At 32.2% G+C, this 57671-nt stretch carries 54 protein-coding genes, 1 tRNA gene, 6 pseudogenes and 1 other annotated feature (2 of these 62 running past the window's edge); of the genes and pseudogenes, 54 read left to right on the forward strand and 7 right to left on the reverse strand.

Features of this window, described 5'->3' with window-relative positions:
- The 36 genes and pseudogenes from STRUR_RS04635 to fni form a co-directional block, all read left to right on the forward strand.
- Nucleotides 1–60: pseudogene (locus STRUR_RS04635) on the forward strand (carbamoyl-phosphate synthase large subunit) (its annotated part extends 471 nt beyond the left edge of the window); the annotation flags it as partial.
- 174 nt (nucleotides 61–234) lie between these two features.
- Nucleotides 235–1494 carry an efflux RND transporter periplasmic adaptor subunit gene (locus STRUR_RS04640; protein WP_006739322.1) on the forward strand — a complete coding sequence of 420 codons (1260 nt, stop codon included), beginning with the start codon at nucleotides 235–237 and terminating at the stop codon, nucleotides 1492–1494.
- Complete coding sequence (locus STRUR_RS04645) at nucleotides 1494–2204, forward strand: ABC transporter ATP-binding protein (protein ID WP_006739889.1); 711 nt, start codon at nucleotides 1494–1496, stop codon at nucleotides 2202–2204. The genes STRUR_RS04640 and STRUR_RS04645 overlap by 1 nt, the downstream gene beginning before the upstream one ends.
- Nucleotides 2205–2215: 11 nt before the next feature.
- The gene (locus STRUR_RS04650) at nucleotides 2216–3457 is read left to right on the forward strand and encodes an ABC transporter permease (RefSeq protein ID WP_006740454.1); all 1242 of its coding nucleotides are present in this window, start codon (nucleotides 2216–2218) and stop codon (nucleotides 3455–3457) included.
- Nucleotides 3450–4058, forward strand: a complete 609-nt coding sequence (locus STRUR_RS04655; protein ID WP_006739168.1) for a TVP38/TMEM64 family protein — start codon at nucleotides 3450–3452, stop codon at nucleotides 4056–4058. Before STRUR_RS04650 ends, STRUR_RS04655 begins: the two co-directional genes overlap by 8 nt.
- Nucleotides 4059–4216: 158 nt before the next feature.
- Nucleotides 4217–4489: a 30S ribosomal protein S16 gene (gene rpsP, locus STRUR_RS04660; protein WP_006739690.1), complete on the forward strand. Its 273-nt coding sequence runs from the start codon at nucleotides 4217–4219 to the stop codon at nucleotides 4487–4489.
- A 9-nt stretch (nucleotides 4490–4498) separates the two neighbouring features.
- Nucleotides 4499–4738 (forward strand): KH domain-containing protein, encoded by a 240-nt coding sequence (locus STRUR_RS04665; RefSeq protein ID WP_006738713.1) that lies wholly within the window; start codon nucleotides 4499–4501, stop codon nucleotides 4736–4738.
- Nucleotides 4739–5067: 329 nt separating this feature from the next.
- Nucleotides 5068–5139, forward strand: a tRNA-Glu gene (locus tag STRUR_RS04670).
- Nucleotides 5140–5270: 131 nt separating this feature from the next.
- A complete protein-coding gene (gene rimM, locus STRUR_RS04675; protein ID WP_006739606.1) occupies nucleotides 5271–5789 on the forward strand; it encodes a ribosome maturation factor RimM in 519 nt (172 codons plus the stop codon).
- Nucleotides 5779–6495 (forward strand): tRNA (guanosine(37)-N1)-methyltransferase TrmD, encoded by a 717-nt coding sequence (gene trmD, locus STRUR_RS04680; RefSeq protein ID WP_006739129.1) that lies wholly within the window; start codon nucleotides 5779–5781, stop codon nucleotides 6493–6495. The genes rimM and trmD overlap by 11 nt, the downstream gene beginning before the upstream one ends.
- A 2-nt stretch (nucleotides 6496–6497) precedes the next feature.
- Nucleotides 6498–7511, forward strand: a complete 1014-nt coding sequence (locus tag STRUR_RS04685; RefSeq protein ID WP_006738985.1) for an NAD(P)/FAD-dependent oxidoreductase — start codon at nucleotides 6498–6500, stop codon at nucleotides 7509–7511.
- Nucleotides 7512–7659: 148 nt separating this feature from the next.
- Nucleotides 7660–8721, forward strand: a complete 1062-nt coding sequence (locus STRUR_RS04690; protein WP_006740523.1) for a PTS sugar transporter subunit IIC — start codon at nucleotides 7660–7662, stop codon at nucleotides 8719–8721.
- Nucleotides 8722–8733: 12 nt separating this feature from the next.
- Nucleotides 8734–9657, forward strand: a complete 924-nt coding sequence (locus STRUR_RS04695; protein ID WP_006740407.1) for a 2-dehydropantoate 2-reductase — start codon at nucleotides 8734–8736, stop codon at nucleotides 9655–9657.
- A 123-nt stretch (nucleotides 9658–9780) separates the two neighbouring features.
- Nucleotides 9781–10530, forward strand: a complete 750-nt coding sequence (locus tag STRUR_RS04700; protein ID WP_006739961.1) for a DeoR/GlpR family DNA-binding transcription regulator — start codon at nucleotides 9781–9783, stop codon at nucleotides 10528–10530.
- A complete protein-coding gene (pfkB, locus tag STRUR_RS04705; protein ID WP_006740165.1) occupies nucleotides 10527–11438 on the forward strand; it encodes a 1-phosphofructokinase in 912 nt (303 codons plus the stop codon). Before STRUR_RS04700 ends, pfkB begins: the two co-directional genes overlap by 4 nt.
- Nucleotides 11435–13402, forward strand: a complete 1968-nt coding sequence (locus tag STRUR_RS04710) for a PTS fructose transporter subunit IIABC (protein WP_006739710.1) — start codon at nucleotides 11435–11437, stop codon at nucleotides 13400–13402. Before pfkB ends, STRUR_RS04710 begins: the two co-directional genes overlap by 4 nt.
- Before the next feature lie 105 nt (nucleotides 13403–13507).
- Nucleotides 13508–14086, forward strand: a complete 579-nt coding sequence (locus STRUR_RS04715) for a glucosaminidase domain-containing protein (RefSeq protein ID WP_233417805.1) — start codon at nucleotides 13508–13510, stop codon at nucleotides 14084–14086.
- A gap of 108 nt (nucleotides 14087–14194) precedes the next feature.
- Nucleotides 14195–14905 carry a glycoside hydrolase family 73 protein gene (locus STRUR_RS04720; RefSeq protein ID WP_006738596.1) on the forward strand — a complete coding sequence of 237 codons (711 nt, stop codon included), beginning with the start codon at nucleotides 14195–14197 and terminating at the stop codon, nucleotides 14903–14905.
- A 53-nt stretch (nucleotides 14906–14958) separates the two neighbouring features.
- Complete coding sequence (locus tag STRUR_RS12040; protein ID WP_006739079.1) at nucleotides 14959–15228, forward strand: hypothetical protein; 270 nt, start codon at nucleotides 14959–14961, stop codon at nucleotides 15226–15228.
- Between the two features lie 90 nt (nucleotides 15229–15318).
- Entirely contained in the window at nucleotides 15319–15480 is a 162-nt protein-coding gene (locus STRUR_RS12045; protein WP_006740524.1) for a hypothetical protein, read from the forward strand.
- Nucleotides 15481–15550: 70 nt separating this feature from the next.
- Nucleotides 15551–15931, forward strand: a complete 381-nt coding sequence (locus STRUR_RS04735; RefSeq protein WP_006739354.1) for a DUF1149 family protein — start codon at nucleotides 15551–15553, stop codon at nucleotides 15929–15931.
- Nucleotides 15931–16782: a DegV family protein gene (locus tag STRUR_RS04740; RefSeq protein WP_006739552.1), complete on the forward strand. Its 852-nt coding sequence runs from the start codon at nucleotides 15931–15933 to the stop codon at nucleotides 16780–16782. Before STRUR_RS04735 ends, STRUR_RS04740 begins: the two co-directional genes overlap by 1 nt.
- A gap of 14 nt (nucleotides 16783–16796) precedes the next feature.
- Nucleotides 16797–17564 (forward strand): 4-hydroxy-tetrahydrodipicolinate reductase, encoded by a 768-nt coding sequence (gene dapB, locus STRUR_RS04745; RefSeq protein WP_006740139.1) that lies wholly within the window; start codon nucleotides 16797–16799, stop codon nucleotides 17562–17564.
- On the forward strand, nucleotides 17561–18772 hold the full coding sequence (locus STRUR_RS04750) for a CCA tRNA nucleotidyltransferase (protein ID WP_006738615.1): 1212 nt from the start codon (nucleotides 17561–17563) through the stop codon (nucleotides 18770–18772). The genes dapB and STRUR_RS04750 overlap by 4 nt, the downstream gene beginning before the upstream one ends.
- On the forward strand, nucleotides 18765–20633 hold the full coding sequence (locus STRUR_RS04755) for an ABC-F family ATP-binding cassette domain-containing protein (protein WP_006739790.1): 1869 nt from the start codon (nucleotides 18765–18767) through the stop codon (nucleotides 20631–20633). The genes STRUR_RS04750 and STRUR_RS04755 overlap by 8 nt, the downstream gene beginning before the upstream one ends.
- 208 nt (nucleotides 20634–20841) lie before the next feature.
- Nucleotides 20842–22581: an ABC transporter ATP-binding protein gene (locus STRUR_RS04760; RefSeq protein ID WP_006740380.1), complete on the forward strand. Its 1740-nt coding sequence runs from the start codon at nucleotides 20842–20844 to the stop codon at nucleotides 22579–22581.
- Nucleotides 22582–22590: 9 nt separating this feature from the next.
- Nucleotides 22591–24363: an ABC transporter ATP-binding protein gene (locus STRUR_RS04765; RefSeq protein WP_006738789.1), complete on the forward strand. Its 1773-nt coding sequence runs from the start codon at nucleotides 22591–22593 to the stop codon at nucleotides 24361–24363.
- Nucleotides 24364–24451: 88 nt separating this feature from the next.
- The gene (gene gdhA / locus STRUR_RS04770) at nucleotides 24452–25801 is read left to right on the forward strand and encodes an NADP-specific glutamate dehydrogenase (RefSeq protein WP_006738517.1); all 1350 of its coding nucleotides are present in this window, start codon (nucleotides 24452–24454) and stop codon (nucleotides 25799–25801) included.
- 63 nt (nucleotides 25802–25864) lie between these two features.
- The gene (locus STRUR_RS04775) at nucleotides 25865–26275 is read left to right on the forward strand and encodes a peptide deformylase (RefSeq protein ID WP_006739815.1); all 411 of its coding nucleotides are present in this window, start codon (nucleotides 25865–25867) and stop codon (nucleotides 26273–26275) included.
- A 103-nt stretch (nucleotides 26276–26378) separates the two neighbouring features.
- Complete coding sequence (locus tag STRUR_RS04780) at nucleotides 26379–27011, forward strand: GTP pyrophosphokinase (protein ID WP_006739458.1); 633 nt, start codon at nucleotides 26379–26381, stop codon at nucleotides 27009–27011.
- A 3-nt stretch (nucleotides 27012–27014) separates the two neighbouring features.
- A pseudogene (locus STRUR_RS04785) lies at nucleotides 27015–27683 on the forward strand (response regulator transcription factor).
- A 12-nt stretch (nucleotides 27684–27695) separates the two neighbouring features.
- Nucleotides 27696–28927 (forward strand): annotated as a pseudogene (locus tag STRUR_RS11270) (sensor histidine kinase).
- A 193-nt stretch (nucleotides 28928–29120) separates the two neighbouring features.
- Complete coding sequence (mvk, locus tag STRUR_RS04800) at nucleotides 29121–29996, forward strand: mevalonate kinase (RefSeq protein WP_006740079.1); 876 nt, start codon at nucleotides 29121–29123, stop codon at nucleotides 29994–29996.
- Nucleotides 29978–30910, forward strand: a complete 933-nt coding sequence (gene mvaD, locus STRUR_RS04805; protein ID WP_006739627.1) for a diphosphomevalonate decarboxylase — start codon at nucleotides 29978–29980, stop codon at nucleotides 30908–30910. The genes mvk and mvaD overlap by 19 nt, the downstream gene beginning before the upstream one ends.
- A 1-nt stretch (nucleotide 30911) precedes the next feature.
- Nucleotides 30912–31913 (forward strand): phosphomevalonate kinase, encoded by a 1002-nt coding sequence (locus STRUR_RS04810; protein WP_006739126.1) that lies wholly within the window; start codon nucleotides 30912–30914, stop codon nucleotides 31911–31913.
- A 1-nt stretch (nucleotide 31914) separates the two neighbouring features.
- On the forward strand, nucleotides 31915–32916 hold the full coding sequence (fni, locus tag STRUR_RS04815) for a type 2 isopentenyl-diphosphate Delta-isomerase (RefSeq protein ID WP_006740279.1): 1002 nt from the start codon (nucleotides 31915–31917) through the stop codon (nucleotides 32914–32916).
- Between the two features lie 10 nt (nucleotides 32917–32926).
- Here the strand turns inward: fni and STRUR_RS04820 are convergent, their stop codons facing one another.
- Together STRUR_RS04820 and STRUR_RS11725 are read right to left on the reverse strand one after the other, a co-directional pair.
- Nucleotides 32927–34255 (reverse strand): helix-turn-helix domain-containing protein, encoded by a 1329-nt coding sequence (locus STRUR_RS04820; protein WP_006740262.1) that lies wholly within the window; start codon nucleotides 34253–34255, stop codon nucleotides 32927–32929.
- Nucleotides 34256–34303: 48 nt separating this feature from the next.
- Nucleotides 34304–34450 carry a hypothetical protein gene (locus STRUR_RS11725; RefSeq protein WP_006738490.1) on the reverse strand — a complete coding sequence of 49 codons (147 nt, stop codon included), beginning with the start codon at nucleotides 34448–34450 and terminating at the stop codon, nucleotides 34304–34306.
- 290 nt (nucleotides 34451–34740) lie between these two features.
- Between STRUR_RS11725 and STRUR_RS04825 the strand changes: the two genes are divergently transcribed.
- The gene (locus STRUR_RS04825; RefSeq protein ID WP_006739031.1) at nucleotides 34741–36441 is read left to right on the forward strand and encodes a thioester-forming surface-anchored protein; all 1701 of its coding nucleotides are present in this window, start codon (nucleotides 34741–34743) and stop codon (nucleotides 36439–36441) included.
- A 26-nt stretch (nucleotides 36442–36467) separates the two neighbouring features.
- Here STRUR_RS04825 and trhA read toward each other — a convergent pair whose 3' ends face one another.
- The 4 genes from trhA to STRUR_RS04845 form a co-directional block, all read right to left on the reverse strand.
- Nucleotides 36468–37127 carry a PAQR family membrane homeostasis protein TrhA gene (gene trhA, locus STRUR_RS04830; protein ID WP_006739939.1) on the reverse strand — a complete coding sequence of 220 codons (660 nt, stop codon included), beginning with the start codon at nucleotides 37125–37127 and terminating at the stop codon, nucleotides 36468–36470.
- Nucleotides 37124–37561, reverse strand: a complete 438-nt coding sequence (locus STRUR_RS04835; RefSeq protein WP_006738401.1) for a DUF1836 domain-containing protein — start codon at nucleotides 37559–37561, stop codon at nucleotides 37124–37126. The genes trhA and STRUR_RS04835 overlap by 4 nt, the downstream gene beginning before the upstream one ends.
- 100 nt (nucleotides 37562–37661) lie before the next feature.
- Nucleotides 37662–38939: a hydroxymethylglutaryl-CoA reductase, degradative gene (locus STRUR_RS04840; protein ID WP_006738777.1), complete on the reverse strand. Its 1278-nt coding sequence runs from the start codon at nucleotides 38937–38939 to the stop codon at nucleotides 37662–37664.
- Complete coding sequence (locus tag STRUR_RS04845) at nucleotides 38923–40104, reverse strand: hydroxymethylglutaryl-CoA synthase (RefSeq protein WP_006739294.1); 1182 nt, start codon at nucleotides 40102–40104, stop codon at nucleotides 38923–38925. The genes STRUR_RS04840 and STRUR_RS04845 overlap by 17 nt, the downstream gene beginning before the upstream one ends.
- Nucleotides 40105–40292: 188 nt before the next feature.
- Between STRUR_RS04845 and STRUR_RS04850 the strand changes: the two genes are divergently transcribed.
- The 5 genes from STRUR_RS04850 (at nucleotide 40293) to yihA (ending at nucleotide 43769) form a co-directional block, all read left to right on the forward strand.
- A complete protein-coding gene (locus tag STRUR_RS04850; RefSeq protein ID WP_006740238.1) occupies nucleotides 40293–41132 on the forward strand; it encodes a thymidylate synthase in 840 nt (279 codons plus the stop codon).
- 83 nt (nucleotides 41133–41215) lie between these two features.
- A complete protein-coding gene (locus STRUR_RS04855; protein WP_006738710.1) occupies nucleotides 41216–41725 on the forward strand; it encodes a dihydrofolate reductase in 510 nt (169 codons plus the stop codon).
- A 1-nt stretch (nucleotide 41726) separates the two neighbouring features.
- Nucleotides 41727–41897 carry a hypothetical protein gene (locus tag STRUR_RS11730; RefSeq protein WP_006739029.1) on the forward strand — a complete coding sequence of 57 codons (171 nt, stop codon included), beginning with the start codon at nucleotides 41727–41729 and terminating at the stop codon, nucleotides 41895–41897.
- 34 nt (nucleotides 41898–41931) lie between these two features.
- A complete protein-coding gene (clpX, locus tag STRUR_RS04865) occupies nucleotides 41932–43158 on the forward strand; it encodes an ATP-dependent Clp protease ATP-binding subunit ClpX (protein WP_006740460.1) in 1227 nt (408 codons plus the stop codon).
- Nucleotides 43159–43169: 11 nt separating this feature from the next.
- On the forward strand, nucleotides 43170–43769 hold the full coding sequence (gene yihA, locus STRUR_RS04870; protein WP_006740136.1) for a ribosome biogenesis GTP-binding protein YihA/YsxC: 600 nt from the start codon (nucleotides 43170–43172) through the stop codon (nucleotides 43767–43769).
- A 30-nt stretch (nucleotides 43770–43799) separates the two neighbouring features.
- On the opposite strand, the gene STRUR_RS04875 is transcribed toward yihA, so the two are convergent.
- Nucleotides 43800–45899 carry an AAA family ATPase gene (locus tag STRUR_RS04875; RefSeq protein ID WP_006738451.1) on the reverse strand — a complete coding sequence of 700 codons (2100 nt, stop codon included), beginning with the start codon at nucleotides 45897–45899 and terminating at the stop codon, nucleotides 43800–43802.
- Nucleotides 45900–46121: 222 nt separating this feature from the next.
- Nucleotides 46122–46258: a sequence feature (ribosomal protein L10 leader region), on the forward strand.
- Nucleotides 46259–46287: 29 nt separating this feature from the next.
- On the opposite strand from STRUR_RS04875, the gene rplJ reads away from it, so the two are divergent.
- The 12 genes and pseudogenes from rplJ to STRUR_RS04940 all read left to right on the forward strand — a co-directional run.
- Nucleotides 46288–46788: a 50S ribosomal protein L10 gene (gene rplJ, locus STRUR_RS04880; RefSeq protein WP_006739227.1), complete on the forward strand. Its 501-nt coding sequence runs from the start codon at nucleotides 46288–46290 to the stop codon at nucleotides 46786–46788.
- Nucleotides 46789–46852: 64 nt separating this feature from the next.
- Nucleotides 46853–47221, forward strand: coding sequence for a 50S ribosomal protein L7/L12 (gene rplL, locus STRUR_RS04885; protein WP_006739684.1), 369 nt, complete (start codon nucleotides 46853–46855; stop codon nucleotides 47219–47221).
- A 420-nt stretch (nucleotides 47222–47641) separates the two neighbouring features.
- The gene (locus STRUR_RS04890) at nucleotides 47642–48199 is read left to right on the forward strand and encodes a dTDP-4-dehydrorhamnose 3,5-epimerase family protein (RefSeq protein WP_006740397.1); all 558 of its coding nucleotides are present in this window, start codon (nucleotides 47642–47644) and stop codon (nucleotides 48197–48199) included.
- Nucleotides 48200–48825: 626 nt separating this feature from the next.
- Nucleotides 48826–49146, forward strand: coding sequence for a hypothetical protein (locus tag STRUR_RS04895; protein ID WP_006738449.1), 321 nt, complete (start codon nucleotides 48826–48828; stop codon nucleotides 49144–49146).
- Between the two features lie 307 nt (nucleotides 49147–49453).
- Nucleotides 49454–50239: pseudogene (locus STRUR_RS04900) on the forward strand (glucose-1-dehydrogenase).
- Nucleotides 50240–50251: 12 nt separating this feature from the next.
- Complete coding sequence (locus STRUR_RS04905; protein WP_006739613.1) at nucleotides 50252–51112, forward strand: GRP family sugar transporter; 861 nt, start codon at nucleotides 50252–50254, stop codon at nucleotides 51110–51112.
- Between the two features lie 138 nt (nucleotides 51113–51250).
- The gene (locus STRUR_RS04910; RefSeq protein ID WP_006739544.1) at nucleotides 51251–52522 is read left to right on the forward strand and encodes a threonine/serine exporter family protein; all 1272 of its coding nucleotides are present in this window, start codon (nucleotides 51251–51253) and stop codon (nucleotides 52520–52522) included.
- Between the two features lie 387 nt (nucleotides 52523–52909).
- A complete protein-coding gene (locus tag STRUR_RS04915) occupies nucleotides 52910–53584 on the forward strand; it encodes a heme-binding Shp domain-containing protein (RefSeq protein WP_265092860.1) in 675 nt (224 codons plus the stop codon).
- Nucleotides 53581–54454 (forward strand): annotated as a pseudogene (gene isdE, locus STRUR_RS11280) (heme ABC transporter substrate-binding protein IsdE). Before STRUR_RS04915 ends, isdE begins: the two are co-directional and overlap by 4 nt.
- A 9-nt stretch (nucleotides 54455–54463) precedes the next feature.
- Nucleotides 54464–55456 carry a FecCD family ABC transporter permease gene (locus STRUR_RS04930; RefSeq protein WP_006739999.1) on the forward strand — a complete coding sequence of 331 codons (993 nt, stop codon included), beginning with the start codon at nucleotides 54464–54466 and terminating at the stop codon, nucleotides 55454–55456.
- On the forward strand, nucleotides 55456–56217 hold the full coding sequence (locus STRUR_RS04935) for an ABC transporter ATP-binding protein (protein WP_006739767.1): 762 nt from the start codon (nucleotides 55456–55458) through the stop codon (nucleotides 56215–56217). The genes STRUR_RS04930 and STRUR_RS04935 overlap by 1 nt, the downstream gene beginning before the upstream one ends.
- A 93-nt stretch (nucleotides 56218–56310) precedes the next feature.
- Nucleotides 56311–57671: pseudogene (locus tag STRUR_RS04940) on the forward strand (ABC transporter ATP-binding protein/permease); it runs 365 nt beyond the window's last position.

Consider the following 57671-nt stretch of genomic DNA (forward strand, 5'->3'; position numbering starts at 1 on the left):
ACTGTCAATGCGATGTTATCAGTTCTTGAAAGTCAAAATTTTCAAATAAAAAGCATATAAAGATTGATTTTATCAATCTTTTTTTATTACAAAACTGTAAGCTAATTTTTTTATTATTCCACTATAATAAGAATTATAACTTAAATAAAGTTAAAAGCATTAAAACTAATTGACAATAAAATGATAAAATACTATACTTGTCGTAAATGTTTAATACAAAATAGGAGAAATTGTATGGCCAAAAAAGCGAAAAAAAGAATGACAGTAAAAACAAAAGTAATTATATCGTCTCTAAGTACCATATGTGTCATTGGAATTGGAGCTTATCTTTTCCATATGCAACAAAATTCAAACCATTCCTCAACAGCTGATAAATACTACAAGGTTCAAAATGTCAAAGAAGGTTCAACGTCATCTACTACATTATTATCAGGGACTGTAAAAGCTTTGAATGAAATGTATGTTTATTATGATAGTTCAAAAGGTACTCAAGCGACTCCTACAGTCAAGGTAGGTGATCAAGTTACAGCAGGACAACAGTTGGTTCAGTATAATACAACAACAGCTCAAGCAGCCTATGATTCTGCAAATCGAAAATTAAATAAAATCGGTCGTCAAATTAATTATTTAAAAACTTATGGTGTACCACTACCAGCATCAGAAACAGAATCAGGTAGTAGTGATAGTAGCCAACAAGATTCTTCTGTACAACCAACCACACAACAAACTACCCAACAAGGATCTAACTATAACCAACAATTGCAGGATTTAAATGACTTATATGCAGATGCGCAATCTGAAGTGACAAAAGCAAAGTCTGCTTTAGATGATACGGTTATTTCTAGTACTGTTAATGGGACTGTTGTTGAGGTTAATAAAGATATTGATCCATCTTCAAAAAATAGTCAAACGATTGTTCATGTGGTCTCAGAGGGACAATTACAAGTTAAAGGTAATATGACTGAATATGATTTGGCAAATATCAAAGTTGGTCAAGATGTGAAGATAAAATCCAAAGTTTATCCTGACAAAGAATGGACTGGAAAGATGGCTTATATTTCTAATTATCCAAAAGATAATGCTAATTCACCATCATCAGATTCAAACGATAATACAAATAATGGTGCTGCTTACGAATATAAATCTGATATTACGAGTCCTTTAAATGAATTAAAGCAAGGTTTCAGTGTTTCAGTTGAAGTTGTTAATCCTAATAAATATCCACTAATTCCTCTAAAGGCACTTGTAAGTGAAGGTAAAAAACATTATGTTTGGACTTACAATGATTCAACAGCAAAAGTGAGTAAAAAAGAAGTTGGTTTAGCAAATTCAGATGCATCTAATCAAGAAATTTCAAAGGGGTTGAAAGTCGGTGAGATTGTGATTACCAATCCAACAAAGTCATTAAAAAATGGTCAAAAAATTGAAAACATCAAATCGACAGACACTTCAAAGACGAGTCAAGGTAAAATGAAATCTGAGGTGAAAAAATAGTGCCTGAAGATAGAATAGAATTAATGAAATTGACCAACATTGGTAAACATTATCAAAATGGAGACCAACAATTGCAGGTTTTAAAAGACATCAATTTAACTGTTTATAAGGGTGATTTTTTAGCTATTATGGGTCCATCTGGTTCAGGTAAATCAACTCTAATGAATATCATTGGACTTTTAGATAGAGAAAGTAGTGGACAATATGAATTGAATGGTCAAAATGTTTCATTATTAAATGATAAAAAACTAGCAAAAGTTAGAAATAAGGAAATTGGTTTTGTTTTTCAACAATTTTTTCTCTTATCTAAATTAAATGCTATTCAAAATGTTGAGTTACCATTGGTTTATGCTGGTGTCAATATTAACAAACGTAAAAAACTAGCAATTCAATTTTTAGAAAAGGTTGAATTGGTCAACAGAATGAAACACTTGCCCTCAGAGTTATCTGGTGGACAAAAACAGCGTGTTGCCATCGCTAGAGCATTAGTTAATAATCCATCGATTATTTTAGCTGATGAACCTACGGGAGCTTTGGACACTAAGACTGGTGAGCAAATAATGACTTTGCTAACAGAATTAAATAATGAAGGAAAAACCATTATTATGGTTACCCATGAACCTGAAATTGCTGACTTTGCAAAGAGGAAGATCATTATTAGAGATGGTGAGATTTCTAAAGATACAACAGAAAGTGTTCGAATTGATTAAGGGAGGAATACATGGAAAATTGGAGATTTGCCCTTAGTTCAATATTGGGGCATAAAATGCGCTCATTTTTAACGATGTTAGGTATCATTATTGGTGTTGCTTCAGTGGTTATCATTATGGCACTTGGACAAGGCTTAAAAAATAGTGTTGGAGATCAAGTTAATAAAGAACAGAAAAACTTAAATGTTTATTTTAAAACTTGGGCTCAAAAAGAAGCAGAAAAAGATCCAAATTATGTCTCAGACGAGACTACCACAGAAGAAAAAGCACCAAAATTAACTGAAGATATGGTTTCAAAAGCAGCTAAAGAAACAGATGGTGTGAGTGGCTATTACATCACTAATAGTGCCTCTAGTAAGATAGGCTATGGTAAAAAAGAAATAAAAAATGTCACCATAACTGGTATTAATAAAACCTATCTATCATTAAAAAATGTAAAAATTTTAGCAGGACGAGCTTTTCAAGGACAGGATTATTATAAATTTGGTAGAATAGTTTTATTAGAGTCAGGTTTATCAAAAAAACTTTTTAAGACTCATCAAGATGCTTTAAATAAAACAGTATTGATAGCTAATAAATCTTATCTTGTTGTAGGAGTTTATAAAGATTCAAATACTTCTGGTCAAGCTGGATTATCAAGTGGTGGCAATGCCATTATGAGTAATACACAAGTGGCAAGTGAGTTTGGTGCTAAAGAAGTTGATCAAATTTTCTTTCATATTAATGATGTTAAAGAAGCTAATAAAATAGGAAAAAATGTTGGTCGAAGGTTAACGGCTTTAACAAGAACTAAAAATGGTTTCTATGAAAATTACAATCTCGATAGTATTGTTAAACAAGCCAATAAAATAGCAACAATGACTACGCTTGTTTTTGGTGTTATAGCTGGTATCTCTTTATTAGTTGGAGGTATTGGAGTTATGAATATCATGTTGGTTTCTGTTACTGAAAGAACTCGAGAAATTGGTTTACGAAAAGCCTTGGGTGCAACTAGACAAAAAATATTAGCTCAGTTTTTAATAGAATCAATGGTATTAACGATATTAGGTGGTTTGTTAGGCTTAACTTTAGCTTACTTGGCAGTCTTGGGAATTCGACCAGCATTAGCTGCACAAAACATACGCCCAGAGATATCATTTATTGTTGTTGTCATAAGTGTTTTATTCTCAGCATTCGTCGGAATTGTTTTTGGTTTACTACCAGCAAACAAAGCAAGTAAATTAGACCCGATAGAGGCCCTAAGGTATGAATAGCTTAACAAAACATCATAAAAAATTGCGAAAACTTGTCCGTGTAATTGGAACCTTGTCAATTATTTTTACTATCATAGCCATATACTATCTTTTCAAAAATCTAGATATTTTAAATAATCCTAAAGCCTTATCACACCTTTTAAAAGGGCACCGATTTTTAGGTTCAATTGGATTTTTATTCCTACAGATAATACAGGTCGTTATTCCTATTATCCCTGGTGGACTAACAACTGTAGTTGGTTTTATGACATTTGGTCCCTATTTAGGTTTACTTTTGAATGTTTTAGGAATTTCACTTGGAAGCCTTATATTATTTTATTTAGTTAGACGATTTGGTAGACCATTCATTCTTTTATTTATAAAGGAAAAACAATTAAGACAATATGATAAAAAGTTGGCAACAAAAACCTATGAAAGAATTTTTATTCTCAATATGATTTCACCAATGGCTCCTGCAGATATCATGGTCATGATTACTGGATTAAGTCAAATGTCATTAAAACGTTTTGTTTCTATTATCTTAATTTGTCGCCCAATCTCAATGATAACTTATAGTTATTTTTGGATTTACGGTGGTCAAATGCTACGTCATTTACTATAAGCATATTAAATTAAATAACTTTTTAGTTAGTTTATTAAAAGCTGTCAAGAAAAAAACTTGACATGTGTTTAGAACTATCGTATAATAGCAAAGGTAAAGTAAGATACAGTCTTGCTGAACTATTATTAATAATATTTAAAAGAAAAGAGAATAAAAAAATGGCAGTAAAAATCCGTTTAACTCGTATGGGTTCTAAGAAAAAACCTTTCTACCGTATTAACGTTGCAGATTCACGTGCACCACGTGATGGACGTTTCATCGAAACTGTTGGAACATACAATCCACTAGTTGCTGAAAACCAAGTGACTTTAAAAGAAGATCGTATTATGGATTGGTTATCAAAAGGAGCTCAACCCTCAGATACAGTTCGTAATATTCTTTCAAAAGCTGGAGTTATGACTAAATTCCACGAATCAAAATACTCTAAATAATAAAAGCCTATGGATACCATTGAAAATCTTATTATCGCTATTGTGAAACCACTGATTTCACATCCTGATAATCTAACAATCAAAATTGAAGATACTCCAGAATTTTTAGAGTATCATTTGGACTTGGATGCAGAAGACATCGGTCGTGTTATCGGTAAAAAAGGTCGCACTATTACAGCAATAAGATCGATTGTCTATTCGGTACCAACACAAGAAAAAAAAGTAAGGCTCATTATTGATGAGAAGTAAGAGAAGCTAACAAGCTTCTTTTTTTTGTTGACTAGATTTTTAAATCATGATAAGCTATAAAAGTTAACTGGCTAACTAAAATAAAAATTAATTATCAATTAGTTTACATCTTTTGATGATAGAATAATAGGATGTTTGCATCATATTTAGGAGAAAAAATGATATCAATTTTGATTTTGTGTTTAGTCATTTTATTTGGAATTTTGTCTTTACTTCGTTTATATCGAGAAACAAACCAAAAGATCAAAAAAAATACAGAAAATCTATTGACACGAGATAGATCATAAGGTAAAATATATTTTGTTGTCTGTCACAAGACAGTGTGTCTAGGTCCGTTGGTCAAGGGGTTAAGACACCGCCTTTTCACGGCGGTAACACGGGTTCGAATCCCGTACGGACTATTTAGAAAAGAGTCAGAGTTTTCTCTGGCTTTTTTTGCACGATGCTTGGTTTTAAAAGTCATTTCATGTTAAAATAAGGACTGAAGCTATTTAAGCAGCTCAATGAGAAAAAGTGGAGAAAAAATTAGTAAATGAATTACTTTAATGTTGGAAAGATTGTAAATACACAAGGCTTACAAGGAGAAATGCGGGTTTTAGCAGTAACTGACTTTATTGATGAACGCTTTAAAAAAGGAAGTCATTTAGCCTTATTTGATTCTAAGGATCAATTTGTAAAAGAGGTTACTATTGCTAGTCACCGGACACAAAAGAATATGGAAATCATTAAATTTAAAGATCATTACCATATTAACGACATTGAAAAATACAAAGGCTTCATGTTAAAAGTAGCAGAAGAAAATCTCTCCAATTTAGATGAGGGTGAATATTATTATCATGAAATCATTGGATTAGAAGTCTTTGAGAACAATAACTATATTGGTTTTATTTCAGAAATTCTTCAACCTGGAGCTAATGATGTCTGGATTGTTAAAAGAAAAGGTAAGAAAGACTTGCTATTACCTTATATTCCATCGGTAGTTCTAACTATTGACATTGATAACAATAGGGTAGATGTGGAGTTATTAGAAGGATTAGACGATGAAAATTGATATTTTAACCCTCTTTCCAGAAATGTTTGCACCTTTAGAGCATTCAATAATTGGAAAAGCTCGTGAAAAAAATCTTTTAGATATCAATTATCATAACTTTAGAGACTTTGCGGAAAAATCAAGACATGTGGATGACGAACCTTATGGTGGCGGTCAAGGAATGTTACTCAGAGCGCAACCAATATTTGATACGATTGAGTCATTAAACTCAACAAGACCAAGAGTGATCTTACTCGATCCAGCTGGTAAAAAATTTACCCAAAAAATAGCAGAAGATTTAGCTAAAGAAAATGAATTAATTTTCATATGTGGTCATTATGAAGGCTACGATGAACGGATTAAAACATTAGTTACTGATGAAATTTCTCTAGGTGATTTTGTTTTAACTGGTGGTGAACTTGCAGCAATGACAATTATTGATGCTACAGTTCGATTGATTCCAGAGGTTCTAGGAAAGGAATCAAGCCATCAAGAAGATTCATTTTCATCTGGTTTACTTGAATATCCACAATACACTAGACCTTATGATTACAGAGGAATGAAAGTGCCAGAAGTTCTAATGAGTGGACATCATGAAAATATTAGGAAATGGCGATTAAAAGAAAGTCTTAGAAAAACCTATTTGAGAAGACCAGATTTATTAAACTTCTATGAATTATCTGCTGAAGAAGAAGAGATTTTGAATAACATCAAGAAGGAGCTTTAAAATTGGTATTGGAAAATAATAAACTAGTTGACTTAACAATAATTGGGGGTGGACCGGTAGGTTTGTTCACAGCTTTCTATGCTGGTTTACGAGGTTTAACTGTAAATATCATCGAGAGTTTATCAGAATTAGGTGGTCAACCTGCCATTTTATACCCTGAAAAAGTAATCTATGATATCCCGGCTTATCCCGCTATTACAGGGCAAGAATTAACTGAGAACTTAATCGAACAATTGAAGCGATTTGATGACCGAATCACATATAGTTTAAAAGAAGAAGTATTAACTTTTGAAAAAGAAAATGATATTTTTACGATTGTGACTTCAAAACAAACCCATTACTCAAAAGCAATTATAATTGCTTGTGGAAATGGAGCATTTACACCAAGACCTTTAGGGCTAGAGAATGAAGAAAAGTATGCTGATCACAATATCTATTATAATGTTCACAAATTAGATCAATTTGAAAATAAAGATGTTGTGATCTGCGGTGGAGGTGACTCAGCTGTTGATTGGGCTCTAGCTTTATATGGGCTAGCAAAAAGTGTAACGATAGTTCATCGAAGAGATGTATTTAGAGCACATGAACATAGTGTTGAATTATTGAAAGCCTCAGGAGTTGAAATCTTAACACCTTATCAACCTTTAGCTTTAAATGGCGATGAAAATGGCGCTAAAGAACTTGTCATTCAAAAAGTAAAATCAGAAGAGACAAAGACTTTAACATTTGATGATCTTATCGTCAGTTTTGGATTTTCAACATCAAATAAGAATATCAAAAATTGGAATGTTAACTATAAGAGAACAAGTGTTAATGTTAATTCTGTATTTGAAACGTCTCGAGAAGGTGTATATGCTGTTGGAGATGCTGCTAACTATAGTGGAAAAGTCGATCTAATAGCAACAGGATTCGGAGAAGCCCCAATGGCTGTCAACCAAGTTATGCAATATGTATATCCTGAAAGAGATAATCGTCTAGTACATTCTTCTACATTACTTGAAGAAAAAAGGGATTAATATAATCCTTTTTTTATTATCATAATTTATAGAACTATAATATTAATGAATAGGAAATATTAAAAACAGTCATGACACTCCCTTTTTTATATGATATAATTAACTAACAAATGTGATATATATTGCAAAAAAATAAGAGAGGTCTATGATGCAAGAAACATCAAAGAAAGAAACTTTTGGAACTTTTATCAATAAAGTGTTATCGGGAACAGCAACTGCTATCGTTGTTGCACTTATTCCGAATGCTATTTTAGCAACACTATTAAAGCCACTTTTACCAAATTCAACAGCAGCAGAATTTTTACATATTGTACAAATTTTTCAATTTTTTACACCAGTTATGGCAGGCTTTCTTATCGGACAACAATTTAAATTTTCTCCGATGCAACAACTAGTTGTTGGTGGAGCTGCTTATATTGGTTCTGGTGCTTGGTTATATACTGAAGTAATTCAAAAAGGAGTAGCAACAGGAACTTTCCAATTAAAAGGAATTGGTGATCTGATTAATATGATGATTACAGCTAGTTTGGCTGTTATAGCAATTAGGTGGTTTGGAGACAAATTTGGCTCTTTAACAATTATCTTATTACCAATTATTATAGGTACAGGGGTTGGTTATATTGGATGGAAAATATTACCTTATGTTTCCTATGTAACAACACTTATTGGTCAAATTATTAACTCATTCACAACACTTCAACCATTTTTAATGTCAATTCTGATCGCAATGGCTTTTTCTTTGATCATAGTAAGTCCAATCTCAACAGTTGCAATTGGATTAGCTATAGGTTTAGATGGTTTAGCTGCTGGTGCAGCATCTATGGGGATCGCAGCAACTACGGCTGTTCTTGTATGGGCAACTTATAAAGTCAATAAGTCTGGTGTACCAATTGCCATTGCATTAGGTGCAATGAAAATGATGATGCCAAATTTTTTGAAACATCCTGTAATGGCAATACCTATGTTGGTAACGGCTGCACTTTCATCTTTAACAGTACCAATCTTTCATTTGATTGGAACACCAGCATCATCAGGTTTTGGTTTAGTTGGACTAGTTGGCCCAATAGCTTCTTTAGCTGGTGGAAGTCACATAGTTATCATTATTTTTGCTTGGATAATCATACCATTTGCCATTGCTTATAGTGCACACAAAATTTGTAAAGATGTTTTGAAAATTTACAAAGATCATATTTTTATTTTTGAAGGTTAAAAGGAGAACAACATGTTAGTATATATAGCTGGATCTGGGGCTATGGGTTGCCGTTTTGGATATCAAATTTCAAAAACAAATCATCAAGTTATTTTACTTGATAATTGGGAAGACCATATTAAGGCTATTCAGGAAAATGGGTTAAAAATTACAGGTGATGTTGAAGAAACTGTAAAGCTACCTATTATGAAACCAACTGAAGCTACAACAGAAGCAGATTTAATTATTTTGTTTACAAAAGCAATGCAACTGCCTCAAATGTTGCAAGATATTAAAGGCATTATTGGAAAAGAAACCAAAGTTTTGTGTTTGTTAAATGGACTAGGTCATGCAGATGTCATTCGTCAATATATTCCTGAACAGAAAATATTAATGGGTGTCACCATCTGGACTGCAGGATTAAAAGGACCAGGTCATGCGCACTTAGAAGGTGAGGGTGGTTTACATCTTCAAAGTATGGATCCTTCGAATAAGGATGCTGGCTATCAAGTCGCTGAAATGCTGACTGAAGCGAAATTAGCTGCAACATATGATGAGAATGTTTTGCCGAATATTTGGCGTAAGGCTTGTGTTAACGGAACAATGAATTCTACTTGTGCATTACTTGACTGCACTATAGGTCAAGTATTTGCAAGTGAATATGGTCTTGCTTTGGTTAAAGAAATTATTCATGAATTTGTTAGGGTAGGTATAGCTGAAGGTGTTGACTTGAATGAAGAAGAAATCGTCAAATATGTAATGGAAATTTCAAAAAAAGCTTCGCATCATTATCCATCTATGCACCAAGATTTAGTGCAAAATCATCGTTTAACTGAAATAGATTATTTAAATGGTGCAGTTGCTAAAAAAGCTGAAAAATTTGGTTTTGAGACACCATACTGTCAAATGATTACGCAAATGATACATGCTAAAGAATCTATTTTAGGAATCAAATAAAAAAAAGAATTCTAGTTAACTAGAATTCTTTTTTGATGTCTTTTGAAAGAAAATGATAGAAAATGCTTGACAAAGAAAAAGATGAGAGTATAATGAGGATTGTAAACGATTCCAGAAAGGAGCATGCCTATTTTAAAATCTAAACGGAAACAGTTGATTTTGGATAAAATTAAAGAAGAAAATTACGTTTCTTTGGAAGAACTTATTAAACTCCTAGAGACTTCAGAGTCAACTATTAGAAGAGATTTAGATGAACTTGAAGAAGAACACAAACTTTATAGAGTTCATGGTGGAGCAGAGCTTCATCATTCGCTACAAGAAGAATTGAGTATTGAACAAAAATCTGTCAAAAACTCTCAAGAGAAAAATAAAATTGCTTTAACAGCTTCTACATTGATAGATAGTGGTGATGTGATTTTTATTGATGCAGGAACAACAACTGCTTTTTTACTTGACTATTTGAAAGGTAAAAATATTAAAGTAGTAACTAACTCAATTCATCATGCAGCACAATTAGTTGATTCAGGTGTTGAGACGATTATTATTGGTGGTCTTGTGAAACAGATTACTGATGCAAGTATTGGTCATACTGCTCTTCAACAAATAAATGATTTCAACTTTGACAAAGCATTTATTGGAATGAATGGTATTGATGAACACTATTTAACAACTCCAGATGTTGAAGAAGCTTACCTAAAAAGAGCTGTGATCACCAATGCAAAAGAAACATTTGTTTTGTCTGATGCTTCAAAATTAGGACAGATATCTTTTGTTAATGTTGCAAAAGTTGACAAGGTATCATTGATAATAGAAGCTTCTGATCATTTACTCTTAAAAAAATTGAAAAAGAAAATGAAGGTGATTGAAATATGATTTACACAGTTACACTAAACCCATCTATAGACTTTATTGTTCGTCTCGATAAAGTTGAAGTTGGTGGTGTTAACCGTATGACAAGTGATGACAAATATCCCGGTGGAAAAGGCATAAATGTTAGTCGAATCTTACAAAGATTGTCAAAAGACAGTATTGCTACCGGATTTTTAGGTGGTTTTACTGGGAAATTTATTGAAGACAGTCTGAAAAAAGAGGGAATTACTACCCAATTTGTTCAAGTTTCTGAAGATACAAGGATTAATGTCAAGATTAAAGCAGATGATGAAACAGAGATAAATGGTTCCGGACCAAAAATATCAGATGAGGAATTAGAAACATTAAAAGTGATTTTAAATCAATTATCAGATAAGGACACAGTTGTGTTTGCAGGCTCTGCACCAAGTCACTTAGGAAACCAAGTCTATCAAGTTTTAATTCCATTAGTTAGAAATACTGGTGCTCAAGTGGTTTGTGATTTTGAAGGTCAAAATCTATTGGATGCTTTACAATACCAACCATTATTAGTTAAACCTAACAATCATGAATTAGAAGCAATATTTGATGTGAAACTAGAGGGCTTAGATAATGTCGAGACTTATGCTAGAAAATTATTAGATAAAGGTGCTCAAAATGTTATTATTTCAATGGCCGGAAATGGTGCATTGTTAGTCACTAAAGAAGCTGCTTATTTTGCTAAACCTATTAAAGGAAATGTAAAAAATTCAGTAGGTGCAGGTGATTCAATGGTAGCTGGATTCACAGGACATTTTGTTGAAAGTCAAGATCCAATCGAAGCATTAAAATGGGGTGTTGCCTGTGGAACAGCAACAGCATTCTCAGATGATTTAGCTAGTTTAGCATTTATTAAAGAAACTTATGAAAAAGTAGAGGTAGAAAAAAGATGAAAATCCAAGATCTTTTAAGAAAAGATACTATGTTGTTAGATTTACAAGCAACAACAAAAGAAGCAGCTATTGATGAAATGGTTACAAAATTGGTGTCAGAACATGTTGTTTCTGATTTTGAAATTTTTAAAAAAGGAATTGTAGCACGTGAAGAACAAACATCAACTGGTTTAGGTGATGGGATTGCTATGCCGCATAGCAAAAATACTGCAGTAAATGAGGCAGCTGTACTTTTTGCTAAATCATCAAAAGGAGTTGATTATAAAGCATTAGACGGTCAACCAACTGATTTATTCTTCATGATTGCTGCACCCGAAGGTGCAAATGACACACATTTAGCAGCGTTAGCTGAATTATCAAAATATTTGATGAAAGATGGCTTTGCAGATCAATTACGTCAAGCAAAAACACCAGACGAAGTGATTTCAATTTTTGATAAAAATAGTATCACTGAAGAGAGTGTAGCACCAACACAAACTGTCCAATCTGCTCAAGACCATTCCGATTTCATTGTTGCAGTTACTGCATGTACAACTGGAATTGCGCATACTTATATGGCGGAAGAAGCTTTAAAGAAAAAAGCTGCTGAAATGGGTGTTGATATCAAAGTGGAAACAAATGGTGCTTCTGGTGTTGGTAATCGTTTAACTGCTTCGGATATTGAAAGAGCAAAAGGTGTTATTGTTGCAGCTGATAAAGCAGTTGAAATGGATCGCTTTGATGGTAAACCTTTAGTATCTAGGCCAGTAGCTGATGGTATCAAAAAAAGTGAAGAATTAATTAATATTATTCTTGATGCTAAAGCAATAACTTACCATGCTCAAAATCAAAATGCTAAAAAGTCAGATGATACTGAAGCAAAATCAAGTCTTGGATCAGCATTTTACAAACACCTAATGGGTGGCGTCTCACAAATGTTACCATTCGTTATTGGCGGTGGTATCATGATAGCTATTGCCTTTCTATTAGATAATATTCTTGGTGTTCCAAAAGATCAATTAAGTAATTTAGGGTCATATCATGAAATTGCTGCTTTATTTAAGAATGTTGGTAGTGCAGCATTTGCATTTATGTTACCCGTCTTAGCTGGATATATTGCTTATTCAATGGCTGAAAAACCTGGTTTAGTAGCTGGGTTTGTAGCAGGATCTATAGCTTCTAGTGGTCTAGCATTTGGAAGGGTTCCTTTTGCAGAAGGTGGAAAAGCAAGTCTATCACTTGCGGGAGTGCCATCAGGATTCCTAGGTGCTTTAGTAGGTGGTTTCTTAGCTGGTGGTGTTATTCTCTTACTTAGAAAATTACTTTCTAGCTTACCAAAATCTCTTGAAGGAATCAAATCAATCTTATTGTATCCATTGTTAGGTGTTCTTATTACTGGCTTCCTCATGTTATTTGTCAATATCCCAATGGCAGCTATTAATACTGCACTTAATAATTTCCTTGAAGGCCTATCAGGAAGTTCTGCAATTCTTATGGGATTACTAGTAGGTGGCATGATGGCTGTTGATATGGGTGGTCCAGTAAATAAAGCAGCCTATGTTTTTGGTACAGGTACACTTGCAGCAACTGTGGCTAATGGTGGTTCTGTAGTTATGGCAGCTGTAATGGCTGGTGGTATGGTACCTCCACTTGCAGTATTTGTAGCAACACTTGTTTTTAAAGATAAATTTAGTGAAGAAGAACGTCAATCTGGATTAACAAATATTGTTATGGGATTATCTTTCATCACTGAAGGTGCTATTCCATTTGGTGCTGCTGACCCTGCGCGTGCAATTCCAAGTTTTGTCGTAGGTTCTGCCTTGACAGGTGCCTTAGTTGGTTTAGCTGGAATCAAATTAATGGCTCCTCATGGTGGTATCTTTGTTATTGCTTTGACAAGTAATCCATTACTTTATCTAGTGTTCATTGCTATTGGGGCAGTTGTTTCAGGTCTTCTATTTGGAGCTTTACGTAAAAAATCTTAATAAAAAAAGAAAGTGTTTCACTTTCTTTTTTTATTTCAAAGTCACATTTGTTATACTAAGTTTAAGTCTTTTAAGAAAGGATTTATTGTGAGAAAAAAGAAAAAGATGACACTGAAAACAACTGTCGCTGAACAACTCTCTTTTTTTATTGTCGTGTTGACCTTAGGGCTCAGTCTTTTTTATACTAATAAAGAGCATAGAGCTTTGCTTTCAATGAAAGGAAAAGATACCTATCAATTTGTAAGGACTATAGCGCATCCTACTCATTACATTTCTCAAAGATATGATCTTTATAATTCGGTAATGATGGCCCAGGCTATTTTAGAGTCTAATAATGGGAAATCTGCACTTAGTAAGTCACCTGATTACAATTATTTCGGGATTAAAGGAAAGTATAAGCATCAGTCTGTTACTTATCAAACTTGGGAAGATGATGGTTCTGGAAATCCATATCAAATTAATGCAGCTTTTAAATCTTACAGAAGTCAAATCAATGCCTTTAAAGATTATGCAACCTTGCTTCAGTTAGATAGATATCAACATGTTAGGAGACATAATTCCAATAATTATCAAGAAGCAACTGCAACTTTAACTGGAAATTATGCAACTGACACGGCTTATAATACAAAGTTAAACCATATTATCAAATCTTATCATTTGTATTTATTTGATTATTATAATTAATAGATTTTCTTAGTAAAGTAAATTACACATTTTGTAAACTCTTCTTAATATTTCTATTCGCCTTTCTATGATATAATTTTTCTACTAGATTAGGGTTAAGGAGAGAAAATGAAAAAGAAAAAAATTTTTGGGATAACATTAATAACTTTAATTGCAATAGGAGCTTCTTTTATGGTCTTCTCTAAGCAACAAGTTTCAACAAAACATGTATCTGCTGATACAACGAATGCACAAACATTTGTTAATCAAATTGGAGAAACAGCAAGAAATGTTGCTAATGAACATGATTTATATGCTTCGGTTATGATTGCTCAAGCCATTTTGGAGTCTAACTATGGTCAATCTGGACTTAGCCAAGCACCACATTATAATTATTTTGGCATAAAAGGTTCTTATAATGGTTCATCAGTTAATCTGTGGACTTGGGAAGATGATGGAAAAGGAAATCCTTATGAAGTCATTCAAGCATTCAGAAGTTATCCAAGTGCTTATGAATCTTTAGAAGACTATGCAAGTGTTTTAAGTTCTGATACTTACCTTGGAGCACACAAGTCAAATACATTATCTTATCAAGATGCAACAGCAGCACTTACAGGTGTTTATGCAACTGATACAAGCTACAATAGTAAATTAAATTATATTATTGAAGCATATGGATTGACAGCATATGATACACCTGCTGCAAATGCTAATCAAACAAGTGATACAGCACAAGCAACAACTTCAAATCAAGTTTGGAACCCTCATCGTCAAGCCTATACAGATCAAGAAACTTTAGACCTTGATGATGCATGGGCAGTAAGTCATCCAAATACTTAAGTGATCTAGACATAAGTCTAGGTCTTTTTTACTGTTTTTGCTATAATTTTGATATGAAATCATTAAGTGAAACTTATCAATTCCATGATGAAATGCCATATGTTGATAGTAGGTATGAATTGGAATTATTAGAAAAACCTATTGCAAAAAAACAAATGGTAAGAACAAAAGAAGGATTGTTACCAGGACAAATCATCTTACTTTGGCGTATACAGTTTGGGACCTATCTTACTTCAAGTCCACCTCATAAATATTTCTATACCATTTATGGAATTGATCCTATAAGTGGTTTGGAAGAATTAATTGATCGTGATTTGGTATAGATTGATTCAGCAAAAGATTCTTTAAAGCAATGCACTTCGATGCAAATAAAAAAGTGTTTAAAAGATAAAAAGATAAAAGGTCTTTCGAAAATGAAGCGTCAAGAACTTGATCATGTTCTCATTAACACATTAACAGATAAAGAATTAGAGCGATTTGTCACAGTAAGATCCTATTCATTAACGTCAAAAGGTAAAGAAGTTTTAGAACACAATCAATCCATTGTAGAGGGACATCCTAAGAAGAAATATTGATTTAACCAAATTTTAACAATAGAATGAAATATGTTATAATAAATATTATTGTCATTCAAGGGAGAAAAAAATGGAACTCATCAGAGAAAAAGAATTTGTTAATCAGTATCATTATGATGCTCGTAATTTAGAGTGGGAAGAAGAAAATGGTACACCTGAAACAAATTTTGAGGTGACCTTTCAATTAGTTAAAAAGGATGAAGAAAATCAAGAAACAGTTATTGTTTCTGTCTTGCAATTTGTTATTGTTCGAGATGAATTTGTCATCAGTGGTGTCATTTCACAGATGGTACATATTAAAGATAGATTAGTAAGTAATCCTAGTGAATTTTCTCAGGCTGAAGTTGAATCTTTGGCAGCACCATTATTAGATATGGTGAAGCGACTCACATTTGAAGTCACTGAGATTGCTTTAGACGAACCTGGTATTAATTTGGAGTTTAAGAGTTAATGAAGTTAGCAATCATTACAGATAATTCAGCAGCAAATGCTGAAAAATTAGCAGTCGTAGAAGATGTATTTGTCTTAGATATTCCTGTTATTATTGAAAATCAATCTTATATTGAAGGAAAAAATTTAAGTATTGATGCGTTTTATCAAAAAATGTCAGCTTCTGATGAATTGCCTAAAACCAGTCAGCCAAGTCTTGCAGAATTGAATGACCTTCTTGAACGATTAACAAATGAAGGTTATACACATGTCATAGGTGTTTTTATTGCTGCCGGAATATCAGGCTTTTGGCAAAATATTCAATTCTTAAAAGATGAGTTTAAAGAGTTGACTATAGCATTTCCTGATACACGCATTACATCAAAACCACAAACAAGCATGGTCGAAAATGTCGTCAAATGGTATCAAGAAGGCTTGAGCTTTGATCATATTTTAGAAAAATTAAATAAGCAAATTGAATTAACAACTGCTTTTATTATGGTTGATGATTTAAACCATTTAGTCAAAGGTGGCCGACTTTCTAATGGAGCAGCATTATTAGGCAATTTATTAAGTATCAAACCTATTTTGCGCTTTAATGAGGAAGGTAAAATAGTAGTATATGAAAAAGTTCGAACTGAAAAAAAAGCTATTAAACGACTTATTTCCATTTTAGAAGAAGAAACAGCTGATCACGCTTATCAAGTCTCAATTATTCATTCACGAGCAGAAGAAAAAGCACTTGATTTGAAAGAAAAATTGGAAAATGCAGGATACCAAGGTGAAATTGAAATTGTTACTTTCGGTGCTGTTATTGCTACTCATTTAGGTGAAGGGGCAGTAGCATTTGGTATCACTCCTGTTATTGATTAAAAAAGGAGAAAAAAATGAGTATTAAGGTTATTATTGCTGGTTTTAAAGGAAAAATGGGGTCTGAAGCATTAAAAATGGTTCAAAATGAAATGGAATTTGAACCAGTAGCCCTAATTGATCCTTTTTCAGAATTGACTGAATACCAGGGCATTCCTGTTTATAATCACAAGGAAGAACTAGCTGATATTAAAGCGGATGTTTGGATTGACTTTACTACTCCTCAAGTAGCCTTTGAAAACACTTTTTTTGCCTTGGAACATCACTTTGCACCAGTTGTTGGAACAACGGGTTTCAAAGAAAGCCAAATTGAAGAGTTAATTGTTCTATCTAAAGAAAAACAATGTGGGGGTCTCATTGCTCCTAACTTTGCTATTGGAGCAATTTTAATGATGTCTTTTGCAAAACAAGCTGCTAAGTATTTTCCTGATGTTGAGATTATTGAGTTACATCATGATCAGAAAAAAGATGCGCCGAGTGGTACTGCGCTAAAGACTGCTGAAATGATTTCTTCTGTCAGAGGAATGAAAGTCCAAGGTGCAGTAGACGAAACGGAAAATTTAAAGGGTGCACGTGGTGCTGAATATAATGGCTTTAGAATTCATTCTGTTCGTCTTCCTGGTTTGGTAGCTCATCAAGAAGTAATATTTGGTTCTAAAGGTGAAGGATTACGAATTAGACATGATTCTTTTGATCGTACTTCGTTTATGACAGGTGTTAATCACGCTGTTAAAGAGGTTGTTAAACAGAATCAACTCGTTTATGGTTTGGAAAATATTTTATGAAATTAAAGAAAATGCCTTCTGAATTTCAGAAGGCTTTACCAGTTTTAAAAAAATTACATGATGCTGACTATGAAGCCTATTTTGTTGGTGGGAGTGTTCGGGATAGTTTATTAAATCGACAAATCCATGATGTTGACATTGCAACAAGTGCTTATCCTGAAGAAACTAAGCATGTTTTTCATAGAACAGTTGATATTGGAATAGAACATGGTACGGTTTTAGTACTTGAAAACTCTGGTGAGTATGAAATTACGACTTTTAGAACAGAAGATGTTTACGTTGATTATAGAAGGCCTAGTAAAGTCCTTTTTGTACGTTCTTTAGAAGAAGATTTAAAACGACGTGACTTTACGGTTAATGCTTTTGCTTTAGCACATGATGGGACTGTCATTGATAAATTTTCTGGCTTGTCTGATTTGGATAACCATCTTTTGCGTGCTGTTGGGAACCCAGAAGAAAGATTTACAGAAGATGCCTTACGAATCATGCGTGGTTTTCGTTTTTCAGCAAGTTTAAACTTTGATATTGAAAAACTGACGTTTAAAGCTATGACAGAAAATGCTGATCTTTTAGAAAAGATTTCAATTGAACGTACCTTTATTGAACTTGATAAATTATTGACAGCACCTTATTGGAAAAAAGGGATTTCTTATCTGTTAGAAGCAAAAGCGAATCAGTTTTTACCTTACCTTGTAGGAAAAAAAGCATTTTTATCTGAAATGATGACAAATCTTGCACCAGACTTTTTATTTTCTTCTTCCTTTCAAGCATGGGCTTTCTTAATTATCTCAATTAAACAAAAAGAAGTAAAATCATTTTTAAGATCTTGGAAGACTTCTAATGATTTTCAAAAAATGGTATCACAACTTATCAAACTTTATGAAATTAGAGAACATAGAAGCTTGCAATTAAAAGACCTTTACCAATTTGGTAAAGCATTAGCCTATTCAGTAGAGGAATTAAGACTGGGTCAAGGAAAAGCAGTTCAGTTTGATAGAATTGATTACCTAGATGATCAATTGGATATTCATCATAAACATGATATTGTGGTAAATGGTGGTGATTTAATGAAAGCATTTAAATTAAAGCCAGGTCCTAAGTTAGGCCAATTATTGAAACAAGTTGAAGAAGGAATAGTCTCTAAAGAAATTAAGAATACAAAAGAATCTATTTTTGCATTTGTAACAGAGGAGCTAAAGTGTGAGTGATTTTAAAGTAGAACATTTAACAAAAACAGTCGGTGATAAAACTGTCTTCCAAAATATTTCATTTTATATTCATGATCAAGATCGGATTGGAATAATTGGTGTTAACGGAACTGGAAAAACAACGCTTTTAGATGTTATTTCAGGCAAACTTGGTTATGATGGAGACGTTTCACCTTTCTTAGCTAAATCAGATTATACTATTGCTTATTTAACACAAGATCCAGAATTTGATGATGAAAAGTCAGTTTTAGATACTGTTTTATCTTCTGAAGTTAAAGAGTTTGAGCTCATTAAATCATACGAGTCTTTAATGAATGATTATAGTGAAGAAAAACAATCAAAATTAGAATCTATTATGTCACAAATGGATCAATTAGATGTTTGGTCTATTGAAAGTACTGTTAAAACAGTTTTATCAAAATTAGGCATTAGAAATCTAAATCAGAAAGTGGGACAACTGTCTGGAGGCTTGAGAAGAAGGGTCCAGTTAGCTCAAGTTTTATTGAATGATGCCGATTTGTTATTATTAGATGAACCAACGAACCATCTTGATATTGAAACAATTGCTTGGTTAACTCATTTCTTAAATAGTAGTAAAAAAACGGTTTTATTTATTACACATGATCGGTATTTCTTAGATAGTATGGCAACACGTATCTTTGAGTTAGATAATGCTCAGTTGACAGAGTATCAAGGAAACTACCAAGACTACGTGAGATTAAGAGCCGAAAAAGATGAGAGAGATAGTGCAAGCCTTCATAAAAAAAAGCAACTCTATAAACAGGAATTAGCCTGGATGAGAACTCAACCTCAGGCTCGTGCGACTAAACAGCAAGCAAGAATTAATCGTTTTGAAAATCTAAAAAGTGATTTAAAACAAACAGATTCAGCACAGTCTCTTGAAATACAATTTGAGACAAGTCGTATAGGTAAAAAAGTTATTCATTTTGATAATATTTCATTTTCCTATGATGATAAGCCGTTAATTAAAGATTTTAATCTTTTAATTCAAAATCGTGATCGAATTGGTATCATTGGTGATAATGGTGTTGGTAAATCAACTCTTTTACACTTGATAAATGGTGACTTAGTACCAACAAAGGGTTCTCTTGAAATTGGTGAAACAGTCAGGATTGCTTATTTTTCACAACAAATAAAAGACATGGATGATAATAAACGTGTCATAACTTATCTTCAAGAAGTTGCAGAAGAAGTAAAAACCAGTGTAGGAACAACCAGTGTTACTGAGTTATTAGAACAATTTTTATTTCCAAGGTCAACTCATGGTACTTTAATAGGAAAATTATCAGGTGGGGAGAAAAAAAGACTTTATCTATTAAAACTCTTGATTGAAAAACCAAATGTTTTATTGTTAGATGAGCCTACGAATGATTTAGATATTGCAACTTTAACTGTTTTAGAAAACTTTATCTCTCACTTTAATGGACCAGTAATGACAGTCAGTCATGACCGCTATTTTCTAGATAAAGTTGCAAATAAAATTTTAGCATTTAAAGATCATCATATCAGAGAATTTTTTGGAAATTATACGGATTATTTAGATGAAGTTGCATTCAATGAAACCAATACAAATAATGAAAAAACGACTTCTCAAGAAAAGCCTTTAAAAGAAAAATCTTCTAAAAAGAGAATGTCTTATCTCGAAAAAAAAGAGTGGGAGACTATTGAGAATGACATTATGTCTCTTGAAGATCAGATTGAAAAAGTTGAAGAAGAAATGCAAACTTTTTCAAGTGATTATGATAAATTATCAGATTTACAAAAGGATCTTGATCAACTAAATTCAGAGCTTACAGAAAAATATGATCGCTATGAATATCTAAGTCAACTAGATCAATAATTGTGATAATAATAGGATATCTAGTTGAAAATTAGCCTAAATTAGTTATACATTAATCATTAATAACTAAAGATGAACGGTTTTTTAAAAAAAGTTTATTAAATTATCTGGATATATATTTTATTTATGTTAAACTAAAACTAAAGATACAGAATAGACGGGGAGACCTAGTCTTTTCTTATATAAAAGAAAATTTTAGGAGGATTAGATGGGGTTAATTTGGAATTATTTAAAGCGTAAACCAAAATTTTTATTGATGAATCTTTTTGGTGCTTTATTATTCGTTGTTGTTAATCTTGGATTACCAACAATTTTGGCTCGTATGATTGATGATGGTGTTACTAAGAATAACAAACAAGCTTTGTATTTTTGGGCTATAATCATGTTTTTAATTGTTTTATCAGGAGCTGTTGGAAGGTTAGTTTTATCTTATGCTTCTAGCCGATTAACAACCACTATGGTAAAAGAGCTTCGTGATGACATGTATCGTAAATTACAGGATTATTCTCATTCTGAATATGAAAAAATTGGAGTCTCTTCTTTAGTAACAAGAATGACAAGTGATGCTTTTGTCTTGATGCAATTTGCTGAAATGACTTTGAGAATGGGCCTAGTAACACCACTCATGATGATTTTCTCAGTTATTATGATACTTGTAACTAGTCCATCTTTAGCTTGGATTGTAGCTGTTGCTATTCCATTTTTGATTATTGTAGTTGTTTATGTTGCTGTTCAGACTAAACCTTTATCTGAGAAGCAACAGTCAACTTTAGATAAAATTAACCAATTTGTTAGAGAGAATTTGACTGGACTTCGTGTTATTAGAGCATTTGCTCGAGAAGACTTTCAGGAAAATAAATTTAATAGTGAGAATGAAACTTATCAAAAAACATCTAGTCATCTCTTTATCTTAACAGGGATAACAGAACCATTATTTGTACAGATTATCGTTGCTATGATTGTGTCAATTGTTTGGTTTGCACTAGATCCTTTAGCAAAGGGCAATTATCAAATTGGTAATTTAGTTGCTTTTATTGAATACAGTTTCCATGCTTTATTCTCATTTTTAATGTTTGCTAATCTCTTTACCATGTATCCTAAAATGGCAGTCTCAAGCTCTCGTATTAGAGAAGTTTTAAATATGCCCATTTCCATTTCAAAAAATGAAGATGGGGTTACTGAAACAAAAACAAAAGGCTATTTAGAATTTGATAGTGTCACATTTGCTTATCCAGGTGAGACTGAAAGTCCAGTTTTACATGATATTTCATTCAAAACAAAACCTGGAGAAACCATTGCCTTCATTGGTTCGACTGGTTCTGGAAAATCATCTTTAGTTAATTTGATACCAAGATTCTTTGATGTGACGTTAGGCCGAATATTAGTAGATGGTGTGGATGTCCGAGATTTTAATCTAAAGGCTTTACGTCAAAAAATTGGTTTTATTCCGCAAAAGTCTTTACTTTTTACCGGAACTATTGAGGAAAATTTAAAATTTGGTAAAAGTGATGCTAATATTGAGGAATTAGACCAGGCTGCAGATGTCTCACAAGCTAAAGAGTTTATTGAGAGTCGTGAGAAAAGATATCAAACCCATTTAGCTGAAGCTGGTAGTAACCTTTCAGGTGGTCAAAAACAACGATTATCAATTGCACGGGCTGTGGTGAAAAAACCAGATATTTACATTTTTGATGATTCCTTTTCTGCACTTGATTACAAGACTGATGCTGAATTGCGTCGCCGTCTAAAAGAAGTAACCGAAAATGCAACGGTTCTAATCGTTGCCCAAAGGGTTGGTACGATCATGGATGCCGATCAAATAATTGTTCTAGACGAAGGCGAAATTGTTGGGCGTGGAACGCATGAAGAATTAATGATTTCCAACGATATTTATAGAGAAATTGCAAACTCTCAATTAAATAATCAAAGTTTAACGAAAGAAGGTTAGGAGGAGAAAATGACAGAAAAAAATGTATTTAAACGTCTATGGTCTTATTTAAAAAATTATCGTCTCTCTCTCTTTTTAGCTGTTTTTCTAAAAATATTAAGTGCTTTAATGAGTGTTTTAGAACCCTTTGTTTTAGGGCTTGCTATTACTGAGTTAACCAAAAATTTACTGGATATGGCTAAAGGAATAGATGGCGCTTCAATTAACAAAACCTATATCTTTTGGGTATTAGTCATTTATCTAATTAGGGCACTAATTAATGAGCTAGGATCTTTTGGTTCAAACTATTTTATGACAAGAGCAGTTCAATCAAGTATTCGTGATTTAAGACAAGATTTGAATCAAAAAATTAATCAAATTCCAATTTCGTATTTTGATAAACATCAATTTGGAGATATGTTAGGTCGTTTCACATCTGATGTAGAAGCTGTCTCAAATGCCTTACAACAGTCTTTTTTACAAATTGTTAATGCTATTTTTACGATTATTTTAGTTGTCAGTATGGTTTTATACCTCAATTTTAAATTGGCTATTGTTGTCATCATGACTGTTCCAGTAACTTATTTTGTAGCTCAATTTATTTTGAAAAAATCACAACCATACTTTAAAAAGCAAGCTAATATTTTAGGAGCAATGAATGGATATGTGCAAGAAAATTTGTCTGGTTTTAATATCTTAAAATTATATGGACGTGAAGAAGCATCTGAAGAAGAGTTTTATCAAATCACGAAAGATATACAAGAAATTGGGTTTAAAGCCAGTTTTATCTCTGGTATAATGATGCCAATTTTGAATTTTATTTCAGATTCTGTCTACATGATTGTTGCGCTTATAGGTGGTCTACAAGTTATTTCAGGACAAATGACAATTGGTAATATGCAAGCTTTTGTACAATATATTTGGCAAATCAGTCAACCCATTCAAGTTATTACCCAATTAGCATCAGTTTTACAGAGTGCAAAGTCATCTCTAGAAAGAATATTTCAAGTCCTTGATGAACCTAACGAAATCAATGAAGTTAGTGAATCATTAAAACAAGATTTGTCAGGTCAGGTTTCTTTCAATAACGTTGACTTTCAATATGTTGAAGGAAAACCATTAATTCGTGATTTTACTTTAGACGTTAAGCCTGGTGAGATGATTGCTATTGTTGGTCCTACTGGAGCTGGTAAAACAACTTTAATTAACTTATTAATGCGTTTTTATGATGTCACAAAAGGTTCGATTACAGTTGATGGCCACGATATTAGAAATCTTTCTCGTCAGGAATATCGTCAACAATTTGGTATGGTATTGCAAGATGCTTGGCTATACGAAGGTAGTATCAATGAAAATTTACGCTTTGGGAAATTAGATGCAAGTGATGAAGAAATTGTAGAAGCAGCTAAAGCAGCCAATGTTGATCATTTTATTAGAACCTTACCAAATGGTTATCAAATGGAGATGAATCAAGAATCAAGTAATATTTCTTTAGGTCAAAAACAATTGTTAACAATTGCTAGAGCTTTGCTGGCTGATCCGAAAATTTTGATACTTGACGAAGCAACGTCTTCAGTTGATACTCGACTGGAATTATTGATACAAAAAGCAATGAAAGTTTTAATGGAAGGTAGAACTAGTTTTGTTATTGCTCATCGATTGTCAACGATTCAAGAAGCTGATAAGATTTTAGTATTAAAAGATGGCCAAATAATTGAGCAAGGGAATCATCAGACATTACTTGAATCTAAAGGTTTTTATTATGATTTGTATATGAGTCAATTTTCAAACAGTCAAGCATAAAAAGGGATGATTGTCCCTTTTTTACTTAACAATAAAATTCAGAAAATTTATACTATTCAGTAATCGAAAAATTATTTGGAGGTCACCTATGGTTGATGGAAAAACTTATGTTACATCAGTATTTGAAAAAGTAAAAGAAAATAACAATCACGAGACTGAGTTTTTACAGGCAGTACAAGAAGTTTTTGACTCTTTAATACCTGTATTTGATAAATACCCACAATATATTGAAGAAAATCTATTGGAACGACTTGTAGAACCAGAACGTATAGTCACATTTCGCGTTCCATGGGTAGATGATCAAGGAAACGTACAAGTAAATCGTGGTTACCGTGTTCAATTTTCTTCTGCAATTGGACCTTATAAAGGGGGATTAAGATTCCACCCGTCTGTTAATCAATCGATTGTCAAATTCTTAGGATTTGAACAAATTTTTAAAAATTCACTTACTGGACAACCTATTGGTGGTGGTAAGGGAGGATCAAACTTTGATCCAAAAGGAAAGTCAGACCAAGAAGTTATGCGATTCACGCAAAGCTTTATGACTGAACTTCAAAAATATATTGGACCAGATTTAGATGTTCCAGCTGGAGATATTGGTGTTGGTGGTCGTGAAATTGGTTATTTATTTGGTCAGTACAAACGCTTAAATGGCTATCAAAATGGTGTTTTGACAGGTAAAGGACTCAGTTTTGGAGGCTCATTAACACGGACAGAAGCGACTGGTTATGGTGCTGTTTATTTTGCTCAAGAAATGCTTGCTGCTAAAAATGATTGTGTAAAAGATAAAACAGCTATTGTTTCAGGTTCTGGAAACGTGGCTATCTATGCAACTGAAAAATTACAAGAATTAGGTGCTAAAGTACTAGCTGTTTCTGATTCTTCAGGATATGTTTATGATGGAGACGGAATTAATCTTGAAACGTTGAAAGATATTAAGGAAGTTAAACGTGAACGGATTGTAAAATATACGGAAAAACATCCAAATGCAGTCTTCACACCAACTGAACAAGGTCATATCTGGGAGATAAAAGCAGATTTAGCATTTCCATGTGCAACACAAAATAAAATTAGTGAAGAGGATGCTAAAAAATTAGTTTCAAATGGGGTTATTGCAGTTACTGAAGGTGCTAATATGCCATCAACCCTTGAAGCAATCACAGTTTTTCAAGAAGCAAATGTTTTGTTTGGTCCTGCAAAAGCAGCAAATGCAGGTGGTGTGGCAGTATCTGCATTAGAAATGGCTCAAAATAGTGGTCGTACACAATGGACATTTGAAGAAGTTGATACGAAATTAAAAGCTATTATGACTTCTATCTATAAAAATGCCTCATCAGCAGCAAAAGAATTTGGACAAGAAGGTAATTTAGTAGTTGGTGCTAATATTGCAGGCTTTCTTAAAGTTGCTCAAGCGATGTCATCACAAGGCATTGTCTGATGATATAAAAGCTCCCTTAGGAGCTTTTTTTGTTATAATAGATTATAAATAAGGAGACAACTAATGATAAAGGATATTGTGAAGGATAAACATTTTTTATCTAAGGCATCAAGCAATGCAACAAAAAAGGATCCCTATATTGCTGATGATTTAATGGATACTTTAAATTACCACAAGGAAGAGTGTTTAGGATTAGCCGCAAACATGATTGGATATTCAAAGCGTGTGATTATAGTTAGTATGGGTTTTGTAGATATAGTGATGTTTAATCCTGTTATTATTGAAAAAAGTCAACCTTATTTAACAAATGAAGGGTGTTTATCACTTTTAGGTCAAAGAGCAACACAACGCTATGAGACTATAAAAGTGACGTATAAAGATAAAAATTGGAAACAAAAAACACTAACGCTTAATAAACTTGCAGCTCAAATTTGTCAACATGAATTAGATCACTTAGAAGGTAGATTAATTTAACTGAAAAGAGATATCAATCTCTCTTTTTTTTATTGTTTTTAGGAAATATTAGGGAAATTTGCTATAATAACAGAAATGAAAAGAATGATAGAGGAATTATTGTATGTCAATTTATGGACAATATGAATCATATCTACCCTTAGTATTACAAGAAATAACAGATTATATTATTAAAGCAAATATAGAATGTAAAGAAAAGACTGGATTTAAATTATATGAGCACTTTATTTCGCGTATAAAAGATGCTAATTCAATGACAGAAAAATGCCAACGTAAAGGTCTTGAGGTATCAACTTATTCAGCTCTAAAAGTCATTAAAGATAGTATTGGAATGCGTATTATTTGTGGATTTGTCGATGATATTTATAAAACTGTTGCACTATTAAAAGAGATGCCCAATGTTACTGTTTTTCAGGAAAAAGATTATATCATTAATGCAAAACCAAATGGTTATCGTTCTTATCATCTCATATTAGAAGTTCATACAGATTTTCCAAGTGCAGATAATGATTCAAATGGTGCCTATTTTGTTGAAATCCAACTAAGAACAATTGCTCAAGATTCTTGGGCTAGTTTAGAACATCAAATGAAATACAAAAAAAATATTAGTCAACCTGAGATGATAACGAGAGAATTAAAACGTTGTGCTGATGAATTAGCTTCTTGTGATTTAACGATGCAAACAATCAGACAATTAATTGCCGATAGTCAGAATGAACAAAATACAATGGAGTGACACATGAAAATACTACTAGCTGAAGATGAATTACAAATGTCAAACGTTCTAACAACAGCAATGACTCATCAAGGTTATGAAGTTGATGCTGTTTATGATGGACAAGCTGCAGTTGATTTAGCAATGACAAATCCTTATGATATTATGATTTTTGATATAATGATGCCTGTGAAGATAGGTATTGAGGCTCTTAAAGAGATTCGCTCAAGTGGAAATAAAACTCATATTATCATGTTAACAGCGATGGCAGAAGTTGATGATCGTGTCACAGGACTTGATGCTGGGGCAGATGATTATTTAACCAAACCATTTTCTCTAAAAGAACTATTAGCACGACTAAGATCTATGGAAAGACGTGTTGAGAGCTTTACGCCAAAACATTTGAGTGCTGGAACAGTGACACTTGATGTTGATGAAAATGAATTAAGTCATCATAATTCAATTCGTCTGGCAAATAAAGAAAGTAAAATGATGGCTTATTTTATGTTAAACCAAGGAAAATCTTTAACAACTCAAATGTTGTTTCGACATGTTTGGTCATAAGATGATGATGTCGAAGAAAGTATTGTTTGGGTTTACATCTCTTTCTTGCGTCAAAAACTTGAAGCTATTAATGCAGATATCAAAATTATAGGTCAAAAAGATGGTCCATTTTGTTTAGAATTATTATAGGAGGCATCCATCATGTTTCGTAAACTTCGTATTAGATTTATCTTAATTGCCTCTTTATCTATCTTTTTATCTTAACGTTTATGGTCGGCATCATTAATACAGCTAGATACTATCAATCTCAAACTGAAATTCGAACGGTATTAAATCTTTTAGCTGATAATAATGGTAATTTTCCTAGCATATCAGTTGCTTCAAAACGTTTAGGAACTGAGATTTCACCAGATACGAAAAGTCGCTTTCGATATTACAGTGTTTTAGTTGATAAAAATGGAAAAGTGTTAAGCACCAATTTAAGAAATATATTAGCTCTGAACGAAGAAGAAACAATCCAATTTGCACGTCAATTTATTAAATCAGGTAGTCAATCGGGATAATTTACAAATGCTGATAATTATTATGCTTATAAAGTTGTTAAGAAATCTAACGGAAAACATTTAATCGTAATTCTTGATACTACAGTTTATCAAGCTGGAATTAATGATCTATTAACTGTGTCAACATTCCTTGCTTTTGGTGGTTTTATCTTCTTTGTCATTATTGTGTCTCTCTCTTCAAATCTTGTTATTGCACCTTTTGTGGAAAATTATGAAAAGCAAAAACGGTTTATTACAAATGCTGGTCATGAATTAAAAACACCTTTAGCTATCATTTCAGCAAACAACGAACTTTCTGAATTAATGAATGGCGAATCTGAATGGAGTAAAAGTACAAGTGATCAAGTGAAAAGATTGACTAATTTGATTAACCAATTGGTTACACTTGCAAAATTAGAGGAGCAACCAGAAGTTGTCTTAAAGACAGTAAACTTTTCAGAAATAACACAAGATGCTGCTGAAGATTTTAAATCCATGGTCATTAAAGATGGAAAGACATTTGACCTTTTAGTTGAACCAAATATAATGGTTCGTGCGGAAGAAAAGTCACTTTTTGAGTTAGTAACCATTCTTGTCGATAATGCCAATAAATATTGTGACCCTAATGGAAATGTGAAAGTTCAACTCAGCACAACAGGACGTCGGAAGAAAAAAGGTAAATTACAGGTTTCAAATACCTATAAAGAAGGCGAATCAATAGATTATAGTCGCTTCTTTGAACGATTTTATCGTGAAGATGAATCTCATAACAGTAAGCGTAAAGGTTATGGAATCGGTTTATCGATGGCTGAAAGTATGGTAAAACTTTTCAAAGGCCATATTTCAGTTTCCTATAAAAACGATAAAATAATATTTACAGTTATTATATAAAGCCTATCATTTTAGGCTTTTTTGATTGTCTAAGCCATAAATATTGGAAATTGTTAAAATGACTTGATATAATAGATAGGTTGGGATAATCAAGCGAATTTTAGAAGATTAGGCTTAAAAGTAAAGTATCGCAATTTTTTAATAAATATTGTAAAATAAGAATGATTAAAAATAGAATGTTAGTAGAATGAGAATGGAACGAGTTGGAATAGGAAAATCACATAGTAAAATTATTTTAATGGGTGAACATTCTGTTGTTTATGGTTATCCAGCCATTGCAATTCCTTTGAAAGGTATTGAAGTGACTTGTGAAATAATGAGTTCAGATACTTTTTTTTCACCAGATTTATATGATCCACTATCAACAGCTATTTACGCTAGTTTGGCTCATTTAAAAAAAGAAAATGCAAAAATAAGCTATAAGATTCAATCACAAGTTCCTCAAAGACGTGGAATGGGATCTTCAGCAGCAGTTTCAATTGCTGCAATCAGAGCTGTATTTGATTATTATAATCAACCTTTACCAGAGCCACTTCTTGAGATATTAGTTAATCAAGCAGAAATCATTGCACATAATAATCCAAGTGGACTTGATGCTAAAACGTGTTTAAGTGATAAAGCAATTTCATTTGTTAGAAATATTGGCTTTGAGACCATTTCAATTAACATGGATGCTTATCTTGTCATCGCAGATACTGGGATTCATGGACATACTAGAGAAGCAGTCAATAAAGTTGCTCAATTTGAGGAAAGTAATCTTCCTCATTTGTCACGACTTGGAGAGCTAGCAGAAATAGCTAAAGAGGCTATTGATAAAGCTAATACTCAAATTTTGGGAGATTGTATGCAACAATCACACCATGAATTAAATGCTATTGGAGTTAGCATTGAAAAAGCCAATCATCTTGTTGAAACAGCATTAAACCATCAGGCACTAGGCGCAAAAATGAGTGGTGGTGGACTAGGTGGTTGTATTATTGCCTTGACGGAAACAAAAGAGTCAGCACTCCATTTAAGTCATATATTAGAAAAAGAAGGAGCCATAAATACGTGGATCGAAAAACTGTAACAGTAAAGTCCTATGCAAATATTGCTATTATCAAATATTGGGGAAAATTAGATGCTAAAAAGATGATTCCTGCTACAAGTAGTATTTCCTTAACTTTGGAAAATATGTATACAGAGACTAAACTTAGCTTATTGGAAAATGCTAAGTCTGATCTCTTTTTTATTGATAATCAAGAACAAAGCGTAGATGAGCTAAAAAAAGCTTCGAAAGTATTAGATTTATTTAGAGAAGATAAAAATCAATTTGTTAAAATTGAGACATGGAATAACATGCCAACTGCTGCTGGATTATCTTCAAGTTCTAGTGGTTTATCTGCATTGGTAAAAGCAGCAAATCAATTTTTTAATAAAAATCTTGCTACAAGAGAATTAGCTCAGATTGCAAAATTTGCATCAGGCTCTTCTTCTAGATCTTTCTATGGTCCAATTGCAGCTTGGGATAAAGATAGTGGTGATATTTTTAGAGTTAACACTAATTTAAAAATGGCAATGATCATGTTAGTTTTGACAGATCAAAAAAAACCTATTTCAAGTCGCGAAGGTATGAAATTAGCTTCTGAAACTTCTACTTATTTTCCTAAATGGGTAAAAGAATCAGAGGTAGATTATCAAAATATGCTAGATTATTTAGCCGAAGATGATTTTTCAGCAGTTGGTACATTAACTGAAAAAAATGCTTTAGCTATGCACCAAACTAATAAAGAATCTAAACCTGCTTTTAATTATTTAACACAAGAAACCTATCAGGCTATGGATAAGATTAGGGAGTTACGACAAAAAGGTTACGAGTGTTACTTTACAATGGATGCTGGTCCAAACGTAAAAGTTTTGTGTCTTGAAAGAGATTTAGATAAGATAGCTAAACTTTTAGAAAACGACTATCATATTATCAAATCTAAAACTGTGGAGTTATAAAATGACTAAAAATGCGACGGTTCATACAGGTGGAAAATTATATGTCCTTGGAGAATATGCCATTCTCTATCCTGGACAAAAAGCTATTTTAGCTTATATTCCCATCTATATGACTGCTAAAATCAGTCAACATTCTACCTTTAAGATATATTCTGATATGTATGGAGATTCCGTTTCCTTAAGTTCAGATAAACGATATCGTCTTATTCAAGAAACAATTCAAACTTTTTTTGATTTTTTTGAAATGGATAGTCATACCATTCCACCATTTTTTTTACAAATAACTGGAAAAATGGAAAAAAATGGAAAAAAATTTGGAATAGGGTCTAGTGGAAGTGTGACAGTATTAACACTAAAAGCGCTAGCTTCTTTTTATGAAATAGAACTTTCAAAAGACCTCTTATTTAAATTATCAGCATATACATTACTGAAATTAGGTGATAATGGATCTATGGGCGACATTGCCTGTATTAGTCATGAACAATTTGTGTTTTACCAGTCATTTGATAGAAATAAAGTGAAATCTTGGCAAAATAAAGAGTCTATTCAAGAAACGATTGCGCGTGATTGGCATTATAAGATATCAGTTATTGAGCCTCATTTGAAAGGTATCTTTATGGCTGGTTGGACAAAAGTACCAGCTATTTCGAAAGAAATGATTAACCAAGTTTATGCTAATATTACAGAGGAATTTTTGGTAAACACTAACAATTTGGTAGATAAATGCTTTTCAGCAATGAAAACGAATAATCAAGAAGCATTAAAGAGTATCATCAGTAGCTTTGCTGATATGTTAAGTCAATTACATCCCAATATTGTGACGCAACCTTTGAGAAGATTAATCGAAATAAGTAACGACAATCATGCTGTCGCAAAATCATCTGGAGCAGGCGGTGGCGATTGTGGAATTGCTTTTGCATTTTCACCTAGTGATTTTAATGAAATCAAAATAAAATGGCAACAAGAAGAAATAGAACTATTATACACAGAAAGTTGGATTTAAGATGTCAAATAATCGAAAAGATGACCATATAAACTACGCCTTAGCTTACGAATCACCTTATAATAGTTTTGATGATGTTGAATTAATTAATCGGTCATTACCAGACTATGATTTAGATGATATTGATATTTCAACAACATTTCTAGGACACCATTATGATGCTCCATTTTATATAAATGCCATGACTGGTGGAAGTGAAAAAGCAAAACGTATTAATGAGAAATTAGCAAGAGTAGCTGAAAAGACAGGTTTATTGATGGTTACAGGTTCTTATAGTGCCGCTCTTAAAAATCCTGGTGATGACTCTTATCCCAACCATGAGACCTTCCCAAATTTACAAATAGCAACCAATATTGGAATTGACAAGAATCTTAAATTAGCTAGTCGAGCAGTCGACGAAATGAATCCTTTGTTTTTACAAGTACATGTTAATTTGATGCAAGAGTTATTGATGCCAGAAGGTGAACGTCAATTTAGAGCATGGAAGAAAAATCTTTCTGATTATGTTGACCATATACAAGTTCCTTTAATGTTAAAAGAAGTTGGCTTTGGTATGGATTCTAAGACCATCCAAGTGGCGTATGAGTTAGGAATTTCGGCTATTGATATTTCTGGTAGAGGTGGAACAAGTTTTGCCTATATCGAAAATCAACGCGGTTTTCATAGAGATTATTTAAATCAATGGGGTCAAACGACGGTTCAATGCCTTTTAAATGCAAGAGATTACAGGGATAAACTTGATATTTTAGCTTCTGGTGGTGTGAGACATCCATTGGATATGATAAAATCTTTTGTTTTAGGGGCAAAAGCAGCTGGACTTTCCAGAACGTTTTTGAGTCTTGTAGAAAATTATCCAGAAGAAGAAGTTATTGAGCAAGTTAATTTATGGAAGCATGATTTAAAGCTGATTATGTGTGCTCTAAATTGCAAAACGATTACTGAGCTCCAAAAGGTAGACTTTATTTTACATGGTAAACTACAGAATACTTATATACATCAATAAAAAACTCACTTTAGGAAGTGAGTTTTTTTTGTTGTAATTTTTGAATAAAACGTTGGTATTTTTCTTCTCTTAGATCGTAGATTGCATTGTAGACATTATTTTGATATATGACATGGAAATTGAGAGAAATATTGACAAATAGATGTTCTTCTTGATGGTAGAGGTCTTTTAAATAGGACATATACTGCTGAGAAGCAATAATAATACTTCTTTCTTTATCAATTTCATGATTATATAATTCTGTCAGTAGATTAACAGGTCTGATATCAGGTACTAATGACGTGAAATTGCGTTTTAATATTGCTGTAATTGTATTTAAATTGGAACGGTTATTGGAAAAAACATAAACTTTAACAGGTTCTATAAAATCTTTGATCACTTCTCCAATTTGTAATGTGAGGAGATAGATTAAATGTTTATCCAAATTGCCTATATAATTCTCCTTAATCATCCATTCTGAAATGATTTGATCAACTAATTCAAATAGTATTTCTTTATTTTCTTCTTGCTTGTATTCAAATGTTTCATAAGTTGGAATTAAAGCGTGCATACTAAATAAAAATCGTTTCATTAAAAAGATCATGAGAATAGAAAAATCTTGTTGCTGTGTAATCTCTTGCCCCAAAAAGTGTGTAAATGCGTTGATTAAAGATTTCAAACTTGTTTTTCCATAAACCAAATCGATAACATTATTAATATCCGTTTGAGACCATCTGTCTTTAAATAAGGGACTATTTGTTAAGCAATAAACGAGAAAAATATAATCAGCATCATTTTTTGATAGTAATAATCCATCAAATTGGTTTTTACATTTATTTTGTATTTTTAATATTTCGGGATACACAAATAATAATTTTAATGCGTCGAATTCTTTTGAAGTTGGAATTTTGACATTTAAGTGATGTCTTTTCCATGTTAATGCAATTAAATAAGAGAAAAAGTAATATTCATCTGGTGATTTTTTTAAATAAGACTCTGAAACAGTAGTATTTGTCGCCATTATTAATTGGTCAACTAACTCTAAATCTTCGGTATCAAATTGATACATCGAAAAGCCAAAACGATAATCTAAGAGTGCAATTAAAAATCGAATACGATACTCAGGTCCATTAATCTTATTTTTATATATTGAAAGACCAGCTTCTTTCAAGAAAGAAAGGCATTTTTGTTTGAGACGATAACAAGTAGCTAGTGACAAAAATTGAGATTTTGCAAAGTCAGCTAGAGTCATATCTTTGGGGTCTAACAGATAAAAAAGTAGGTTGAGTACTTGAGAGTCTTTATAGATAGTGTAGTAATAATGTTTTCGCGAAGCAACACTTTGTTCCCTTAATATCATTTGTCCTTGATTAACGTCAATTACTAAACTTTCTTTAAAAGTTTCTTGTTATTCATCAAGAAGCTGCAAAATTACTTTTTCAGGTAAAATGATAATTTCATTTAGTTCATCAAAAGAAAGTTTTTTAAATTCGAAAAGCAAATTAAAAATTGTAATTTTATTAAGAATTTTGTCTTCAATATAATTTTCTAACATAGCTACTTCCTAACATAATAATTTTGATTTTTACATATTAATGAGGCTTTGTCAATTGTTTGCAAGGAGTGTGATGCTATTAAAAAATTTACTGATGAATTAAAAAATGCATAAAAATAAAAAATACTACATAAAGATAAAAAATTCTCAGTAGGTAGTTAAAAGTAGTAATAATAATGAAACGAAAATAGATTGTTAAAAAACAAATGTGTGGATATAATGGTACAGTTGGTTCTAGAAACCATTATTTAGCTGAATAATAAATTATTAAAAATAAGGAATTTAATGACATGAAAAACAAAAAGATAATCTTAGCTGCTTTATCAGCAACATTTTTATTAGTGCTATTTAGTAATAATAAGATTTTAGCTAGTGAAAAATCAACAGAAAATAGTTTTGAAGCTTATTCAACTTTTAATAAAGAAATTAAAGACAATCATGCCATTTTTATTAAGAGTAAGGAGAATGGTATGGATGATATTATTGCTTATTGTTTTAATTTTTCAAAAGAATTTCCAAACATAAAGGCTTTGAACAGACAAGAGACATCCAATTTTCAAAAGTATATCAAAAAATCTGCTGATATTACTACTATAGAAAGTTTAGCTGATAAAGAAAAATTAAAAGGTAATGCTTTAAATGATGCATTGAAAAAAGTCATATATAATGGCTATGGTCATGATTCTTCAAATTTAGCTGAAAAGTATCACCTAAGTGACAGTGACTTTAGATTGATAACACAATATGCAGTTTGGTATTATACAGAAGGATTTACTGAAGATTATATTCCTAAAGAATTACAACAAAATAAATCATCAGTTGAAGTCTATCAACTACTTACTGCAAAAGGAAATCAGAATTTACTCACTTCTCCTGAAGAAAATATTGAATTGACTTTATATCAATATCAATCTGACGATTATTCTCAAAAAATGTATCAAAATCTCTTAAGTATTGAAATAAAAAAAATCATTGGTAATCATATCGTAGATATCTTGCAAGATAGTCAAGCTAATATCTCAGGTGAGAATAGTCAAAATCAAGTTGTGGAAGAAAATGGAAATTCAAAATCTGATGAACATATTTCTGCAACAACTCAAATGAACTCAAATTCTCAATCCCAAGAAACAATCGAAGAAAGTCAGCCTCAAATACAAACGTCACAAAGCCAAAATGTGACAATCACAGAAGAAATACCAGAAAATTCTTCAGAAGTCAGTCATAGTCAAGAAATGATAGAAACCCCTCAATCAGAATTAGTAGTAACACAAGGTCAAGATATTTCTTTTACAGAAGAAACACAAGAAGGTATGTCAGGAACAAACCAAATACAAGAAACAATCGAAGAAAGTCATCCCCAAACACAAACGCCACAAAGCCAAAATGTGACAATCATAGAAGAAATACCCCAAAATTCTTCAGAAGTCAGTCATAGTCAAGAAATGATAGAAACCCCTCAATCAGAATCAGTAGTAACACAAGGTCAAGATATTTCTTTTACAGAAGAAACACAAGAGGGCATGTCAGGAACAAACCAAATACAAGAAATAATCGAAGAAAGTCAGCCTCAAACACAAACATCACAAAACCAAAATGTGACAATCACAGAAGAAATATACAAAAATGCTTCAGAAGCAAATCAAGTAAATGGATTACAGAAAGAAACGACAAAAGAAATACAAGAAATAAAAAAGGATGAATCTCAAATTCAACAGAATATCAGAAAACAAGACTCTGTAGATCAAAACAAAAATGTTAATACGGAATCTCAAAAAGTATCAAAAGATGACAAGGTTGTTCAAGATAAAGCAAATAGTGTATCTCAGAAGTCAACAATAGTTGAAACTCCATCTCATGCTAAAGCTACAAAAACTCTTGCAAAGCAGTTACCAAAAACGGGAGAGATTTCTTCTAAACTTACTGGATTATTAGGATTTACAATTACCGTCATAACAAGTCTCTTTTTAATTCCAATCAGGAAAATGAAATAAAAAGAACCAGTCTAAACTGGTTCTTTTTAAGCTAGCATGTAAAAAACAATTGCTATATATTGGAGTGCAGAAGCAAGCAAAATAAAGAGATGCCAAATCATATGGTCGTATAGTCGTTTACGTGAATAAAAGATAGCTCCCACTGTATAAGATAAGCCACCAGCTAACATGAGTAGCCAAAAGGCAATGCCTGTTTTAGCAATAATAGCTGGAATAACAAAGACAACTAACCATCCCATTAATAAATAAAGAAAAAGACTAAATTTATCATTAATTTTTTTGGCAAAAATTTTATAAAGAATACCAAAAAGTGTTGCACCCCATTGTAAAATGATAATTGTATAACCAAGCCAACCACCCAGTAGAGAAAGTGCGACAGGTGTGTAACTTCCTGCAATGGCAATGTATATCATACTATGATCGATAATTCTCAAAATAAATTTTTGAGGTGAATTATATGACATTGCATGGTAAATGGTAGAAGACAAAAACATTAAAAACAAGCTAATCACAAATATGGACATGTCTAGAGATGCCTTTGAACCATAATGACTATAAGAATAAATAGCAGTTATAGGTAATAAAATCAACATAATAACTGAACCAACAGCATGTGTCACACTGTTAGCGACTTCTTCACCGAAACTCAATTGTTTACTTAATTTTAAATTTAAATTTGCGTTCATTGATTATCTCCTTCTAAGAATGTCATTAATTCATGTGTTTTTAAATACAACTTATAAGTTTCACATGCAGTAATAACAATTTGAGGTATTGTTTGATTTTCTTCTTCATTCATACAATTAACAAAAGCATCATACATTTCTTTAGAATCATTATGTTGTGTTAGTAAGGTCAAGGTCTGACTAATTTCTTGAATCGAAAAGACATTTTTTAAAGCAGTAATAACAATTAGCCTAGCAACTTGATGTCTTTGATATTTCTTTTTGATTGGTTTTTCTAAATGACCATGCTTAACATAATTATTGATCATTGAAGCCGTTAAACCTTTGTCATTTGCAAAAGTAGAAGTTGTGGTTAACTCATTGACATATAGCAGTACTTGGTCTAAATATAAATCTAGTTCTGGTAATTCATTCCATTTAGGACAATGTTTCATCTAATTATCTCCTATACAACATCTAGTATCAATAACTAGATTATACGTTTAATAAAAATGTTTGTCAACTAAAAACATAAAAAAAAGAAAACTAAAAAAATTAGTTTTCGTTTCGTATAGACTCTAATAGACTCTTGGCTGTCTCTAGATTCATTGGTTTTGATTTTATCAATTGTTTCATTAAGAGAGGTAATTCTGCATGTTGAGCACCTGCTAATAGTGCTAAAGATTTTGCTTGAAGTTTCATATGACCAGCTTGGATACCTTGATTTGTCAGTGCTTTTAAGGCAGCAAAGTTTTGAGCCAATCCCATAGCAACTATTATTTGAGCCAGTTCTTTTGCTTTTGGATTTCCAAGACAATCATGTGCGATTTGAACACTTGGATTTAGTCCAATTGATCCTCCTTTGGTAGCAATTGGCATTGGTAGTGTTAATTGTCCTTCTAATTTTTGAGTTTTAGTGTTGAATTGCCATTGTGAAAGTCCTCGATATTGACCATCTTTACAAGCAAAAGCATGGCAAGCTGACTCAATAGCACGCCAGTCATTTCCAGTCGTTAGAACAATAGCATCAATACCATTTAGGATACCTTTATTATGCGTCGTAGCCCTATAAATATCGACTTGAGCAAGCTTTGAAGCTAATTCTATTTTTTTGGCAAGGATTTTTGCTTCTTCTTTATTACGACTAAGGTAGTTTAATCGAACTTCACAAGTTGCTGTTACTAAAGATTCTGTTGCATAATTGGAAAGAATTGCCATTAGAGAATCAGCATGAGCTATTTTTTCAAGTTCAGAAGAAATAGCTTCAAGCATTGTATTTAACATATTTGCTCCCATGGCTTCTTGTGTATCAACACTTAAATAAACAATGAGAAATTCGTCTTTTTCTTCAGTCCAAAGCGATTTAGCACCACCACCGCGTTTTACAATAGAAGGATAAGCTTGATTTGCAATATCTAAAAGTAGTTTTTCAGCTTCTTTTATTGCCATTTTTGACTTAACCAAATCATCGCAATGATATAAAGCGACTTGACCAATCATTTGTCGATTTTGTAACTTAGTTTTAAACCCACCTGATTTATCAATGATTTTTGAAGCATAACTAGCAGCAGCAACTACTGAGGGTTCCTCAGTAACAAAAGGTACTTGATAATAGTCTCCATTGATATTGACATTTGGGACTAGACTAAATGGAAGGGCCAGACGACCAATGACATTTTCAGTCATTTGATTTGCAACGTCTAGTGGAAGTAACGCTTGCTTCTTAAGATAATCCTGGTTTGCAGATGAAAGTAGCATTTTTTCTGATAACATTGCGATACGTTCTTCTGGTTCTTTTTTTGAAAAAGCTGTCCAATTAATTTTTGATTTCATTTGTATTGACGTAGATTCTTTGATGTTCTTTGATTTGCTCTAAAGCAAATTCTCCAGTTTTATAAGCATTAAAGTTAGCATTGCCTTCTTCATCCAAACATGCTTCTTCATAAAATAATTCTTCATATTCTTTTACAGAAATGGATTGACGATTGTTAAGCTTATCAAGACGATTCAATTGAAGTTGATTTTGATAACCTTCAACTAAGGTCATGCTAAAAATTTCACTTACAGCACCAGATCCATACGAAAATAAAGCAATGGTGTCTCCCGCCTTTAAGTGATTACTATTTTCAAGAAGTGACAACAAGCCGAGATACAAAGAACCTGAATAAATATTGCCGACTTGTCGACTATAAGCTATGGATGCTTGAAAATGTTCATTTAATTTTTTACTGTGTTCAGTATCAAGGTCTTTAGGTAAAACTTTTTTAAGACCTTTTAATGCTAATTTTGGAAATGGAATATGGAAACAAAACGCATCAAAATCAGTTATGGATTTACCTTGTCTATTTTGAAATTCTTTCCAAGTTGTTTTGAGTGAATCTAAGTATTGTTTTGTTGAGTAAATACCATTTACAAATGGTGTCGTTGAATAATTGGGTCTCCAAAAATCCATTATATCTCGTGTCTGAGCAAGGTTATCATTATTAAAAGTAAGAATTCTTGGATCTTTTTTTAGGATAAAGGCTATAGCTCCTGAACCTTGTGTGGATTCACCTGCAGAATGAATCCCATATTTTGCAATGTCACTAGCAATCACTAAAACACGAGATTCAGGGTGTGCACCGATATGTAAATTTGCATAATCTAAGGCAGCAGTAGCACTATAACAAGCTTCTTTCATCTCTATTGAGCGAGCGAATGGTTGAATATTTAATAGTCTATGAATATAAATACTTGCGGCTTTTGACTGATCTATACTTGATTCTGTGGCAAAAATAATGAGATCAATCTTTTGACGATCTTCATCAGTTATAATTTGATTTGCCGCACTAGCACCAAGAGTTATGATATCTTCAGTTATTGGAGTGATACTAAGTGCATCTAACATTAAGCCTTGACTGTATTTTTCTGGATCAGCTCCTCGAGCAATTGCTAAGTCATTCATATTAAGAACATACTGGCTAGTTGAAAAACCAATTTTGTCAATTCCAATTTTCATAATTTTCCTTCTTAATTATAGTGTTAAACTTATTTTAGTCCATTTTATTTTATCATAACTTTATCATTTAAGGATGTCAAAAAACCAATATTTTGAAAAATCAAAGCAAAAGAGCGCTTTAAATAATTTTCTGGTATTTTTCCTTAATTTTTTATAAAATATAGAGTAATGGAAAAGGAGAACTGACAATGACAAAAGCAGATGACATTTTCAAAACAAATATTCGTAAAATTCTTGACGAAGGTGTTTTCAGCCAACAGGCAAGACCAAAGTATAAAAATGGCAAAACAGCACATTCTAAATATATTACGGGTGCATTTGCTGAGTATGATTTGTCAAAAGGTGAGTTTCCTATTACAACATTAAGACCAATTCCAATTAAATCAGCTATAAAAGAATTGTTGTGGATTTATCAAGATCAAAGCAATTCACTTGATTTATTAGAGGACAAATACAATGTTCATTATTGGAATGAATGGGAAGTGGGTCAAACAAGAACTATCGGTGAGCGATATGGTGCAGTCGTCAAAAAACACCATATCATCGAAAAAATATTAAAACAACTTGAAGATAATCCTTGGAATAGAAGAAATGTTATCTCACTTTGGGACTATGAAGCATTTGAAGCAAGTGAAGGATTACTGCCTTGTGCATTTCAAACGATGTTAGATGTAAGACAAGTTGGTGATGATATTTATTTGGATGCGACCTTAACACAAAGATCAAACGATATGCTGGTTGCACATCATATTAATGCCATGCAATATGTTGCTTTACAATTAATGATTGCAAAACATTTTGGTTGGAAAGTTGGTAAATTTTTCTACTTTATTAATAATCTTCATATCTATGATAACCAATTTGAACAGGCTCATGAATTGTTATCAAGACAATCAACCAATTGTCACCCCAAATTAGTTCTAAATGTTCCTGATAAAACAAACTTTTTCGACATAAAAGCAGAAGATTTTGAACTAATTGATTATGATCCTGTTAAACCTCAATTAAGCTTTGACCTAGCTATATAGCTGTCTTGCAGAGTGTTTTTTATCTCTGCATTTTTTATGGTTTTTTGATAGAATATGATAAATGTATAGGAAGTATTTTGTAAATGACAAAGAGAATAATTGCCATTTGGGCTGAAGACGAAAATGGACTCATCGGTGTTGATGGTAGATTACCATGGCGATTACCAAAAGAGTTGAATCATTTTAAAGAAACAACAATGGGACAGGCACTTTTAATGGGTCGTGTCACATTTGATGGAATGAATAGACGAGTATTACCAGGTCGAAAAACCATTATTTTATCTAAAAATCTGGACTTAGACTCACAAACAATCACAGTTCTTAATAGTAGAGAAGCTGTCTTAGATTGGTTTAATCATCAAGATTTAGACTTATTTATCATAGGTGGTTCAAAGGTTTTTGAAACGTTCCAAAACGATTTTGATGCTATCATAAAAACGAAAGTACATGGCAAATTTGCTGGTGATACATACTTTCCAACTATTGATTTAAGTCATTTCAAAGAAGTATCTCATCAAGAATTTAATAAAGATGACAAAAATAGTCATGATTTTACGGTTCATGTTTATGAAAAAATAGAGGAGTCAAAATAAGGTGCAAAAAAGTCTATTTGGAGTGTTTACTGCTTGTTTAGCAGTAGTCTGTGTCTTATGTGCTATTCCAGCTTTCAAGAAAAAACGTAATGGTCTAGGTATTGTCTTTTTACTAAATGCTATAACCAATCTAGTAAATACCATTCATGCATTTTATGGCACATTATTTTAGAAAAGTAATTGTAAAGGAAAAGAGTTAAATTTAAATGGCTAATAATCGAACAAACGATACCAAAGTGTATTGCTCATTTTGTGGCAAAAGCCAAGATGAAGTAAAAAAAATCATAGCTGGCAACAATGTTTTCATTTGTAATGAATGTGTTGCTTTATCACAAGAAATTATCAAAGAAGAACTTTCTGAAGAGGTTCTTGCTGATTTGGCTGAAGTACCAAAACCTAAAGAACTTCTTGATATCCTAAATCAATATGTAGTAGGACAAGATAAAGCTAAAAAAGCTTTATCAGTCGCTGTATACAATCATTATAAACGGATTTCATATACGGAAAATCAAGATGAAGATGTTGATTTACAAAAATCAAATATTCTTATGATTGGGCCAACTGGTTCTGGTAAAACATTCTTAGCACAAACTTTAGCGAAAAGTTTGAATGTTCCATTCGCAATTGCAGATGCTACATCACTCACAGAAGCAGGATATGTTGGTGAAGATGTTGAGAATATTTTATTGAAATTAATACAAGCTGCTGATTATAATGTTGAACGTGCTGAACGTGGTATTATCTATGTCGATGAGATTGATAAAATTGCTAAAAAAGGTGAAAATGTTTCTATCACACGTGACGTATCAGGAGAAGGTGTACAACAAGCATTACTTAAAATAATTGAGGGAACTGAAGCGAGCGTCCCTCCTCAAGGTGGCCGCAAACATCCCAATCAAGAAATGATTCAAATAAATACTAAAAGTATTTTATTTATTGTTGGTGGTGCTTTTGACGGTATCGAAGAAATTGTAAAACAGCGTTTAGGTGAAAAAGTAATTGGTTTTGGTCAATCTAATCGTAAGATTGATGATGATGCTTCTTATATGCAAGAAATCACCTCTGAAGATATCCAAAAATTTGGACTTATCCCTGAATTTATCGGACGTTTACCAGTTTTAGCTGCCTTAGAAAACTTAACGACTGATGATTTGGTTAGGATTTTAACAGAACCACGAAATGCACTTGTTAAACAATATCAAGCCTTATTATCTTATGACGGAGTTGATTTAGAATTTGATAAAGAAGCATTGGAAACTATTGCAAATAAAGCAATTGACCGTAAAACAGGTGCGCGTGGATTACGTTCAATCATTGAAGAAACAATGTTAGATATCATGTTTGAAATTCCAAGTCAAGAAGAGATTACTAAAGTGACAATAACAAAAGAAGCAGTTGAAGGAACAGAAAAACCTGTTCTTGAAACTGCCTAAGGTGGTTCATAATGGCAGAAGAACAGGTTTTAAATACACACAATGCTTCTATTTTGTTGAGTGCTGCAAATAAATCGCATTATCCCCAAGATGATATTCCAGAGATTGCACTTGCCGGTCGTTCTAATGTGGGGAAATCAAGTTTTATCAATTCCTTATTAGGTCGTAAAAACTTGGCAAGAACCTCCAGTAAGCCTGGGAAAACACAATTGTTAAACTTCTTCAATATTGATGATAAACTAAGATTTGTAGATGTTCCTGGTTATGGTTATGCAAAAGTTTCTAAAAAGGAACGGGAACGATGGGGAAAGATGATTGAAGAGTATCTTGTAACGAGAGATAATCTTAGAGCTGTAGTTAGTTTAGTTGATTTACGTCATGAGCCATCTAAAGATGATGTTCAGATGTATGAATTTTTAAAGTACTATGACATTCCAGTCATTATCGTGGCAACAAAAGCTGACAAAATACCAAGAGGTAAGTGGAATAAACATGAATCTTTAATCAAGAAAAAATTACAATTTGATAAAACAGATCATTTTATTCTCTTTTCATCTGTAGATAAAATTGGTATTGAGGAATCTTGGGATACTATTTTAGATCAACTATAAAAAGCTATTGAAGTAATCAATAGCTTTTTTTTATCCTTTTTCAACAATTTGTAGTTGGTTATTTTGCATGTTTGCTACTAAGTGCTTAACTTCAGGATGATCTAAATAATAATCAGTAATACGATCTCGAATTTCTTGTTCAATAACTCTTCTAAGTGGTCTGACCCCCATAGCTTCGTCATAACCTAATTCAATGAGGTAATCTTTAACATTATCTTTAACTTCAAGTGTAATTCCTTTTTTAGCAATGGTTTGATTAACTTCATCTAACATTAAGTTAACAATTTCTTTTAAATCTTCTTTTGTTAAATGTGTGAATTCAATAACACCATTAAAACGATTAATAAATTCTGGTCTGAAGTATGGTGCAATACGATCCATTATTTTGAGATCTTTTTCTTCATTTCCGATAATGGCTTCATTGCCAAAACCAGCATTTGACGTGGCGATGATAACGGTATTCTTGAAATTAATAGTATTACCTTGGCCATCAGTTAGTCTACCGTCATCTAGAACTTGAAGAAGTAGTGTAATAACTTGAGAATCTGCTTTTTCAATTTCATCAAGTAAAATGATTGAATAAGGATTACGGCGGACTTGTTCAGTTAGAGTGTTATTATTATCATCATAACCAACATAGCCAGCAGTTGTACCAATCAATTTTGAAACGGCAGTACGATCACTATATTCAGACATGTCTAATCGTATAATAGCTTCTTTTGAGCCGAACATGTCAACGGCAAGTTGTTTTGCTAATTCTGTTTTTCCGACTCCAGTTGGGCCAACGAATAAAAATGATCCAATAGGTCTATTTCCATCATCAAAACCTGCTCGATTTCGTCTAATAGCTCTAGAAACGGCTTCAACAGCTTCATTTTGTCCAATAACATGACCTTTTAAACGATTTCCAATTTCTTTCAATCTTTCCATGTCACTAGCACCCATATTTGAAACAGGTACTCCAGTTAAGCGTTCTACAGATTCAGCAACATCATTAATGGATGCAGTCACTTTTTGACCTTCAGTGTGATTATCAATTTGACTTTGTAATTCTTCGATACGGCCTTTTGCACTTAATGCAGTTTCAAAGTCTTCTTCAGATACAGCTTTTTCTTGTTTTTCTTTTTGTGTTTGAATTTCAGACTCAAGGGTTCTGACATCCGTAACAGGATGTTGAGCTGCTAAATGGGCAGCAGTCATATCAATTAAATCAATAGCTTTATCAGGTAAACTGCGTTGTGGTATATACTGTATAGAATAGTCAACAGCTGCTTTTAAAACATTATCTGGAAGAACTACGTTATGGTGTTGTTCATAGAGATTACGGATCCCCATCAAGATATGAAAGGTATCTTCTGCAGAAGGAGCATTAACTTTGACTTCGTTAAAACGACGAGCTAAAGCAGCATTTTTTAAAATTGTGTTTCGGTATTCATCTTGGGTAGTTGCCCCAATTACAGTTAATTCACCTCTTGAAAGTGCTGGCTTAAGAATATCCGCCAATCCTTTAGAACCAGAATCACCTCCTGTTGAACCTGCTCCTAATATTTGATGAATTTCATCAAAGAATAAAATAATATTCCCAGCATCTTTAACTTCTTTAACTAAGTTTTGAATGGTTTCTTCAAAGCTACCTCTGTATTGTGTACCTGCTTCAAGTCCAGAAATATCAATTGAAATGATTTCTTTATTTTTAATTGCAGCAGGAACATCACCACTGATAATGGCTTGTGCTAATCCTTCTACAACAGCAGTTTTACCAACACCAGCATCACCAACAAGAACAGGGTTATTCTTTGTTCTTCTTGCTAATATTTCAGCAGTGTCTTGAATCTCTTTATTTCGGCCTATTACAGGGTCAAGTTGATTTTGTCTAGCTTGCTCTGTAAGATTTGTTCCAAGTTTTGCTAGTATTCCATCTTTTTTAAGATCTTTAGATTCTTGATGATTAGATTCTTGATTCGGTAATTGACCAGTTTTACGAAAAGAAACGAATTCTTCAGGAGTTATTTCTTTACCATTAATAAGATAACGGCGATTTTCTGTATTATATCCTCCCATATTTCCCATTAATTGATTAAAAATATCATCCATATTTCCAAAAGGTTCTTTTCCATAGTAATTTGACATATAGTTACCTCACTAATATTATTATATTTAGTGAAAGTTTTAAGAGTTTTGTGTTTTTTCAGTTATAAAGAGAGGTCTTTACGGTGAAAGTCATCTAAACTCAATTAACTTTCTAATATCATAATACTATAATGATCAAAGAAAGTCAAATAATAATTTTGATATTTAAAAATAGTATAAAAAGTATTTGACTTTGATAGATTTCTAAGTTATAATAATTAAGGTTTTTAATAAAACTGACCTAAGACAGTAGGGGAGCAGTGCTCATAATATTCCTACCGAGGCACAAAACGTAATTATTCGAAATAACGTATTTGTACTTTCGTGTCTAGGTTTAGGTACGATTTTTTTGTACCTAGACAAAAAATAATAACGGAGGTAAATCTAAATGAGTGAAGCAATTATTGCTAAAAAAGCTGAACAAGTTGATTTAGTTGCTGAAAAAATGAAATCAGCAGCATCAATCGTTGTTGTTGATTCACGTGGACTTACAGTTGAGCAAGATACTAACTTACGTCGTTCACTTCGTGAAAGTGATGTTGAGTTTAAAGTTATCAAAAACTCAATTTTGACACGTGCAGCTGAAAAAGCAGGTCTTGAAGACTTAAAAGAACTTTTTGTTGGACCATCTGCAGTTGCATTTTCAAATGAAGATGTTATTGCACCAGCAAAAGTGATTAGCGAATTCGCTAAAGATGCGGAAGCTCTTGAAATTAAAGGTGGTTCAGTAGATGGTAAATTCACTTCAGTTGAAGAAATTAACGCTCTTGCAAAACTACCAAACAAAGAAGGTATGCTTTCTATGCTTCTTTCTGTACTTCAAGCGCCAGTTCGCAACGTTGCATATGCTGTCAAAGCTGTTGCAGAAAAAGACGAAGAAGTGGCTTAGGCCATCTTCACGTAGCTTAGGCTACATACTATTATATTAATATTTATTTTTGGAGGAAATAACAATGGCATTAAACATTGAAAACATTATTGCTGAAATTAAAGAAGCTACAATCCTTGAGCTTAACGATCTTGTAAAAGCTATCGAAGAAGAATTTGGTGTAACTGCAGCTGCTCCTGTAGCTGCTGCTGGTGCTGCTGGTGGTGAAGCTGCAGCTGCTAAAGATTCATTCGACGTTGAATTAACTGCTGCTGGCGACAAAAAAGTTGGCGTTATCAAAGTTGTTCGTGAAATCACAGGCGAAGGTCTTAAAGAAGCTAAAGGTATCGTTGATAATGCACCATCAATCATCAAAGAAGGTGCTTCAGAAGCAGAAGCTAACGAAATCAAAGAAAAACTTGAAGCTGCTGGTGCTTCAGTTACTCTTAAATAAGAAGCGTATAGCTATTTGAGAGCGGAATTCCGATTTACCAGTCTTTTATTGTGATTAGCGATTTGAAGAAACTGATAAATTGATTTGGTTTCCTTCCAAAATCCTACCAAAAAAATATTCGGCAGGATTTTTATTAAAAAAAAGATTAACAAAATAGAATTCTAATTGAGCCCTACTTTTGTGTAGGTAATATTATTATTTTTAGCAAGCGAGAGCATTTTAAATGTGTTCTCGCTTTTTTTATTTCGAGAAAATTACATTCCATTTTGAAAGAGTTGTCAATTCATCAATTAATAAATCAAATTCTCTAGCAAAATTTAATTACAAATACTTCAATTAACTAAAATTGAAATTTCTTAGATTGATAAGTGAATAAAGTAATTTTGAATATTATGGTATAATCTGATAAGGAGGTGCTTTATGATTTATAATAAAAATGATATGACAACTTCGGCTTCTGAAATTGAAGGACTCTATATTATCCATCTAAAGTTAGTGACAGACGAGAGAGGAACAGTACGTGAATTATTCCGTTTTAGTGCTTATTCTGAGATTTTGCCACCTACAACTTGGTCTCAGGTCAATTTAACTCTAACAAAAATAGGTGCTGTTAGGGGATTGCATGCTGAGTCAATGTCTAAATTGCTAACTGTAGCTAAAGGAACTGCTTTTGGCGTCTATGTCGATATCAGAAAAAATAGCGCTAGTTTTGGTAAAGTTGTAACCGTTGATTTATATCCAGGAGTTCAAGTTTTTGTTCCTAACGGTGTTTGTAACGGCTTTCAAGCTCTAGAAGACGATACAGAATATCTTTACTTTTTTGATAATGAATGGATCCCTGGTATGTCAGGACAAGCACTTTCACCTTTAGCTTCTGATTTGAAAATTGAATGGCCAATACCTATTAATCCAAATAATCTTGAACAAATATCGGAGAAGGATTTAAAGGCTCCAAACTTACATGATATTATTGACTAAAATAATTAATCTACTTAAAATATTATAGACTTTGTTTTATTTGTTTTATCATTTATTTTAGGAGTTTATTTTCTTAACACTTAATTATAAAAATCTTTTGATTATTATTTAAACAATACTCAGTTATTGTATAGTTTTTTCAAATCTATGCTTTAATAAGAGTCCAAGAAATTCTTGGCTTTTTATTTTTTTCCAAGAAAAAAGTAAAAAATGTTTATTAAAATGATTTAAGAATATTAAAAAAATATCCCCTAACTTAATGGCTAGAAGTAATGAAAAAATCAAACAAATTGAGTGATTGTTGTTATTTCTATTGTGAAATAACTTATTCTCGTAGTAGATGAAAGTAGGGATGGTTCATTTGAATCTTTCCTAAAAACACCCCCATAAATTGTGAGGGTGTTTTATTTTAATTTAAAATAGGAATTATAAAGATATGATTTATCAAACTTCTAACCATTAAGGATTAATCGTAGACTTTTTATGACAAATAGTTGAATTATTAAAAAAATAGTTATACTTTTTATAAAGATGTACTGAAAAAGTTAAAGGTCGTATGTTAAGAACCATAATTTATTAGAAAGAATACTTATCTAATAAATTATGGTTTAGTCAAGGAGTGAGTTATGAAAGCATTTTATAAAGGTAACATGGTAGAAGTTTGGGAAATTGGAAAAGAGACACCTCAGCCTAATTGGGTTCAAGAGGCCTTTCGGAAAAATTATATTGTCTGGTTAGATAATCATGTTCGAATCTTAATGACAGCACTCAATCCATCTGTAACAAGAAACATTAAAAACGATGCAACGGGAACTGCAGGAGGTGGCTTTGCAGGCTATGGAATGTATGTTTTGGGTTTTCCTGGAGATTACTTAGATGTGACGAACCATTGTGTTATTTCAAAGAAACATTTTTTAAAGGAATATAGCCTTTTAGAAGACGATTGAAAAAGTAATCATTTTAAAATAACCCAAATCGTATTTTATTGTCACTAATTAGGCTATTGATAGGACACCATTAGGGTGTCTTTTTTTGATGTGTCTTTATTTTATAGAAAGTAAACGATATTTTATTGGTTTATGATTTGTAGCCTTGTTTGCCTCTCAGTTCATATATTTGACTTTGAATATGTAAAGGGTCATAATTTTTACCAGAGACATTGTAATTTTTGCAAATATCAAAGTAAGATTATAATCAACTAAAATTAGCATAAAACTTTAGATCTTATTTTGAATTGCTTGAAAGGAAATAGATATGTATAAAGAATTAGAATGAAAAACGGCAGTTGTTACAGGAGGCTCAAAAGGTATTGGGACCGCTATTGCAAAACGTTTTGGAAAAGAAAAAATGAATGTCGTCGTCAACTATTTTTCAGATAGTCAAGGTGCTGCGTTAGCCGTTCAAGAAATTGAAAAAGAAGGTGGCAAAGCAGTGGCTATTCAAGCCAATATTGGTGAAGAATCTGGTGTTAAAAAAATACTTGATACAGCAATCTCAAAATTTGGAGGTGTTGATGTTTGGGTTAATAATGCTGGTGTTGAAAACCAAAGCCCAACACATGAGCTAAGCCTTGATGATTGGAACCGTGTGATATCAACTAATTTAACTGGAGTCTTTTTAGGTTCAAAAACAGCACTTAAATATTTTGTTGAAAATGGAAAAAAAGGGAATATCATCAACATGTCATCTGTTCATGAACAGATTCCTTGGCCAGGATTTGCCCATTATGCAGCTAGTAAGGGTGGTGTCAAACTTTTTACAGAGTCTATTGCTATGGAATATGCCAAACAAAATATTCGTGTTAATAATATTGGTCCTGGTGCGATCAATACTCCCATTAATGCTAAGAAATTTGCAGATCCTGTACAATATGAGCAAACCGCCAGTATGGCACCTATGCATCGAATTGGTAAACCTGAAGAGGTTGCAGCAGCTGCAGCATGGTTAGCTTCAGATGAGTCGAGTTATGTTACAGGGGTTACCTTATTCGTTGATGGTGGAATGACCTTGTATCCCGCATTTCAAGATGGTAAAGGATAGGAGTAAAAGATTTTGAGTATATTATTAGCATTATTGCCTGCTATTGGTTTGGGTGTCTTACCATTATTATTAGGTAAAATTGGTGGCAAGCCCATAAATAACATTCTAGGATTTGGGTTTGGTTCATTAATTATAGGATTAATTGTTCAATTATTTTTGGCGCACGATTTTACGACTGGACTTTCATTTTGGTTGCCCTTCCTTTCAGGTGTTGCCTGGATAGTTGGTCAAGGTGGACAGGTCACTTCATTTGAAGTTATGGGCGTTTCAAGAACTATGCCAATCTCAACTGGTCTACAATTAATAGGGACTTCGGTTCTAGGTGTACTCTTTTTCGGAGAATGGAGTGGCCTCTCATCAAAACTATTTGGTTTTTTAGCTATTGCAATTTTAATTTTAGGGGCTTATTTAACAACTGTTAATCCTGAACAAAAAGAAGATCATTCTTCGTCAAATCTTGTAAGTGGTGTCAGAATATTACTCTTAACAAGTTTTGGTTACTGGATTTTTAGTGTTGTTCCAAATATGGTTAATGCTTCTGCAATAAGCATTTTCTTTCCACAAATGTTGGGGATTTTTACGGGTGCAATAGTTTATGCTTTTGTAAAAGATAAAGTATCCTTCAAATCACGTGAGAGTTGGTTAGATGGTTTTGTTGGCCTTGTCTTTTCATTATCATCACTTGTTTATATTTTTTCTGCCCAATCAAATGGGAGTACACTAGCTTTTATTCTATCACAGTTAAATGTTGTTATTTCGACATTAGGAGCGATCTTTATTATGAAAGAAGCTAAGAGTTCTAAACAACGTCGATTAACCTATATTGGCTTAGCATTAATTGTATTAGCTAGCGTTGTTACGGTCTTCTTATAAGCATAAAAATAGCTGGAATTTTCCAGCTATTTTTAAATTCTTGATTTATAAATCAATGTTAGACAGCATAAAGTTATGCCTACAGAAATTTTCCAATTCATGATACAATGAGTGTAACATCTTAGAAGGGAGTAAAGTTTGGTAAAACCGATAAAAACACAATCAAATTTTATTGAAGCAATTGATGTCATTCTCTCTTCTGGAAAAATTTTATTAGAAAGTGGCTCGGAGATTTATCGTGTCGAAGAGACTATGGCACATATGGCTTCCAGTTTAAACCTCAAAGATTTTGAAGCTTATGTGGTTAATAGAGGAATCATAGCTTCTGGTTACAATCAATTGGGACAGAAAGAAGCTAAAGTCTTAAATGTTGGTGAGCCAGTGTTTCATCTTGGTAAGTTAGAAGCTGTCAATCAACTATCAAGACAAATTGTATCAGAAAAAATAACATCCATTCCTCTTATTAAGCAAAAGCTTGATTCTATAAACCATATGAAAGATTATAGTACATTTGCGAGTCTTCTTTCTTATTTTATAGGTGCTAGTAGTTTTTCATTAGCATTAAGTTCTTCTTTTGAAGATTCTCTTTTTGCTGGACTAGCAGGATTATTAATAGGTATTTTATTCCATTACATTAGGGATAAAATTCATACCGAATATTTATTGACCATTTTGGGAAGTTCTATTGCAACTTTTATCGTTAATATTTTGTATATTTTTGGGATTGGTGAACATAGAAGTCTAATCATACTTGGTGCCTTAATGGTACTTATTCCTGGTGGACTGTTTGTTAATGCTATCCGAGAATTTTCTCAAAATAATTTTACAACGGGTATTTCATTGATAATGTCAGCTATATTGATTTGTATTTCTATTTCAGTAGGTGTTGTTGTTACCATTGAGTTAATACCTTCAGCTGACCAGATGACTACGACATTTACAAATCATACCAACAATTTTTGGACCTATTTATGGCGAGCATCAATGGCAGGTGTGGGTACCATAGCTTTCTCATTATTGTATCATGTTCCGAAACGTTATTTTATTGATTTAGGAATGTTAGGTGCTTTATCTTGGCTTATCTACCTATTTGTTTCATCTAACTCTAAATGGAATGCATTAGCAGTCTTTTTATCTAGTTTATTTGTTTTGTTAGTTTCACGGTCATTGTCTAAAAAAAGGCAATGTCCTATGACACTTTTTATTTCAACAAGTATGTTTCCACTTATTCCTGGATTAAGTCTATATAGAGCAGTCTATTTTATGATAACAGGTTCTGAGGCATTGGCTATTGACTATTTTAGAGCTTGTTTTGTAACAGCATTTACCATTGCTATCTCAATTTCAATAGTGCAACAATTACCTCGAAAATTATTTAATGTAAAACGAAAAAAACAAAAAGTCACCTAAATGGGTGTCTTTTTTTAGAAACTTGTCATTCATTTCAACAAAAACTATAATAGCAATAGAAGATTGCGAAGTAGCGATGACAAATTTAAATTTATTATTTTCCATTGATGATAGTTATGTTGATCAACATCTCTTAAAAATAATAAAACACACCTATTTTTAGGACTTTCTAGCTTTGCTATTGTATTAATTGGTTTAATATTTGGAAAGAAAAAGTGGTTTTAAAAAAATAGGAGAAGTATGTCGCATTTTAAAAAACGAGTTATGTTAATAATGACTCTAATAGTTTCAGTATGTTTTATTGGTTTGGAAAATAGTTTTGTTGAAAATAAAAGAACTTTTAATTGTACCATTGAACGTCATTATAGACATCCAGTATCTTGAACAATTGAAGATAGTGGCGGAGAAAAATCGTTTGAACTGGGTCAAAGTATGGTTGAAATTGTGATTAATCCTTCAGGCATAATTGAAGAAGATAGTTCAGGACAGTTATTTTTAACCTTTAGGATGAGCTTAACTGATTTTTCAAGTCAATACCAATTTTCAACTCAAGAAGCTGGTAAGGGGCCATTCTATTCTGTAAGTGAAGAACTAGTGGGTACTGGAAGTGACTCTAATGGTTCCACAAAAGATATCAAAATTCCAATTTCAGATATCAATGCTGTTATTAGAGTATCAATGTTTGTAGAGCCTATGGGGAGGAGTGTTGTTTATTATTTAAGTTTTAGTCAGCTATCAGAGATTCAATCTCAAGAAGCAAAAATACCTGAAAGTCAAAGAGCAGTGCCTGAGCAGATCAAACCTAATCTTGATAAAGAGTCAGGTAAAGAAATCGATAAAACGAGTCATCCTAAAAGTCAAGATAAGAAAACAAAACATCATTCAAAATCACAAAAAGCATCAAAAGTAGTTGGTTTAGAAATATCTCACAGAAGAAATAAGCAGAAAACCCAGTCGCCAAATAAAAGACATTTCATTCAATTTATTTATTACCTTCCAACAGTAATTTTGATTTTATCTGCATTTATCTGGCTGTTAATCAAGAAAAGGCAAATCAAATGATGAAATTAATAAAAAGTTTATGCTTCATTTTTGTTGGTGTTTTAGTAACTGCATGTGTGAATCAACATCCTAAAATATCAAATTCTCCAACAAAATCACATCGATTAATTGCAACCTCAGTTGCTATTTCTGAAATATGTGATCGTCTTCATTTGGATTTAGTTGGTGTAACAGATACCAAAGCCTATCGCTTACCGAAAAGGTATGAAAATGTTAAACGAGTTGGTCTACCGATGAATCCAGATATGGAGGTTATTTCTTCATTAAAGCCCGATTTAGTGCTAAGTCCTTCTTCTCTTAAGGATGATTTGGAACCAAAATATAAAACAATAAAGGTTAATTATGGTTTTTTAAATTTGACAAGTGTAGAAGGAATGTTTCAATCCATTTTGGATTTAGGCCATCAGTATGATCGTGAAAAAGATCTAAGAAGTTGGTTCGTGACTATCAACAATTCTACCAAAAATTTAAAAAACAACATTATCCTAAAAGCAAACCTAAAGTACTGATATTGATGGGGTTACCTGGTAGTTACTTAGTTGCTACTAATCAATCTTATGTTGGTAATCTTGTTGAATTGTCCGGTGGTGAAAATTTCTTTAATTCTGATGACAAGGAATTTTTAACTGTTAATCTAGAAGCGATGTTATCACAAAAACCTGATATTATTCTACGAACGTCACATGATATGCCAGATAAAGTAAAAAAATGTTTCATTCAGAATTTAAAGAAAATGACATTTGGCAACATTTTGATGTTGTGAAAAATAATAAAGTTTATGATTTAGACAATCATTTATTTGGGATGAGTGCAAAACTAAATTATAAAGAGGCTATGTTAGACTTATCAAAGTATTTTAATGAAAAATAAGGAAGGTTTATGAATTACTTTACTAAAGTAAATAAAACACTGTTAGCTTTTATCATTTTGCCAATTTTACTCATTATGCTAATTTATTATGCTATGACTATTGGTGGTTTAAAACTTTCTTTTGTCACTATTTTAAAAGGCCTATTTATAACTTATAATCGTGACGTTGCTATTATCTATGATATTAGATTTCCGAGAATATTAGTTTCCCTTTTGACAGGTTCAGCATATGCTATTTCTGGGACACTTATACAAGTATCTCTAAGAAATGATTTGGCAGATTCAGGATTAATTGGAATTAGTAGTGGCGCAAATGTCATGGCTTTACTAGCAAGCTTATTATTTCCAGAATCTTATCTGTTTGGTAGTGTTTTTGCTTTTATTGGTGGCTTATTAACCTTTCTGGTGATTACTTTCTTTGCATGGCGACATCATTTTAGTGCCATTAAGCTATTGTTAGTTGGTATTGCATTGAATAGTTTTTTAATTGGTTTAGGTCAATTTTTAACCTCTTTATCAAGTATTACAAGATCAAATAAGTCAGCTTTAATGATGGAAACACTAAGTCAGAAAACTTGGCACGATATTCATTGGTTTGCACCTATTATTTTATGTGTGATCTTACTTTCTCTGTCACAAATCAAGAATTGCAAATTTTTGATGTTTGATGACAAATTATTGAGCTCACTTGGTGTTAACACTAATAAGTTAAGATTAAAGGTCTCTTTTTTAGCAGTTCTCCTTGCAGCACTAGCAACTGCTTTAGTTGGCTTAGTTTCCTTTTTAGGGTTGATTGTACCGCATATTGGCAGGTTAATAATAGGAAATCGTTTCCATTATTTAATCCCTTTTTATGGTCTATGTGGAGCTTTTCTCTTTCTCTTAGCAGATACAATTGGAAGATCTATTTTTTATCCTCTTGAAATCAGTCCTATAATGATAATGAATATTATTGGTGGACCAATTTTTATTTTATTACTAACAAGGAGTAAATGGGAATAATGTCAGAAGACTTTATTGTAGTAGCAGAACATTTGGCTTATGCCTATCCAAATAAAAGGGTTTTAAAAGACATCAATTTCAAAATTTTAAAAGGTAGTATTACAACATTTATTGGTGCAAATGGTTCAGGTAAATCAACACTCTTTCAAATACTAACGAAGAATTTAAAAAGTCAGATGGGGAGTGCCTTGATTCACCAAAATAATATAGAGACTCTCAAATTGAAAGAATTTTCACATATGGTGGCTTCAGTTCAGCAATATCATCAAAATATCGATAATATAACTGTTTTTGATCTGGTAAGTCTAGGACATCAGGCTAAAAAATCAATTTTTCAAAGACTAAATAAAAATGATTTGGAAAATAACAATTGGGCAATTGAAGTTACTCAACTTCAAAACTTAAAAACGTGTTTTTTTAGTCAATTATCTGGAGGAGAAAAACAACGCGTTTGGTTAGCTTTAGCTTTAGCACAAAAAACAGAGATATTAATATTAGATGAACCAACGACCTATCTGGATATGAAATATCAAATAGATTTTCTAAAACTCATCCAAAAAATAAATAGAGAATTTAAAATCACTATATTGATGATTCTACATGATATAAATCAAGCCATCACTTTTTCAGATACTGTTATCGGTCTAAAAAACGGTAAATGTCTTTCAAGAAATTTAAAGACTGACTCAATTGATGAACAGTTTATCGAAACGATATTTAACGTCAATTTACCTATTATTGACTATAAAGGAAAAAAATAATAATAACATCCTCCTGATATCGGGAGGTTTAGAGAGGATACTCAATTAATGACTCTTGAAAATAAAGAGTATTCAACATAATTAAAAAGGACTATTTTAAAAAAACTCAAACATTTAGTGAAACCTAAAATGCATTATCTTTATTGGGCTTCATTATTAGCGTGGTTCCAATTTTTATCACGAATTATATGTTTTTATATTATTGCTCAACTTTTTAATGCTTTCGTTCATCATCAACACGTTAATGTATTAAAACATGCTATATTGCTTTTTGGAATAAGTATAATTGGTTTTATTATTTCATTATTTGCCAAAAATCTACAAGGCATCTTATCTCAATATGCGCGTGATCACTTAAAAAAATCATTTTTAGAATCTTTTAAAAAGAAGTATTCATCATTTTCATCAAAGACAAATGCAGATATCTATAATCTTGTTTCACAAGGAATAGATAGTTTAGATACTTATTATTCGCATTATCTCTCGTCATCACTAAGAACACTATTTAATTGTCTAACAATACTAGTCATTGTGATCTTGATTTTTCCACTAGGAGGCATTATATTTTTAGTGATATTACCATTAATACCAATTTCTATTAAGTTAATGCAGAAACGATCACAAAAGATTATGAAACATTATTGGCAAACCTATATGGATGTGGGTAATCTTTTTATGGATGATTTAGAAGGATTAAATACGCTTTATTCTTATCAAGTGGATGAAAGATACGAAATTGAGTTTATTAAAAAAAGCAGAAGCATTTCGAAAAGCAACAATGCAACTTTTAGCATTCCAATTACAAGCTGTCGGATATATGGATGCCGTTATGTATTTAGGCATTGGGTTGTCTGGTTTCACTGAGGCGATTTTTGTTAGTCAATTGCAACTTTCCCTCGGCCACTTTCTATTTTTTATCCTATTAGCGACAGAATTTTTTGTTCCCATAAGAGAACAAAGTTACGGAATGCACCTTGTTATGATGAATACCAAAATAGCTGATAGGATTTTTTCATTCCTAGATTCAGAAGTGCTCAAAGAAAAAACTGAAGAATGCCACCTAAAAAGCTTTGATAATGTTTTGATTAAACAGCTTAGTTTTCAATATGATGAAACGGTATTAATTAATGGACTAAATGTAAAATTTGAAAGAGGAAAAATAACAGCAATAGTTGGAAAATCTGGATTAGGAAAGTCAACACTTTCTCAATTATTACAAGGAAATCAAGTTATTCCAGAAAAAACAATATTTTTGGGTGATCAAGATATCAGTTATTTCTCAAGAGAGCAAATTTGTCAGGAAATCATTTGTGTTTCAAATAATTCATATTTGTTCAATAAAAGTATCTATTTTAACTTAACATTAGGGAGTGAGATGACAAAATCACAATTAATCAAATGGCTGGAAGATCATCAGTTACTTCAATTTATATGGCAATTACCTGATGGGATAG

This window comes from Streptococcus urinalis 2285-97 (assembly GCF_000188055.2).
GTDB lineage: Bacteria > Bacillota > Bacilli > Lactobacillales > Streptococcaceae > Streptococcus > Streptococcus urinalis.

Excerpts from the sequence above, each read along its gene's own strand:
- STRUR_RS04640 (WP_006739322.1), top strand. The coding sequence starts at position 235 with ATGGCCAAAAAAGCGAAAAAAAGAATGACAGTAAAAACAAAAGTAATT.
- STRUR_RS04650 (WP_006740454.1), top strand. The coding sequence starts at position 2,216 with ATGGAAAATTGGAGATTTGCCCTTAGTTCAATATTGGGGCATAAAATG.
- STRUR_RS04655 (WP_006739168.1), top strand. The coding sequence starts at position 3,450 with ATGAATAGCTTAACAAAACATCATAAAAAATTGCGAAAACTTGTCCGT.
- rpsP (WP_006739690.1), top strand. The coding sequence starts at position 4,217 with ATGGCAGTAAAAATCCGTTTAACTCGTATGGGTTCTAAGAAAAAACCT.
- STRUR_RS04665 (WP_006738713.1), top strand. The coding sequence starts at position 4,499 with ATGGATACCATTGAAAATCTTATTATCGCTATTGTGAAACCACTGATT.
- rimM (WP_006739606.1), top strand. The coding sequence starts at position 5,271 with ATGAATTACTTTAATGTTGGAAAGATTGTAAATACACAAGGCTTACAA.
- trmD (WP_006739129.1), top strand. The coding sequence starts at position 5,779 with ATGAAAATTGATATTTTAACCCTCTTTCCAGAAATGTTTGCACCTTTA.
- STRUR_RS04690 (WP_006740523.1), top strand. The coding sequence starts at position 7,660 with ATGCAAGAAACATCAAAGAAAGAAACTTTTGGAACTTTTATCAATAAA.
- STRUR_RS04695 (WP_006740407.1), top strand. The coding sequence starts at position 8,734 with ATGTTAGTATATATAGCTGGATCTGGGGCTATGGGTTGCCGTTTTGGA.
- STRUR_RS04700 (WP_006739961.1), top strand. The coding sequence starts at position 9,781 with ATGCCTATTTTAAAATCTAAACGGAAACAGTTGATTTTGGATAAAATT.
- pfkB (WP_006740165.1), top strand. The coding sequence starts at position 10,527 with ATGATTTACACAGTTACACTAAACCCATCTATAGACTTTATTGTTCGT.
- STRUR_RS04710 (WP_006739710.1), top strand. The coding sequence starts at position 11,435 with ATGAAAATCCAAGATCTTTTAAGAAAAGATACTATGTTGTTAGATTTA.
- STRUR_RS04715 (WP_233417805.1), top strand. The coding sequence starts at position 13,508 with ATGACACTGAAAACAACTGTCGCTGAACAACTCTCTTTTTTTATTGTC.
- STRUR_RS04720 (WP_006738596.1), top strand. The coding sequence starts at position 14,195 with ATGAAAAAGAAAAAAATTTTTGGGATAACATTAATAACTTTAATTGCA.
- STRUR_RS12040 (WP_006739079.1), top strand. The coding sequence starts at position 14,959 with ATGAAATCATTAAGTGAAACTTATCAATTCCATGATGAAATGCCATAT.
- STRUR_RS12045 (WP_006740524.1), top strand. The coding sequence starts at position 15,319 with ATGAAGCGTCAAGAACTTGATCATGTTCTCATTAACACATTAACAGAT.
- STRUR_RS04735 (WP_006739354.1), top strand. The coding sequence starts at position 15,551 with ATGGAACTCATCAGAGAAAAAGAATTTGTTAATCAGTATCATTATGAT.
- STRUR_RS04740 (WP_006739552.1), top strand. The coding sequence starts at position 15,931 with ATGAAGTTAGCAATCATTACAGATAATTCAGCAGCAAATGCTGAAAAA.
- dapB (WP_006740139.1), top strand. The coding sequence starts at position 16,797 with ATGAGTATTAAGGTTATTATTGCTGGTTTTAAAGGAAAAATGGGGTCT.
- STRUR_RS04750 (WP_006738615.1), top strand. The coding sequence starts at position 17,561 with ATGAAATTAAAGAAAATGCCTTCTGAATTTCAGAAGGCTTTACCAGTT.
- STRUR_RS04760 (WP_006740380.1), top strand. The coding sequence starts at position 20,842 with ATGGGGTTAATTTGGAATTATTTAAAGCGTAAACCAAAATTTTTATTG.
- STRUR_RS04765 (WP_006738789.1), top strand. The coding sequence starts at position 22,591 with ATGACAGAAAAAAATGTATTTAAACGTCTATGGTCTTATTTAAAAAAT.
- gdhA (WP_006738517.1), top strand. The coding sequence starts at position 24,452 with ATGGTTGATGGAAAAACTTATGTTACATCAGTATTTGAAAAAGTAAAA.
- STRUR_RS04775 (WP_006739815.1), top strand. The coding sequence starts at position 25,865 with ATGATAAAGGATATTGTGAAGGATAAACATTTTTTATCTAAGGCATCA.
- STRUR_RS04780 (WP_006739458.1), top strand. The coding sequence starts at position 26,379 with ATGTCAATTTATGGACAATATGAATCATATCTACCCTTAGTATTACAA.
- mvk (WP_006740079.1), top strand. The coding sequence starts at position 29,121 with ATGGAACGAGTTGGAATAGGAAAATCACATAGTAAAATTATTTTAATG.
- STRUR_RS04810 (WP_006739126.1), top strand. The coding sequence starts at position 30,912 with ATGACTAAAAATGCGACGGTTCATACAGGTGGAAAATTATATGTCCTT.
- fni (WP_006740279.1), top strand. The coding sequence starts at position 31,915 with ATGTCAAATAATCGAAAAGATGACCATATAAACTACGCCTTAGCTTAC.
- STRUR_RS04820 (WP_006740262.1), bottom strand. The coding sequence starts at position 34,255 with ATGATATTAAGGGAACAAAGTGTTGCTTCGCGAAAACATTATTACTAC.
- STRUR_RS11725 (WP_006738490.1), bottom strand. The coding sequence starts at position 34,450 with ATGTTAGAAAATTATATTGAAGACAAAATTCTTAATAAAATTACAATT.
- STRUR_RS04825 (WP_006739031.1), top strand. The coding sequence starts at position 34,741 with ATGAAAAACAAAAAGATAATCTTAGCTGCTTTATCAGCAACATTTTTA.
- trhA (WP_006739939.1), bottom strand. The coding sequence starts at position 37,127 with ATGAACGCAAATTTAAATTTAAAATTAAGTAAACAATTGAGTTTCGGT.
- STRUR_RS04835 (WP_006738401.1), bottom strand. The coding sequence starts at position 37,561 with ATGAAACATTGTCCTAAATGGAATGAATTACCAGAACTAGATTTATAT.
- STRUR_RS04840 (WP_006738777.1), bottom strand. The coding sequence starts at position 38,939 with ATGAAATCAAAAATTAATTGGACAGCTTTTTCAAAAAAAGAACCAGAA.
- STRUR_RS04845 (WP_006739294.1), bottom strand. The coding sequence starts at position 40,104 with ATGAAAATTGGAATTGACAAAATTGGTTTTTCAACTAGCCAGTATGTT.
- STRUR_RS04850 (WP_006740238.1), top strand. The coding sequence starts at position 40,293 with ATGACAAAAGCAGATGACATTTTCAAAACAAATATTCGTAAAATTCTT.
- STRUR_RS04855 (WP_006738710.1), top strand. The coding sequence starts at position 41,216 with ATGACAAAGAGAATAATTGCCATTTGGGCTGAAGACGAAAATGGACTC.
- clpX (WP_006740460.1), top strand. The coding sequence starts at position 41,932 with ATGGCTAATAATCGAACAAACGATACCAAAGTGTATTGCTCATTTTGT.
- yihA (WP_006740136.1), top strand. The coding sequence starts at position 43,170 with ATGGCAGAAGAACAGGTTTTAAATACACACAATGCTTCTATTTTGTTG.
- STRUR_RS04875 (WP_006738451.1), bottom strand. The coding sequence starts at position 45,899 with ATGTCAAATTACTATGGAAAAGAACCTTTTGGAAATATGGATGATATT.
- rplJ (WP_006739227.1), top strand. The coding sequence starts at position 46,288 with ATGAGTGAAGCAATTATTGCTAAAAAAGCTGAACAAGTTGATTTAGTT.
- rplL (WP_006739684.1), top strand. The coding sequence starts at position 46,853 with ATGGCATTAAACATTGAAAACATTATTGCTGAAATTAAAGAAGCTACA.
- STRUR_RS04890 (WP_006740397.1), top strand. The coding sequence starts at position 47,642 with ATGATTTATAATAAAAATGATATGACAACTTCGGCTTCTGAAATTGAA.
- STRUR_RS04895 (WP_006738449.1), top strand. The coding sequence starts at position 48,826 with ATGAAAGCATTTTATAAAGGTAACATGGTAGAAGTTTGGGAAATTGGA.
- STRUR_RS04930 (WP_006739999.1), top strand. The coding sequence starts at position 54,464 with ATGAATTACTTTACTAAAGTAAATAAAACACTGTTAGCTTTTATCATT.
- STRUR_RS04935 (WP_006739767.1), top strand. The coding sequence starts at position 55,456 with ATGTCAGAAGACTTTATTGTAGTAGCAGAACATTTGGCTTATGCCTAT.